The organism is Microbacterium sp. MEC084 (genome assembly GCF_004514465.2).
Taxonomy (GTDB): Bacteria; Actinomycetota; Actinomycetes; order Actinomycetales; family Microbacteriaceae; genus Microbacterium.
In genome coordinates this window covers 1-56,499 of sequence record NZ_MYFP02000005.1, presented here as the reverse complement: position 1 = coordinate 56,499, position 56,499 = coordinate 1, and the positions used below count along the sequence as shown (strand labels likewise).

The following is a 56,499-nucleotide window of genomic DNA, read 5'->3' as shown; positions in this document are numbered from 1 at the left end:
CCGAGCAGGTAGCAGACCGCGCTGTTGGCCGCGGATCCTCGCCCCTGGCACAGGATGCCCCGGCGCCGCGCCTCGGCCACGATGTCGTGCACGATCAGGAAGTAGCCCGGGAAGTCCTTCTGCTCGATGACCGCGAGCTCGCGCTCGATGCGGTCGCGGTCCTTGGAAGACAGGTCGGGGTAGAGGCGGGGCACGGCGTCCCACACCAGCTGCCGCAGGTACGACATGGGGGTGTGGCCCTCGGGCACCTCCTGCTTCGGCAGCGCGGGGCGCATCCGCCGCAGCGGGAAGGCCAGTTCGTCGGCCAGCGTCACGGTGCGGGACACGGCACCCGGGTAGCGCGCGAAGCGCGCGGCCATCTCGGCGCCCGAGCGCAGGTGGGCGGCGGCGTGCGACGGGAGCCATCCGTCGAGGTCGGCCATGCTGCGGTTGGCGCGCACGGCGGCGACCGCGGTGGCCAGGCGCGCGTTCTCGGGCGACGCGTAGTGCGCGTTGTTGGTGGCGACCACAGGCAGGCCGCGCTCGGCGGCCAGCGCCGCCAGGACGTCGTTGCGGCGCGTGTCGAGCGGATCGCCGTGATCGGTCAGCTCGACCTGCACGCTGCCGGGCCCGAACAGGTCGACGAGCCGGTCGAGGGCCGCGGCGGCGGCCACGGGCGCGCTCGCCGCCTCCGCCCCTGCGGCCTCGGCCAGGGCGCGGCGCACGAGCCCCTTGCGGCACCCGGTCAGGATCACCCAGTGCCCGTCGGCCTGCTGGGCCAGCTCGTCGAGCACGTAGAAGGGGCGGCCCTTCTCGGCGCCGCGCAGTTGGCCGTGCGTGATCGCGCCGGCGAGGCGGTGGTAGCCCTCCTCGCCGCGGGCCAGCACGAGCAGGTGGTCGCCCGCGTGGTCGGGGACGCCGTTCTGCGGGGTGGGCAGGCCCAGCGACAGCTCGGCGCCGAACACGGTCTTCACCGCGGTCTCCTCGGCCGCCTCGGCGAAGCGCACCAGGCCGTAGAAGCCGTCGTGGTCGGTGAGGGCGAGGGCGTGCAGGCCGAGCCGCTCGGCCTCCTCGACCATCTCCTCGGGCGAGGACGCGCCGTCGAGGAACGAGAAGGAGGAGTGCGCGTGCAGCTCGGCGTACGGCACGGTGTCCTCGGGGCGCCGGATGGGCGGCGCCTCGTATGCGCCGCGCTTGCGGCTCCACGCGGGGCTGTCGCCGCCGTCGGCGCCGACCGGGCGCGCGTCGGGGCGGCGGCCGCTCAGGGCCCGCTCCAGCTCCGACCACGAGATCGGCGGGTTCTGCCAGCCCATCAGCGGCCCCCGGCGCTCATGTGTACCGCCCCTCGGCCCACCAGCGGCCGTCCTCGAGCACCAGGAGCCATGCGATCTGATCCGCGTCGACCACCTGGAAGCGGTGGGCCCGCCGGGCGCGGTCGGCATCCCACTGCCGTTCGATCACCGGCCACGGCCCCGCCCACGCCGCGATGCGGCGCCCGTCGAGCAGCGCCGGAGGAGCCGACACCGCGCCCCGCTCGTCGACCGCGACGGGGGCGCCGTCGGCCGCGGCGACCGCGACCGGGCGCCGGCTGCGGTACACCTCGCTGGGCAGCGGCGCAGGAAGGCTTCCCGGCCACGGCAGGTCGCGCGGATGCGCGGGGCGCTCGGCGTCGCCCCATGGCACGCGCTGCTCCCGCTCGCTGAGCCAGCGCCCGCCCGCCAGCATCGGCGTGACGACGCCGCGGTGGCCGAGCAGGGCCTGCACGCGCGACATCGCATGGTGCAGGCGCTCGTCGGGACCCTGGCCGAGCAGCGCCGGCTGGTGGTGCGAGGCGTCGTCGACCGCCTCGGGCTCGATGCGCACGAGCGTGACGCCGCCGTTCTCGCCGCCCAGGGTCGGCGCCCCGTTCTCGCCGCCGAGGCTCGTCTGCAGCTGCCAGCGCACCCTGTCGACCAGGGCCGGCGCGTCGAAGCATGTGGGATGCAGCCATACGCGCTCGCTGCGTCCGCCCCGGTCGTCGAGCAGCGTGATCCGCACCTCGGTGCACACCAGGCTCGCCTCGTCGAGCCCGGTGACGACCGCGTCGGCCGTGGTGCGCACGGCGAACGCGACCTGGTCGGCCAGCGCGAGCGGCGGCTCGAACTCGACCTCGCGCGCCAGCTCGGGCGGCGGCACGCGCGGCACGACGGGACGCGAGTCGGCTCCGCCGGCCAGCGCGTGCAGGCGCGCGCCGTGCTCGCCGAGCCGGTCGCGCACGGGGGAGATGTCGAGCGCGGCGAAGTCGCCCAGGGTCTGCACGCCCAGGCGGGCGAGCAGCGCCACGATCTCGTCGTCGCCGCCCGCGGGCGAGAGGGCCGCGATCGTGAGCGGCGAGAGGAAAGCGGCGGAGGCCCCGCGCGGCACGATCCGGATGGAGGCCGGGCTCATCAGGCGCGCCGCCTGCTCTGCCGTGAACAGTCCGTCGGCGACGCCCGCGCGGGCATCCGGGATGCCGCTCGCGGCGAGCTCGTCGAGCAGCGCGCTCGCCGCCTGCTCCTCGCCGCCGTAGAACCGGGCGGGCCCGCGGGCCCGCACGGCGCACAGCCCGGGCCGCAGGGGCTGCACGCCCGGGGTGAGCTCCTCGATGCGCGACAGGATGGGCAGGAACGCGCGCTCGTCGCGGGCGGGGTCCGCGGACACGAGCCGCAGCCGGGGACAGGCGCCCTGCGCGTCGCGGCGCCGCTGGCCGCGGCGCACGCCCTGGCGGCGGGCGGTGGCCGAGCAGGCGACGACCCGGTTGGCGTGCATGATCGCGATCGGCTCGTCCTCGGTCGGGGGTGCCGTGTCGCCGCCCGCATGGGCGGCCGCCCGCGCCTCGCTGCGCAGCAGGGCCGTGACCGGCCAGTCGGGCAGCCACAGGACGATGACCCGGGTCGGCGCGGGCGCGCGGGTCGGAGCCGGACCGGCGGAGCCCATCACCCCACCGCCTCGAGGCGGGCGGACCCGGCGTCGCTCCCGTGGCCCGCCTCGATCCGGTGGACCGTGCGCCAGGACGGGCGCCGCGCGGTGCCCGCCGCGGCCGCCGGCGCCCCGAGCGGGCCGGGCAGCTGCACGCGCACCGAGCGCGGCACGGGGAAGCGGCGGCCCGTCGCGCTGATCGTGACCTCGCGCGCGGCGAGGAGGCCGTGTCCCTGGCCGAGGCCGGTCCATTCGGGGTCGTGCACCCGCAGCACGGCCTCCGCCTGCGGCCAGGGGCCCTGCACGAGCAGCACGCCGCCGCGGTCGCGCAGCTTCGCCCCGATGCGGGCGGTGTCGCCGTCGCGCGCGGCGCGCGGCGGACGCACCGCGACCACGGGGAAGACCTCGGCGACGGCCGACGTGACGGCGAGCCAGCGGTCGCCGGGCTCGGGGACGAGGGCGAACCGCTCGAGGTCGACGCCGTATCCCTCGGCCGCCTCGGCGGCGAGCTCCGGCATGCCGATGGCGGCGCACCAGGATCCGGCGCGCGAGGGCGCCGACATCAGGGCGAGCAGCAGGCTCGTGGCGGTGTCGAGGGAGTAGACCGCGCCGGGGCGCAGCCCTCCCTCGGGGAAGAGCGGGGCCAGCGTGGGGTGCACCGGGATGGCATCGACCTGCGCGCTGCGGCGCTGCATCCGGGTGATCTGCGCGCGCAGGCGCTGGATCTCGGCCGCGGTCTGCGGTGCCGCGGCGCCGACCGGGCTCGTCGGCCCGGGAGTCGTCGCCTCCCAGCGGGAGGCGGTCTCGTAGCGTGCCATCCCCATCCCTCAAGACTAGAACCGATGTTCGAAGAAGTCGATCTTCGTCATCGAACACTAGTTCGCACCTCCGACATCACCGTCGGGAGCGCCGGAGGGTGGGAGAAGGGCGGCCCGCGGTCAGCTCTGGACGAGCGCGACGATCCCCGCGACCGCCGAGGCCGCCGCCAGCAGCAGCGCGATCCCGATCAGCACGACGTGCACCTTGAGGAAGCGCGTCGGGCGGCCCGCGGTGTCGCGAGCGCGCGGATCGCGTGCGACGCGGCGCAGGAACGTGGGCCAGACCAGCACGTTGAAGACGGCGTTCGCGAGCAGCAGGGTCGCCAGGAGGACGGTCATCCGTCGAGCCTAATCCCGGTCAGTGGGCAGATCTCCCCACGCCGTCATCTGGGATATCGCGCACCATGAAGCGCATGGACGAACCGATCCCCGCGGCGCGTCTCGTCGATCCCCATTCCGCCGTCGCCGCGAAGGTGGGAGAGCGCATCGGCGAACTCCGGCGCCGCGCACAGCTGAGCCGCCCCACGCTGGCCGACTGCGCCGACCTCGATGTGCGGCATCTGCAGCGCATCGAGCGCGGACACGGCAATCCCACGCTGCTGAGCCTCATGCAGATCGCGGTGGCGCTCGAGGTGCCGCTGTCGCATCTCGTCGAGGGCGTGGAGCCGGAGGACCTCCCCGAGACCCGCCGTCCCTACGGGCACAGCACACGCGACACCCAGACCCGCCGCCGCTACTACGCCGGCAACGGCGCGCTGGAGTACTGACGCGTCAGGTCGCCGGATCCGCGAGCTCGGACCGCACGGTCTCGTGCACGAGCTCGCCGATGGCCTTGAGCAGCTTGGGGCGCTGATCCGCGCGTGAGAAGAACACCTCGACCATCCGGTTGTGGCTCGACTGCATGCCCAGCATCGCGTCGACGAGCGCGGCGTCCAGATCGGGGGATTCGACGAACTGGGAGCGCGAGTTCGCGATGGCCTGCGTGCGCAGCTTCTGGTCGGCGACCATCACCGTCACCAGCCCCTCGACCCAGGACTGCTCCTCGGGCACGGTGAAGTCCTCGCCCTCGAACATCTCGTTGATGCGCTGCAGCACCTCGGTCAGCAGCACCATGCGAGGGTCCCGCGCGGCGCCGCTTCCTCCCGCACCGAGCGGCCTCAGCTCGGCCCGCTCGCCGAGGACGAGGTGATGATCACCCGAGCGCGCGTGTTTGATGTGCGTGAGCTCGACGGCGGAGAAGTCGATCGTCTCGGTGGTCGCGCGTCCGGTGAGCCGGGGCAGCAGCAGGCGCAGATAGAGCGAGCGCTTCTCGAGGTCGGTGTCGCCGTAGTCGATGATCTGCGACAGGAAGTCGTAGAGCCGGATGAAGGTGCCCACGTCCTTGCGGAACAGATCGAGCTCCTCGATCTCAGTGCGGTCGTCGCCCGACAGCGCCGCGGTGTACCGGCCGTTGAACCGGTCGGCGGCCGACTTCAGGGGCGCCGTGTGTGCACTGTGCTTGGCGCCCGTGCCGAGCGAGCCCGCCAGGTACGCAGAGGTGAACGCCTCGACCTCGGCGTCGGTGTAGATGCCGGCGGCGTCGAGCTTGGACTGCAGGTCGTGCACGACATCGGGATCGGTCGTCTCGGTCAGCTGTGCGTCGCGGTAGTACGGGCGGAACGCGTCGAGGATCTCCTCGGGGTCGTTCACGAAGTCGAGCACGTAGGTGACGTCCTTGCCCGCCGACGGGTAGGTGCGGTTGAGGCGCGACAGCGTCTGCACGGCGGTGACGCCGGACAGCCGCTTGTCGACGTACATCGCGCACAGCAGCGGCTGGTCGAAGCCCGTCTGGTATTTGTTGGCGACGATCAGGACCTGGAAGTCGTCGGTCGCGAACGCGTTCGGCAGCGTGCGCCCGCGCAGCCCCTTGTTGAGGTTCGCCTCGCTGTAGGGAGGTTCGACGCCGGCGAATCCGACGCCGGGCACCTGCTCATCCGTGAGGGTTCCCGAGAATGCGACGAGTGTGGCGAGGCCGTAGCCCTTCTTGGCGATGTACGCGTCGATGGCCTCCTTGTACCGCACGGCGTGCTCGCGCGATGCGGTGACGACCATGGCCTTCGCGTGTCCGTCGAGCAGATGCCGCACGTTGGTGCGGTAATGCTCGACGATGATCTGCACCTTCTGCGCGATGTTCGTCGGGTGCAGCGACACCCAGCGCATCAGGCCCTTGGTGGCCTCGGCCTCGTCCACCTGCTCGACCGCCTTGAGGTGCCGTTGCGACTTCTCGGCGATCTGGAACGCGGTCTTGTAGGTGGTGTAGTTCTTGAGGACGTCGAGGATGTAGCCCTCCTCGATCGCCTGCTGCATCGTGTAGACGTGGAACGGCCGCGGTTTCCCGTCGCCGTCCGTGCGGCCGAACAGCTCGAGCGTCTTCGCCTTGGGCGTCGCCGTGAACGCGAAGAACGACAGGTTCGGGGAGTCCGCGCGGGCAGCCATCTCGGCCGCGAGGATGGCCTCGGTGTCGATCTCGCCGCCGTCCTCGAGGTCGCTCTGCTCCTCGGCCGTGAGCACCTCGCGCAGCTTCTGCGACACGCGCCCGGTCTGCGACGAGTGGGCCTCGTCGGCGATGATCGCGAAGCGGCGCTCGGCCAGGCCCTTGTTCTCGCGGATCGCCTGCAGCGCGAACGGGAACGTCTGCATGGTCACGATCACGATCAGGCGGCCCGCGAGCAGCTCCTTCGCGAGCAGGCTCGACTTCGACGTGACGTCGTCGGATCCGGACTTGCGCACCTCGTCGGCGTTGATCATGGCGACCGTGCCGTCGACGCCCTCGATCTGCTTGATGGCCTTCTGCAGCTGGTCGTCGAGCACCGTGCGGTCGGTGACGACGATGACGGTGTCGAAGATCTTGCGGTCCTCGGCGTCGTGCAGGTTCGACAGCCCGTGCGCGAGCCACGCGATCGAGTTGGTCTTGCCGGATCCGGCGGAGTGCTGCACCAGGTAGCGCTTGCCGGTGCCCTCGGCGCGCACCGTGTCGAGCAGGGTCGTGACCAGCTGCCACTGGTGCAGGCGCGGGAACAGCAGCGTCGTCGAGGTGGTGACCTCGCCGGTGATCGGATCCGTCGACGTGCGCTTCTCGAGGTGCAGGAGTCGCCCCAGGATGTGCAGCCACGCGTCGCGCTGAAGGATCTGCTCCCACAGGTACGAGGACGCCGCGCCGTGCGGATTCACGGGGTTTCCGGCCGCGCCGCCGTCGCCGAGGTTGAACGGCAGGAAGTGCGTCTTCGGCCCGGCGAGGCGGGTCGTCATGGCGACCTCGTCGTTCGACACGGCGAAGTGGACGAGGCAGCGGTTGGCGAACCCGAGCAGCGGCTCGCCCTTCGGATCGCGGTGGGCGCGATACTGCTGCTTGGCGTCCTCGATCGACTGGGTGTTGTCGGTCTTGAGTTCGATCGTCGCGACCGGCAGTCCGTTGACGAACAGGACCAGGTCGATCGACTGCGTGTTCTTCGACGAGTAGTACACCTGACGCATCACCCGCAGGCGCACGGCCTCGTAGCGCGCGCTCGCCGCGGCGTTGAGCGAGGTGGCGGGCTTGAATTCGCAGATCTTGAACGAGGCCGGGGTCTTCTTGAACCCCTTGCGGAGCACGTTGAGCGTGCCGCCGCCCGCGTCGAGAGGGAGGTCGAGCGCCTTCACGAGGCGATCGAGCAGCTGCTGCTTCGCCTTGGCCTGCTCGGCCTCGGTCATCGACGGCTTGACGACCTTCGCCCACTCGTCGGGCTGAGTCTGCTCGAGCCACGCGAACACGTCGTCTGGGATGAGCGCTCGGTCGCGGTCGTAGTGCGGGCCATTCTTCTCGTCGTACCGCCACCCGTTCGCCTCGAGGTGCGCGCAGATCTCGTCCTCGAAAGCCCGCTCGTGCTCGATGCCCATGGATGCTCCTATGCAGCCCGCGTCTTGCCCGTGGTCACGTCGATCTGACCAGTCACAGCGGCGGTGATGAGCGCCGCCCGCCGCTCCTTCGCGAGCGCGATGAACTGCTGCGCCTTGGCGATCAGAGCGTCGATCTTCGCGGTCTGCCGCTCGATTTCCGCGACGATCGTCTTCTGCTCGTCAACCGGCGGGAGCGGGATGCGTATTGCCGCGGCGATCGGCTGATAGATCGTCTTGTGAGTCGACCCGATCATCAGCGACAGCAGGTGCGGCCGCATCGCGCGGAAGACATACATCAGGTACTCCGGCAACAGGCGAGGGCCGCAGACCCAGTTCCAAAAGTCCTGGCTCGTGGCCATCGGCTGCGGCATCACTCCTGTGAAGCCGACAGAAGCTGTGCGAGACAGGACGACCGTGCCGGCCGGCAGCAGCTCGGCCGCGGAGTTCGCGAGCCCGAGTTCGCTGATCGTGTTCGCTGTGTCGCCGAGATAGGTCTGAGACTCATCGCGGAGCTGCCAGACGTCCGCCAGGGTGAACCACGGGATGATCGTGTTCTCCCAGTACTCGGGGTTCGACCTGCTCGGTGTGTGCCCGGTCTTCATCGCGGCCACACGGCGGATGTTGAGCGCATGCCAGTGCGCGGGGATCGCGTCGGCCCAGGGGAGGGGGTTCGCCCGGAACTCGGCTGAGGGATCGAGACCCCGCGTGACCAGGCTCCGGATTCCCTCACGACGCCGATCGCGCAGTGCACTGACCAAATGCGTCTGCTTCGCGATGAGCGTGTCGATCTGCGCGGTTTCGCGGTCGAGGTAGTCGGCGATCGCCCCCTGCCGATGTGCCGGGATGTCGGGCAGCTCGAGCGAACCGAGGGTGGCGCTGGTAATGGCAGTGAACGTCGAACCGGTAGCGCGAGACTCGAGTTCAGAGCGGGTGCTCTGGATCCACCACCACAGGTATCCCGGGTCAATCGAGTGCGCACGGACTGCGCAGAGACCGCGGCCGATTCCGAATGCTCGGTCTGCTACGTTGACGGCGCCTACGGGGGCACGCACTGAGACCAAGACATCGCCAGCGATGGCGCGTTTCGGTGCAATGTCACACTCATACCGCGCGGACGGATGGCGCGGCCCGAACTCGGCGTTTCCCTGCAGGAAGGGGAGTCCGCTGTCGAGCGGGTCGACCTGATCGGAGGGTGGCGACTGTCCGGCGAGGATCTCGGCGACGTCCTTTAGACGTGTCACCGCTCCACCTCGCGGAGCAGGTCCATGATCTCGGCCACCAGCTGCTCGAGGTCGCGGTCGATCTCCTCGAGCGGGCGGGGTGGCTCGTAGACGTAGAAGTGGCGCGTGAAGGGGATCTCGTAGCCGACCTTCGTCTTCGCCTTGTCGACCCAGGCATCCGGGACGTGAGGCTTGACCTCGGCCTCGAAGTACGCGTCGATCATCGCGTCGCGGGCCTCGGCGCCGCGGTCGTTGCCGCCGTACGTGAAGGGCACGTTCTCGGTGTCGCGCAGCTTGCTGTCGGGCTTCGGGTTGCCCTTGCGGTCGGTGACGATCTCGCCGTTCTCATCGCGCAGCGGGCGCTCGACCGTGATGGTCCAGTAGCCGAACTCGGCCGTCGGGAGCACCTTCGAGTGCGCATTGGTCTCGTGCGCGCCGTAGAGCTCGAGGATCCGGTCGCGATCGGAGGCCGAGAGCTCCCGGCTCTTCTGCCCGAGGTTCTTGCGCATCTTCGTGAAGAAGCCCGACCCGTCGATCAGCTGCACGGTGCCGATCCGGTCGGCGGGCTTGGCGTTGTCGAGCAGCCACACATAGGTCGCGATGCCCGTGTTGTAGAACATGTTCGTCGGCAGTGCGACGATCGCGTCGACGAGATCGCTCTCGAGCAGCCAGCGGCGGATGTTCGACGGCCCCGACTCGGCGGCGCCGGTGAAGAGGGGAGAGCCGTTGAGGACGATCGCGGCGCGGCCGCCCGTCGCATCCTTGCCTTCGGGACGCATCTTCGTCGCCACGTGCTGCAGGAACAGCATCTGCCCGTCGCTGATCGGCGGCAGGCCGCCGGGGAACCGGCTGCGCTCGCCGGCGTCCTGGACGTGGCGCTTGATCGCCTCCTGCGACGCCTTCCAGTCGACGCCGTACGGCGGGTTCGAGAGCACGTAGTCGAACGTGCGCCCTGCGAAGCGGTCGTCGGCGAGGGTGTCTCCCAGCTGGATGTTGGTGGCGTCCTGCGCCTTGGCGATCATGTCGGACTTGCAGATCGCGTAGGACTGATCGTTGATCTCCTGCCCGAACAGCACCAGGCGGGCCTCGGGGTTGCGGGTCTTCAGGTGCTCCTCGGCGACCGAGAGCATGCCGCCGGTGCCCGCCGTGGGGTCGTAGACCGTGCGCACGACGCCGGGCTCGCTGAGCGCCTCGCCGTCGGTCGCGAACAGAAGGTCGACCATGAGGCGGATGGCATCGCGCGGCGTGAAGTGCTCACCGGCGGTCTCGTTGGAGGCCTCCGCGAACTTGCGGATGAGTTCCTCGAACAGGTCGCCCATCGCCGCGTTGTCGAGCGTGTCGGGGTGCAGGTCGATCGCCGCGAACTGCTGCACGACGAGCAGCAGTCTGTTCTTCTCGGCCATCGCGTGGATCTCGTTCTCGAACCGGAACCGGTCGAACACGTCGATGTTCTTGGAGAAGCCCGCGATGAAGTCGATCAGGTTGGACTCGAGCCCTTCGGGGTCTCCGAGCAGGCGCGCGAAGGTCCAGGGGCTGGCGTTGTAGAAGCTCAGCCCCGCGCGCTTGCGGATCAGCGCCTCGCGCAGCTCGTCGCTGTCGGTGCTCTCGACGATCTCGCGCACGACGTCGCGGGTCTCGTCGAGCAGGCAGTCGAGCCGCCGCAGGATCGTCATCGGCAGGATGACGTCGCCGTACTGATGCGGCTTGTAGACGCCGCGGAGCTGATCCGCGATGCCCCAGACGAATGTTCCGAGGCTGCTCATGCGCGCGACGAAGTGGAGGCGCAAATGAGCATGGCATGAATGCTAATGCACGAATGCATACCTCACGAACGCGTCGGCATTGAAGCCTTGGGGAATGACTTCGAACCCGGCCGCCGAGGAGATCGGGCGCCGGATCTCGGCGCTGCGGCACAAGACCGGGCAGTCCAAGAAGGCGATGGCCGAAGCCGCCGACATGGACATCTCGCACTACTCGCGCATCGAGAACGGCACGGGCAATCCCACGGCCCAGATGCTGATCCAGCTCGCGATCGCGTTCGAGGTCGACCCGGGCGAGCTCATCAAGGGACTCGGGCCTGAGAGCCTGCCGGACACGCGCCGGCCGTACCCGTATTCGCAGCACCATCTCTATCGCCGACGCCAGCCGCGGCGCGGCACCGGCGACGCCGACTAGAACGGCGCCGGGTCGTCCGGATCGGACGGTGGGGGATCGAGGTCGGCGGCCTCGAGCGCCGCGACGAACCGGACCGTCGGGGCGGGAGTGTCGGTGATGCGGCGGCCGGTGGGGCTGATCCAGGTCATCGTGCCGTCCGGCCCGTGCTCCACGCCCCAGGGGGAGTTGTGTTTGAGGACGTGGTGGGTCCGACAGAGCGCCGCGAGGTTGCAGACCGCGGTCTGGCCGCCCTCGCTGTGCGCGATTGTGTGGTCGAGGTCGCAGCGGTGGACGGGCTGGCGGCAGCCGGGGAACCGGCAGTGCTCGTCGCGCGCGGCGAGGAACCGCTTCTGATCCGCCGTGGGCGTGTACGCGTCGACCGTGCGCAGGCATCCGGTTCCCGGGTCGACGAACAGCCGCGTCCAGGTGTGCGCCGCGCCCGCGAGGCGGCGTGCGGTGTCCGGGTCGACCGGGCCGTGCCCGGCGAGGAACGCCGGCTCATCGCCCAGGCCCGCCAGGGTCTCGGCGGGGATCGTGATCTGCACGCGCGCCCGGATCGCCGCTGCGGTGTCGCCGTCGGCGTTCGCCGACAGCACTGTGGGGTGGCCGGTGAGGACCAGGTCGGCGAATACGTCCGCCCGGACCTGCGCCATCGTGCGCTCGTCGGTGGGCAGCGGATCGGTCGGGTCGAGCTCGTCGATCATCGCGCCGAACACGGCGCGACCCTCCCGGCGGGCCGAATCCCGCACCGACATCGCCATCTGCGTGAGCCGATCCTGCGCCGCGTGCGCCACCACGGTCTCGACCACGGCGTGGAACGCGCTCATCCCGTCGCCCAGGTCATCCACCCAGGTGCGCCGCGCCTCGCGCGCCGTCGCATGCCGCTCCGCGAACGTCGTCGGCTCGAGCCGCTCGGCGACGGCCTGCGCGATCGGCCGCAGCCGGCCCGCGGTCGTCTCCATCGCCTGCTTCAGCACCACCCGCTCGTACCGGGACCGGGTCTCCTCGTCCTCCAGGCGCGCGCCCTCCGCCGCGATCACCGACGCGTGTGCGCGTGACAGCCGCCCCTCGCACAGCGCCGCGTACGTCGCGGGGAACTTCTCGATCAGCCGGACCGCGTCATCCATCCGCGCCCGGATCGTGCCGTCCGCGACGTTCGTCGCCGCGGCGATGTCGGCCGCGATCGCCCGCACCGGCAGCTGGTAGGTCGACGGCGCGTCGAGCTCCGCCATCACCTCCACCGCGATGCCCTGCGCCGCCGCCAGGAGCCCCGCCTTCACCGCCTCGATCTCCGCGATCATCCGGTCCGCGGTCTCGACCGCCTCGATGAGGGTCGCCACCGCGTCACGGCGTGCGGGATCCAGATCCCACCGGGTGCCGAACGACTGCCTGACCATGCCCCCATTCTACTGCGACCTTCGGACATTCGTTCGAATCAGGTCGCGATGTGGAGAGGTCGTCAGCCGGCCGCCGGCACCCGGTGCGGCGTGGTGCGCGCGGCCATGACGGCCACCGCGGCGCACGCTCCGAGCGTCGCGCCGACGCCGTTGAGGATCACATCGTCGATGTCGACGACGCGGCCGATGAAGTACTGCGCCACCTCGATCGCGATCGACAGCCCGACGCCCGCGAGGGTCGCGGTCGCCACCGGATGGCGGTCGGCGAGCAGCGCCACGAGCCACCCGATCGGCAGGAAGACCGCGATGTTGCCCGCGACGTGCACGAGGCCGAGGGGCTCGTAGGGATCCGTGAGCTGATCCAGGATCGTGAATCCCGGAATCAGCTGCGGCACGCCCGATCCCGGGGAGCCGCTCATCAGCGTCAGGAGCAGCACGACGCCGATGGTCGCCGCGAGGGTCACGCGCGTCGCGCGCCTCGCCGCGGCCGAGTCGACGAGGGCGAGGACGATGAGCACGACGAGCAGCGCTCCGGCGATCATGGCGAGAAGGAGCAGGGCGGGGGTGCGCATGGGCACATCCTGCAGACCCGAGCCGCGCTCGGGCTGACGGCGTGCTATGGCTGGGCCGAGGCGTCTCCCAGAGTCGGCTGAGCCCATCGCACCGGGGCGTCACAGCACGAACGCCCACGCCCACTCCAGTTCCCCGTCCGCGCGGAACCAGGTGATCGTGACCGTGGTGTCGTCGAGGTCGCATCCGCACAGGCACAGCTCGCGGGACTCGCCGGGCCCCATCCGCCCCCAGCTCTCGCGATCCGGGGCGTGGTCGCCGTCGGCGACGTGGATGCGCACGTACGTGAGGGCATCCGGGCTCTCGTTGACGATCAGCGGGTGCGCGGGATCGTCGCGGTCGACGTGCCAGGGCACGCGATGGGCATCGGGGGCGGGGGACTCTGTGGGATCGAGGGCTCGCAGCATGCCCGCGACGCTACGAGCGGGCGGCGACCCCGGACCCCCTCAGGAGCCCGTCGGATCCGTCTCTGTGGACGACTCGATCGATCCGGTCTCTGTGGACGACCGCCGCGGCACCGCACGCCCCGCGATCTCGCCGGCCCTGCGTCCCACGGCGCCGGCGCCCGACGCCACGGCCGAGCCGAGGCGCTTGACGCCGCGAAGCGCGCTGTGCTCGAGGCGCTCGGCGCCCGGCTGGGGCTCGAGCTCGGCGGGAAGCACCGCGGGCGCGATGCCGAACGCCTTGCGGGACGCCTTGACGACCTTGCGCCCGAGGATGTGGTTGCCCGCGCCGCCGATGGCCGCGCCGACGCCGAACGGCAGGGCCTTGCCGAGCAGCGATGCGCCGCCGCGCGTGGCGAAGTGGTGGATGAACGACGTCTTGAGCCGGTCGAGCAGCGGACCCACGGCGGCGCGGGGGAGCGTTTTGGTGACGACCTCGCCCCAGTACCCCGATCGGGTGCTCTTGCCCGCGGCCTGGGCGGCGAGCTGGCGCACGAGGTTGATGCCCTCGTCGCCGAGCATGAGGGTCAGGACGAGCGCGCGGGCGCGGTCCGGCGACTCGATCGCGATGCCGTGCACCTCGGCGAGCGACTGCGCGAACAGCGCGGTCGCATCCAGGAAGCCGACCGTCTCGGCGCCCGAGAGGCCGAGCGTGACCGCGGTGCCGAACCCGGGCACCACGGCGGTGGCGCCGACGGCCGCGCCGCCGGTCGTGACGGCCGCGAGGTAGCGGTTCTCGAGGATCCGCACGAGCTCCTCGGGAGTCGCGTCGGGATGGCGCAGCCGGATAGAACGGAGGTGCGCGACCACGACGGGGCGCTGCACGCGGATGACCCGGTCGAGCACGCGCACGAGGAACGGATGCTCCTCGTGGCCGGCGGGCGGGAGGCCGCCCTGCCACGGCGCGTCGGGCGGCAGCGAGTGGATGCGGTGGACCTTGGCGGACACGCGCGTGATCCTAGGTCGTCAGCGCGACGAGAGCCTGAGGGCTCCCGGTCAGACGTACTCGTTCGCGTGCTCGAGGTCCGACGCCGTGTCGATCTCGACCGCGTACAGGTCGGAGATGTCCATCGGCACGAGCTTCACGCCGTCGTGCTGGATGGCCAGCTCGAGACCGCGCTCGAAGTAGTCCTGGTCGTCCACGCGCGCGAGGTGGCGCATGAACGCGGGCTTGTCGGCGCGCGAGATGTAGTTGATGCCCACGGCCTCGCCGATGCCGCCCACGACGGTCTTCGACAGCTCGGCGATGTGCCCGTTCGCGTCGAGGGTGTACTTGACCTCCTCGTCGCTGACCTTGGCGGTGTTGACCGTGACGAACGACTGATCGGCCTCGATCAGCGAGATGGCGCGGCCGAGCACGCGCGGGTCGAAGACGACGTCGCCGTTCATCCAGAGCACGCCCTTCTTGCCGGTCGCCTGGAGGGCGCGCAGCAGGCTCTTGGACGTGTTGGTCTGGTCGTAGCGCTCGTTGTAGACGTACTTCGAGTCGGGGAACGCGTCGACGATGGTTTCGGCGCGGTAGCCGACCACCGTCGTGATGCGTGCGTCGGGGCCGAACGCGGCGTGGATGTTGTCACGCTGCTGTTGCATGATCGAGCGGCCGTCGTTGAGCTCGGTGAGCGGCTTGGGCAGCGCGCGGCCGAGACGCGAGCCCATGCCCGCGGCGAGGATGACGATCCGGAAAGACATGTTGCCCCCTTGAGCCTTGTTCCCGCGCCGTTCACGGAACGGACACAGGATGTGCACTCCCATGTTACCGGGGTGCTCCTGGAAACCGGCAGAGATGCCACCTGACCGGCATTTCTGTGCGGGAGAGTCACGGATCCGGAACAAGGCGCGACGGACCCAGGCTCACGTCGGAAGCGGTTGCTACGGTGAAGCGGTGACCTCCTCGCCTCTGGAAGAAGACCCCGGGACCCCCGCCTCGCAGGGGAGCCCCGTGGCCCAGGGGGCCGAGAGCGCGAAGCGTCCCGCCGCCAAGCGTCCGGCGGCCAAGCGGCCCGCCGCGAAGCGTCCGGCGCCCCGTGCGACGAGCTCCGCCGACGCGATCGACGCCGGCGCGTCGCAGGATGACGCGGGCCCCGCGCGCCCGGCGCCGCGGAAGCCCGCGGCCCCGCGCAAGCCCGCCGCTCCGCGCAAGCCCGCGGCGAAGCGACCCGCGCAGGGGGCGCCGCGCGCGGGCACCAAGACCTCCGCCGCGCGGAACGCGGCCGGGCGCACGGCGGTTCCCGAGCCGGTGACAGCCGAGTCGGCGCCGGTCGACGTCGTGGAGCCGGTACCGACCGCCGAGTCCGAGGCGGCCCTCGAGCCGGCGCCCGTCGATCCTGTGCCGGTTGAGTCTGAGGCCGCCGAATCCGAGCCGGCGGACGAGCCCGAGGCCCCGGTCGAACCCGCGCCCGCCGAGCCCGAGGTCGCGGTCGAGCCCCAGGTCGCGGAGCCTGCGGAGCACGAGGCCGCGGTCGAGCCCCAGGCCGCCGAGACGGCGGAGCCTGCGGAGCCCGAGGTCGCGGTGCAGGATGAGACCCCTGACGAGCGCACCGCCGTCCTCCCCGCGGAGCCCGACACCGAGCCCGCCGCCGAGCCCGCCGCGGACGAGGCGACCGAGGTCCTGGCCGCCGCGGAGCCCCGAGACGGCAGGCCGCCGCTGCCCGAGCCGGTCATGCCTCCGAACCTCGTGATCCCGCCGCGCCCCGCCCCGCCGGCGGCCCTGAAGCTGCGTGGGGTATCGCGCTCGTACGGCGGCACGACCGCCGTCGCGGGCATCGACCTGACGGTCCCCGCAGGCTCGTTCTACGGGCTCGTCGGCCCGAACGGCGCCGGCAAGACCACGACCCTGTCGATGATCGCGGGCCTGCTGCGCCCGGACCGGGGCCAGATCGAGGTCGCGGGCATCGACCTGGCGAAGAACCCCCGTGCCGCCAAGGCGCTCATGGGCGTGCTGCCGGACCGCCTGCGCACCTTCGATCGGCTCACGGGGCGCCAGCTGCTCTACTACTTCGGCGTGCTGCGGGGCCTCAAGCCCGACGTGGTCGCCAAGCGCACGGCCGACCTGGTGCGCGCGTTCGACCTCACCGACGCGCTCGGACGCGTCGTGTCGGACTACTCGGCGGGCATGACCAAGAAGGTGATGCTCGCGGGTGCGATGATCCACTCGCCGCGCCTGCTCGTCCTGGACGAGCCGTTCGAGGCGGTCGACCCGGTGTCGTCGGCGAGCATCCTCGACATCCTCACGACGTACGTGTCGCACGGCGGAACCGTCCTGCTGTCGAGCCACGGCATGGACCTCATCGAGCGCGTGTGCACGCGGGTCGCGGTGATCGTCGCCGGCCAGCTGCTCGCCGAGGGCACGGTCGACGAGGTCAAGGGCGAGGTCACGCTCGAGCAGCGCTTCGTCGAGCTCTCCGGCGAGGTCAGCAGCATGGAGGGCCTGGAGTGGCTGCACACGTTCTCCGACTGAGGCTCGCCCTGATGGCCGGCGCGCTGCGCGGGCCCGCGACGCGCACGGTGTGGCGCCTGATCGGACTCGCGATCCTCGCGGTGGTCGTCGTCCTCGTCTGCCAGGGCACGCTGTCGCTCGTCGACGCGCCGGCGCCGGTCGCGTTCGCGCTGCTCGTGCTGGCCGGGTCCGCCATCGCGCTGTCGTTCGCCGTCGGGCCGATCGTGGCCGGCGCGGTCGACCCGCTCGACCCCCGCCGGTTCGCGGTGCTCGGCCTCGCGCCGCGTCCGCTCGCCGGCGTGCTCGCCGCCGTCGGCTTCGTGAGCGTGCCGATCCTCGCTGTGCTCGCGTTCGACGTCTGCGCCGCGATCGTCTGGACCGCGCAGGGCGTGCCCGGTCTCGTCAGCGCGCTCACCGCGATCCTGCATGTCGCGACCTGCGTCCTCCTGGCGCGGCTGAGCATGGCCTTCGGATCGGCCGTGCTGCGTCCGCGGCGCACGCGCGAGCTCTCGGGCCTGTTCGTGCTCGGGATCGTCGTGGTGCTGGTGCCTGTGATCGTGTTCCTCTCGTCGCTGGAATGGCGCGGCCGGGTGCCCAGCGCCCTCGCGACCGCGGCCGAGATCCTCGGCGCCGCCCCGATCGGCGCGGCCTCGGCGCTGCCGGGAGCCCTCGCGCTCGACGACGGCCGCGGCGCGTGGCTCGCGGCCGCCGTCGCCGTGGCGACGCTCGCGCTCACGGCGGCGGCCTGGCTGTTCGCGGTCGAGCGCATCCTGACCACGATCGACAACCCGGTCGAGGCGCGCGGCCGCGGGGGACTGGGCTGGTTCGCGCTGGTGCCCGGCACCCCGGCCGGAGTCATCGCGGCGCGCGGGCTCGTGTACTGGCTGCGCGACAGCCGCTACCTGGTGAACGTCGTGATCATCCCGGTCGCCGGCCTGCTGCCGTGCGTGCCGCTCCTGATCGCCGGCGTGCCCCCCGAGATCGTCGCCCTCGTGCCTGTCCCGATCATGGCGCTCTTCTTCGGCTGGCTGCCGCACAACGACGTCGCGTACGACTCCAGCGCGGTCTGGATGCACATCGCGAGCGCGGTGCGCGGCATCTCGGACCGCGTCGGCCGGCTCGTCCCGGTGCTGCTCATCGCCGTGCCGGTGCTCGCGATCGCCATCCCGATCGCGACGGCGACCTACGGGCGGTGGGCCGTCCTGCCTGCGATCACCGGCGTCGCCGCGAGCCTGTTCCTGACCGGGCTCGGCCTGTCGAGCATCTCGTCGGTGGTCGGCCCGTATGCGGTGTCCCGGCCCGGCGACAGCCCGTTCCAGCAGCCGCAGCGCTCCGACTCGAGCGGCGTCACGGCGCAGGCCGTCGTGATGATGGGGGCGATCGTCCTCAGCGCTCCCACCCTCTGGCTCGGCTGGCTCACGATCACCCAGGACGTCGAGAACGCCGTGCCCGCCATGTGGACCGGGCTGGGCATCGGGTTCGCGGTGCTGGTGCTCGGGCTCGGCCTCGGCTCGTGGCTCTTCGAGCGCCGCGGGGCGCGGATCATGGAGTTCGCGGGCACGACCTGAGGTGCCCGTCGGACGGCCCGTCGGGGCGCCCGGACCGGAGCGCTCCGGCACGCCCGCGACTACACTGGGCCGCTATGAGCACCCCCCTCGATACGCCGGGCGACGGCGGCACGGCCCTCCTCGATCGCGAGCTCGAGAAGCTCCTCGAAGAGGAGAACATCGAGCCGGGCGACCACGAGCGCTTCTCGCACTACGTCAAGAAGGAGAAGATCCTCGAGTCGGCGCTCACGGGCAAGCCCGTGCGCGCGCTGTGCGGCAAGAAGTGGACCCCGGGCCGCGACCCCGAGAAGTTCCCGGTGTGCCCCACCTGCAAGGAGATCTACGAGTCGCTGAACTCGTGACCGCTCAGGCGTCGCCCGCGTCGAGGTAGACGGTCGGGATCGCCGGATCCGAGCGGCTGAGCGCGAGCGCGCGGATCGGCAGCTCCTCGCGCACCCGGAGGTGGTGCTCGCGCGCGGCCTCCACGCCGGCGGGACCCTCGAACTCCGCGACGGGCTCGCCGTCGATCACGAGGTCGACCTGCAGCGGACGCGCATCCGGGTGCTCCGACGCCTCGGCCAGGCGCTCGAATCCGTCGGCGACCTCGACCAGCTCCTGCGTCGCCACGCCGTTCTCCAGCACCCGGAACGCGGTCTTGCGGCCGCCCTGCGAGCCCTTGCCCTCGGCGGTCTTGGCCACCGACACCCAGCTGCCGTCCGTCGCCTGTCGCGCGACCAGCTTGTAGACCATGCCCGCGGTCGGGTGGCCGGAACCCGTCACGACCGACGTGCCCACGCCGTACGCGTCGACGGGCGAGGCGGCCAGCGCGGCGATCGCGTACTCGTCGAGGTCGCTCGTGACGGTGATCCGCGTGCCGGTCGCGCCGAGCGCGTCGAGCTGCGCGCGCACCGTGGCCGCGACGGTGGGCAGGTCGCCCGAGTCGAGGCGCACGCCGCCCAGCCCGGTGCCCGCGACGCGGATGGCGGTCTCGACGCCCTTCTCGATGTCGTACGTGTCGACGAGCAGCGTCGTCCCGGTGCCGAGCGCCTCGACCTGGGCGCGGAAGGCGTCCTCCTCGCTGTCGTGCAGCAGCGTCCAGGAGTGCGCGGCCGTGCCCATGGTGGGGATGCCCCAGCGCCGCCCGGCCTCCAGATTGCTCGTCGAGCCGAAGCCGGCGATGTACGCGGCGCGCGCGGCGGCGATCGCGGACGCCTCGCCGGCGCGACGGGATCCCATCTCGGCGAGGGGACGGTCGCCCGCGGCGACGCTCATGCGGGAGGCGGCGGTCGCGACGGCCGAGTCGTGGTTCAGCACGCTGAGTGCGATCGTCTCGAGGATCACGGCGTCGGCGAAGCTGCCCTCGACAGTCAGGATCGGGGAGCCGGGGAAGTACAGCTCGCCCTCGCGATAGCCCGTGATGGAACCCGAGAACCGGTAGCCCTCGAGGTAGGCGACCGCCTCCGGGCTGACCACGTGCTCGTCGCGCAGGAAGCGCAGCTCGTCGTCGCCGAAGCGGAACTCGCGCAGCAGCGCGAGCAGGCGTCCGGTGCCGCCCACGACGCCGAAGCGGCGGCCGCCCGACAGGCGGCGGGCGAACAGCTCGAACACGCAGCGTCGCTGTGCCGTGCCGTCGCGCAGGGCGGCGTCGAGCATCGTGAGCTCGTAGCGGTCGGTCATCAGGGCCGTGGAGGCGCTCATGTCAGCAACCTTAGCGGCGCCCGATCCGGCCGTCCGGATGCCCCGGGTACGCTGGGACATCATGAACGACGCGCCCATCGGCATCTTCGACTCCGGCGTCGGCGGGCTCACGGTGGCGCGGGCGATCGGCGACCAGCTGCCGCGCGAGTCCATGCTCTACATCGGCGACACGGCGCACTCGCCGTACGGTCCGAAGCCCATCGCGGACGTGCGCCGGTACGCGCTCGAGGTGCTGGACACGCTGGTCGATCAGGGCGTGAAGATGCTCGTGATCGCGTGCAACACCGCGTCGGCCGCCATGCTGCGCGATGCGCGCGAGCGCTACTCGGTGCCGGTCGTGGAGGTGATCGGGCCCGCCGTGCGGACCGCGCTGTCCACCACGCGCAACGGCCGGATCGGCGTGATCGGCACCGTGGGCACGATCGGGTCGGGCGCGTACCAGGACATGCTCGAGGTCAATCCCGGCGTCCAGGTGTCGACCGCCGCGTGCCCCCGGTTCGTGGAGTTCGTGGAGGCGGGCGACACCGACTCGCCCGAGGTGCTCGCGGCCGCCGAGGAGTACCTGGCGCCGCTGCGCGAGGCCGGGGTCGACACGGTCGTGCTCGGCTGCACGCACTACCCCTTCCTGAAGGGCGCGATCAGCTACGTCATGGGCGCGGACGTCTCGCTCGTCTCGAGCGACACCGAGACCGCGAAGGACGTGTACCGGCAGCTCGTCAGCCGCGACCTGCTCGCCGGCCCCGACGCGACGCCCCGCCACGAATACGAGGCGACGGGAGCCGCGACCCAGGACTTCATCGCGCTCGCCAACCGCCTGCTCGGGCGCGAGGTGCGCGATGTGCGCCTCGTCCGCACGGGCGCGATCGATCTCTCCGCGCTCTGATCCGCGCGACATCCGACACCGAACGAGGAGCCCCATGACCACGCGTGCCGACGGTCGCACCCCCGACCAGCTGCGACCCATCACGATCGAGCGCGGCTGGAGCGGCCACGCGGAGGGCTCGGCCCTCATCAGCTTCGGCGGCACGAAGGTGCTGTGCACCGCGTCGTTCACCAACGGCGTGCCGCGCTGGCTGACCGGCAAGGGCAAGGGCTGGGTCACGGCGGAGTACGCCATGCTTCCTCGCGCCACGCACGACCGCAGCGACCGCGAGAGCGTCAAGGGCCGCATCGGCGGGCGCACGCACGAGATCTCGCGCCTGATCGGCCGCGCGCTGCGTGCCGTCGTCGACACCAAGGCGCTCGGCGAGAACACGATCGTGATCGACTGCGACGTGCTGCAGGCCGACGGCGGCACGCGCACGGCCGCGATCACGGGCGCGTACGTCGCGCTCGCCGACGCGATCGAGTGGGGCCGCGAGCGCAAGTTCATCGCGCAGAAGGCGCAGGTGCTGAGCGACTCGGTCGCGGCCGTCTCGGTCGGGATCATCGACGGCGAGCCCATGCTGGACCTGGCCTACGTCGAGGACGTGCGCGCCGAGACCGACATGAACGTGGTGGTGACGGGCAGGGGCCTGTTCGTCGAGGTGCAGGGCACGGCCGAGGGCGCTCCGTTCGACAAGGCCGAGCTCGACCTGCTGCTCGAACTGGGCGTGAACGGCTGCGCCGAGCTGCGCAGCCACCAGCTCGCCGCGCTGGGCCGGGAGTCCTGAGCGTGCCGCAGATCGTCCTGGCCACCCACAACGCGCACAAGGTCGCCGAGTTCCAGTCGATCGTGGCGCGCGTGCGCCCCGATCTGGAGGTCGTCGCGTACGACGGCCCCGAGCCCGTCGAGGACGGCACGACGTTCGCCGAGAACGCGCTGATCAAGGCCCGCACCGCGGCCGCCCATACGGGCCTGCCCGCGCTCGCCGACGACTCCGGCATCTGCGTCGACGTGCTGGGCGGATCGCCGGGCGTGTTCTCCGCCTACTGGGCCGGGCACGCCAAGGACGACGGGGCGAACCTGCGCCTGCTGCTCGATCAGCTCGCCGACATCCGGGATCCGCACCGCGGCGCGCACTACAACTCGACCATCGCGCTCGTCACGCCGGCGGGCGAGGAGCACACGGTCGAGGGGATCTGGCCGGGCCGCCTCGCGGACGCCCCGCGCGGACAGGGCGGCTTCGGCTACGACCCCGTCTTCCTCCCGGACGACCAGGACGGGCGCACCGCGGCCGAGCTCACGGCCGAGGAGAAGAACGCAGCCTCCCACCGCGCGCGCGCCTTCGTTGCGCTGCAGCCGCTGCTGAGTTCTCTCTAGAAGCGTCTCGCACGCTCTCGGGCGCCCCTTCGGGGGCCCTCGGCGAGCGAGGATGGTCGCTGACGCTCCCATCGGCAGCGCTTCGCGCTGGATGAGTCGCTTCGCTCCACGCTCGCTGCGCTCGCACGGGGTCGGACCTACTCGTGTCCGGGGTCGGTCGTCTCCGGTTCCACTGCGGCGGCGTCGGCCTCGAGCTGGGCGAGGATCGCCGGGACGAGCGCGGCGGCCGTGCGACGGTAGCCCAGCGCGCTCGGGTGGAACCGGTCGAGGCTGAACATGCCGTGCGGGTCCGCGAGGAACTCGGCGCCGACCGCGCGCCGCAGCGACACCGGGCGCGCGCCCGCCGCCGCGGCGGCCGCGGCCTGTGCGCGCGCGAGCCGGCGCGAGATCCGCGAGCTCAGGCTCCGCAGCGGCTGCGGGACGGGGCGCAGCGCGCCGAGGTCGGGGCACGTCCCCACGACGACCGCCGTGCCGCGATCCCGCAGGCGGCGGATCGCGTCGCTGAGGTGCGCGACCGCGACCTGATGCGGCACGCGGTGCGTCACGTCGTTGCCGCCCACGACGATCACGGCGACGTCGGCGCGGTAGTCCGGATCCAGCCCGTCGAGCTGCCGCGCGAGCGCCGACGACTCCGATCCGACGACCGCCGCCGTGCGCAGCCGCACGGGGCGCTCCAGGCGGGACGCGAGCCCCTTCGCGACGCGCGCGCCGAGCGTGTCCTTGCGCCGGTGGGCGCCGAGCCCCGCGGCGATCGAGTCGCCGAGCATCAGCAGGTCCAGCGGCGGCGCGTCGAATCGCCGGCGCCAGACCCGGTCGGCGTCGGGCGCGATCTCGCCGAGCGGCTTGCCGATCCGCCGGCGCGCGATCGCCGCCTGGCGGCGCAGCAGCGCCCCGGTGCCGAACACGGCGCCGGCGCCGACGGCCGTCGCGCCGATGATCGCCGCCCTCACACGTGTCACAGGACCGCATCCGACCGCATGCGGGTGAACATCCGCTGTCGCGCGCGTGAAGGGAGCCGGAGTTGCCCGTGCCCGGTCAGTGCACGACGGCGAGCAGCACCCCCACGCCGATGAACAGCACGCCGAAGATGCGGTTCAGCAGGCGCTGCCCCGAGGGGCGCGCCGTGAGACGGGCGAGACCGCGCGCCGCGGTGGCGAAGAAGCCCCACATCACGACGATGTCGATAGCCACGACCGTGGCGGTGAGCACCGCGTACTGCGGCAGCAGCGGCTGCTCGGGACGGATGAACGAGGGCACGAACGCCACGAAGAACACGATCGCCTTCGGGTTCGTGAGGTTCACCAGCAGCCCGCGGCGGAACATGGACCACGCGCCCTCGCGCATCGGCACCGCGACCACGCCGTCCTCCTCGACCACCGTGGGCCGCGCGAGGATCTGCCGCACGCCGAGGTAGATGAGATAGGCCGCTCCCGTGTAGCGGATCACCTCGAACACCACCGGGGACGCGGCGACGATCGCCCCCAGGCCCGCGGCGACGATCGCGACGTGGATGACCAGTGCCGCCTGCTGGCCGAGGATGCCCCAGATGGCCCGGCGCCATCCCGACGCGATCGCGTTGGCCATGGTGTTCACCGCGCCCGCGCCGGGGGTGAGCGAGATGATCACGCCCGCGCCGAGCAGCGTGAACCAGAGCGAGAGCGACACGACTCCCGATCCTAGGACGCCACAGGCCCGCCGTGCGCAGGCCGTCGAGCATGAGAATCGGCATCATTCCCGAGTAGGGCCCGCGCCGCCGTGACGCGGACCCGCCGCCGTAGCCTGGAATCGTGCACGACCACGACCACGGCATCCGCGGCGGCGACAACCGGCGGCTGCTCGCCGTGTCGCTGGGGATCACCGCGAGCGTCTTCGTCGTGCAGGTGGCCGGCGCGTGGATCAGCGGGTCGCTCGCGCTGTTCGCGGACGCCGCGCACATGCTCGCCGACGCGGGCGCGCTGCTGATCGCGCTGCTCGCGAGCGTCGTCGCCGCGCGCCCCGCGGACGATCGGCGCACCTACGGCTACCAGCGCGCCGAGGTGCTCGGCGCCCTGCTCAACGGCGTCGTGCTGATCGCCCTGTGCGTGTGGATCGCCGTGGAGGCGGTGCAGCGGCTGCTCGCGCCCGAGGAGCCCGGCGTGGCCGGCGGATGGATGCTCGCGGTCGCCCTCGTCGGTCTCGCGGCCAACGCGGCGGCCGCGTGGCTGCTGCACCGCGCGCAGCGGCGCAGCATCAACGTGCGCGGCGCGTACCTCGAGGTGCTGGGGGACATGGCGGGCTCGGTCGCGGTGATCGCGGCGGCCCTGGTCGTCCTCCTCACCGGATGGACGCGAGCCGACGCGATCGCGTCCCTGCTGATCGCGGCGTTCATCGTGCCGCGCGCGATCGGTCTGCTGCGCGAGGTGTTCTCGGTGCTGGCGGAGTCGGCGCCCCAGGGGACGAAGGTGGCCGAGATCCGTGCGCACCTGCTGCGCGCACCGGGAGTCCGCGACGTGCACGACGTCCACGTGTGGCAGCTCACGCGCGGCGCTCCCGTGTTCACGGCTCATGTCGTCGTCGAGCAGGAGGTGCTCGAGCGCGGCGGATCCGCGGCGCTGCTGACCTCGCTGCAGGGGTGCCTCGCCGACCACTTCGACGTCGCGCACTCGACCTTCCAGCTCGAGGCCGTCGGCCACGAGGACCGCGACGGCGCCCACCACTGAGCCCGTCGGGCCGCCGCGGGGACGGTGTCTCAGGACTCCAGGACCACGTCCGACGGGGCCTTGTCGGCGCGCAGGCCGCGCCAGCGCGGGTGGCGCATGCTGCCGCCGGGGGTCCACTCGCCGAACTCGACCTCGCCGACCAGCTCCGGCCGCACCCACAGCGCGTCCCGGGCGTCGGGGGCGGGGACGCCGTGCAGCGGGTTCTCGTCGGTGCGCAGCGGCTCGAGCGCGGCGCCGAGCTGGCGGAGGGCGCGCTCGCTGAAGCCCGTGCCGACCTTCCCGACGTAGCGCAGGCCGTCGCCATCCGGCACGCCCAGCAGCAGCGAGCCGATCCCGCCCGCGCGGCCGCCCCTGCCGGGGCGGATGCCGGCGATCACGACCTCCTGCGTGCGGGTCAGCTTCAGCTTGACCCAGCGCTCCGAACGCCCCGGACGGTACGGCGAGCGCGGGTCCTTCGCGACGACGCCCTCGAGGTCGTGCTCGCGCGCGATGGCCAGGGCGTCGTCGAGGTCGTCGAAGACCGGAGGCACGTCCACGGACGCCCCGGCGCCGGCCGCGATGCGCTCGAGCACCTCGCGGCGCTCGCGCAGCGGGCGCGGCGTGAGGTCCTCGCCGTCGGCGGCGAGGACGTCGAACAGGTAGAGGCGCGCGGGCGTCCGCCGCATCTCGGCCTGGATGTCGGCCGCCTTCGTGAGGTGCATCCGGTTCTGCAGCAGCGAGAAGCTCGGGCGGCCACCCGGGTCCAGGGCCACGATCTCGCCGTCGACCACGGCGCTCGCCGCGTGGAGGGATGCGGCGCCCGGTGCGGTCAGCTCGGGGTAGCGGTCGGTGATGTCGGCGCCGCTGCGCGCGAACAGGCGCAGACGGCCGCCGTCCCACACGCCCAGCGCGCGGACGCCGTCCCACTTCATCTCGGCCCACTCGCCCGCGCCCATGTCGTGCGCGAGCGCCGCCGTGCCGTTGACGGCGAGCATCGGCTTCGGGGGCGAGGTCGTGGCGGGTGGCGCCACGGGAGGCTTGGAGGGCTTCGACTCGCCTTCGGCTCGCTCAATCAGCACGGGGTGATGCTGGTCCTTCATCCGGTGCAGCAGCCACTGGGACTTCTCGCCCTGGCCGCTCGTGCGGATCAGCGCCAGGCGCACGGACTCGCGGCGGCCGTGGAGCGTGAAGATCACCTCGTCGTCGCGCCACTTCTCGAGCTCGTACGTCCCGGTGTCCCAGATGTCCATGTGCCCGGCGCCGTACTCGCCCTTCGGGATGTCGCCCTCGAAGGTCGCGTACGCGAGCGGATGGTCCTCGGTCTGCACCGCCAGGTGGTTGCCCTGGGTGCTCTCCGGCACGCCCTTCGGCACGGCCCAGCTCGCCAGCACGCCGTCGCGCTCGAGCCGCAGGTCGAAGTGGAGGCGGCGGGCCTCGTGCCGCTGGATCACGAACCGCGGTTGGCCCTCCGTCGTCGGCGCGACGTCGTCCGGCATCGGCTCGGGCGTGCGCGACGCATCGCGCTTGGCGACGTAAGGGGCGAGCGCACCCTGCGGATCCGGCGCGTCCAGCGGCGCGAGCGGGTCGCCCATCCGATCGACGCGCTCGAGCACCTCGTCGAAGAGCAGGTGCCGCAGGCCGGGGTCGTCGAGCTCCTCCCAGGTGCGGGGTGCGGCGACCCACGGGCGGGCGCGCCCGCGCAGCGAGTACGGGGCGATCGTGGTCTTCTTGCCGTTGTTCTGGCTCCAGTCGACCAGCACGCGTCCGGGGCGCACCGCCTTGCTCATCGAGCTGACGACGAGATCCGGATGATCCGCCTCCAGCGCCTGCGCGAGCGCCTTGGCGACCGCCGACACCTGGGCGCTGGTCTGCGTGCCGGGCAGTCGCGCATACAGGTGGATGCCCTTGCTGCCGCTCGTGACGGGGAGCGGATCCAGGCCCATGCCGGTCAGGATGGCCCGCGCGAGCCGCGCGACCTCGGCGCACTCGGGCAGTCCGACGCCGGGCCCGGGGTCGAGATCGAGGACGAGCCGGTCGGGCAGGCCGGGCGAGCCGTCGGCCGCGAAGCGCCACTGCGGCACGTGCAGCTCCAGGCTCGCGACCTGCGCGAGGTACACGAGCGTGGCGACCTCGTCGATCAGCGGGTAGTGCTTCGCGCCCGTGGAGTGCTCGATCGCCTGACGCGGGACCCAATCCGGCGCGCCGCGCTCGAGGTCCTTCGCGAAGAACGACGGCAGCGGATCCTCTGCCGTGCCGACGCCCTCGACCCAGCGCTTGCGCGTGACGGGACGCCCTGCGACGTGGGGGAGGAGCACGGGCGCGATGCGCGTGACGTACTCGATCACCTCGCCCTTCGTGGTGCCGGTCTCGGGGTACAGCACCTTGTCCAGGTTGGTGACGCGCAGGCGGCGGCCGCCGATCCGGACCGTCTGCTCGCCTGCCATGGACTCAGCGTAGGTGCGCGATCCGGGCGGATATCAAGCCCCTGGCCGTGACGCGTGTGACGGGTGTTCACTGGTGTCATGCGATCCATCTGGAAGGGCGCGCTCACGTTCGGGCTCGTCAACGTGCCGGTCAAGGTGTACGCCGCGACCGAGGACCACGACGTGAGCCTGCACCAGGTGCACAACGCCGACGGCGGGCGCATCCGGTATCAGCGCAAGTGCGAGGTGTGCGGGCAGGTGGTGGCGTACGCCGACATCGACCGGGCGTACGACGACGGCGACCGCACCGTGGTGCTGACCGAGGAGGACCTCAAGTCGCTGCCGGCCGAGCGGAGCCGCGAGATCGACGTGGTGGAGTTCGTGCCGAGCGAGCAGGTCGACCCCATCACGTACGACAAGTCGTACTACCTCGAGCCCGACTCCGCGTCGCCCAAGGCGTACGTGCTGCTGCGGCGCACGCTCGAGCAGACCGACCGCACCGCGATCGTGCGGTTCTCGCTGCGCCAGAAGACGCGCCTCGCCGCGCTGCGGGTGCGCGGCGACGTGCTCATGCTGCAGACGCTGCTGTGGTCCGACGAGGTGCGCGAGGTGTCGTTCCCGTCGCTCGAGGAGTCGGTGCGGATCTCCGACAAGGAGCTCGAGCTGTCGTCCAGCCTCGTCGAGAGCTTCTCGAGCGACTTCGATCCGGACGAGTACGTCGACGAGTACCAGAAGGAGCTGCGCACCCTCATCCAGGCCAAGCTCGAGAAGGGCGACGCGATCGACACCGACGCGACCTTCGGCGAGGCCGAGGAGGAGGGCGGCGAGGTCATCGACCTGATGGAGGCTCTGCGCGCGAGCGTCGAGCGCTCCCGGGCGTCGCGCGGAGGAAAGGGCGACGAGAAGAAGCCCGCGGCGAAGGACGAGGCCGACGAGCCCGCCGAGGAGAAGCCCAAGCGCAAGCGCGCGAAGAAGGCGTCGTAGCGGGCGGGCCGCCTACAGCTTGATGTCCGGCGTGCCGTCGCCGTCGATGTCGGCGCCGCGCTGGAACACCTCGGGCTCGAGCACGAGCTCCTCGACCGGCGGCGCCGACTCGACCAGACGGGCCTTGCGGCGCTCGGCGAAGTAGTGCCAGGCCGTGACGATCACGGTGCCGAGCACGGCGACGATCAGGATCAGGTCGATGTACTCGGTCACGAACTCGCCCACGAACGGGATGAACGCGATCAGGTAGCCGAGCATCGTGAGGCCGAAGCCCCACAGCACCGCGCCGATCAGGTTGTAGAGCGAGTACCGCTTCCACGGCATGTGCCCGACGCCGGCGGCCACCGGCGCGAACGTGCGCACGATGGGGACGAAGCGGGCGAGGATGATCGTGATGCCGCCGAACCGCTCGAAGAACGCGTTCGTGCGCTCGACGTTCTTGACGCTGAACAGGCCCGACTGCTTGCGCTCGAACACCGCCGGGCCGCCCTTGTGGCCGATGAGGTAGCCGACCTCTCCGCCCGCGAAGGCGGCGAGAGCGATCAGGCCGCTCGTGATCCAGATGTTCACGCCGAACACGTCGACCGTGTGGGTCAACAGCCCCGAGATGATCAGGAGCGTGTCGCCGGGGAGCAGGAACCCGACGAGCAGGCCCGTCTCGGAGAACACGATGAGGCACACGACCAGCAGGGCCCAGGGGCCCGCCGCATCGATGATCGTCTGCGGATCCAGCCAGGGGATGAGAGCGAGAGGATGCACCGTTGTCCTGTCTCGAAGAGCGTGCTGTGAACGACGTTCGTGCGGAAGGTGGGACTTGAACCCACACGCCCGGAGGCACAGGAACCTAAATCCTGCGTGTCTGCCAGTTTCACCACTCCCGCGAGCCCGTCCAGTCTACTGACGGCCCCGTCCGGTCCGGTGGGGGACAGCCCTCGGGTTGGCTGTGGATAACTTCCCGGCCGATCCGCGTCACGCGGCCATCATGGCCGTGTGACCCCCAGCACGTCAGCCCTCGTGGAGAGGGTGCGCGACCGGCTCCGGGCCGAGCAGGCGGATCCGGCGCGCTCCCCTGAGCTGGTGGCGCGGATCGCGCAGGCCGAGGTGCGTCGGCACAACGACGTCGCGCTCGCGCGCGGCACCGCGCCGATCGACGACGAGGCCGCGCGGGTGCGAGAGGTGCTGGCCGCCGTCACCGGCTACGGGCCGCTGCAGCCGTACCTCGACGACCCGGGCGTGGAGGAGCTCTGGATCAACGCCCCGGACAAGGTGTTCGTCGCGCGCGGCGGGGTGTCCGAGCGGGTGCCGGTGCAGCTCACCGATGCGTCGGTGCGGGACCTGGTGGAGCGCATGCTCCACGCCACCGGGCGGCGCGTGGACCTGAGCCAGCCGTTCGTCGACGCGTCGCTGCCGGACGGATCCCGCCTGCACGTCGTGATCGGCGGGATCGCCCGGAAGCACTGGGCCGTCAACATCCGGAAGTTCCTCGCGGGGCACCGATCGCTCGACCGCCTCGTCGCGCTCGGATCGCTCACACCGGATGCGGCGCAGCTGCTCCGCGAGGCGATGCGCGACGGCCGCAGCGTGCTGGTCTCGGGCGCGACGCACGCGGGCAAGACGACGCTGCTGGGCGCCCTCGTCGGCGCGAGCCCGGAGGGGCACCGCATCATCACGGTGGAGGAGACGTTCGAGCTCGGCGTCGACGCCCCCGACCTCGTGGCCCTGCAGGGGCGTCAGCCGAGCCTCGAGGGCACGGGCGAGATCACGCTGCGGCGGCTCGTGAAGGAGGCGCTCCGCATGCGGCCCGACCGGCTGGTGGTCGGCGAGGTACGCGACGCCGAGGCGCTCGATCTGCTGCTCGCGCTCAACACCGGCGTGCCCGGCGCGGCGACCATCCACGCGAACTCGGCGGTGGACGCTCTGGGGCGGCTCGCCGCGCTGCCGCTCCTCGCCGGCCGCAACATCGACCGCGGGTTCGTGCTCCACGCCGTGGCGACGAGCGTCGACCTGGTCGTGCACTGCGAGCGGCTCGCCGACGGCTCGCGCAGGGTGGCGGAGATCGTCGAGCCGACCGGCCGCATCCTGGGCGAGGTCCCGGAGGTGCGGGCGGTGCGGGCTCCGGCGGAGGTGCGGGGATGACCGTGCTGTGGGGCGTCCTGCTGGGAGGCGGGCTGCTGCTGACGGTCTCGCCGTGGCTCTGGCCCGTCCGGGAGCGTGCGGAGGGGCGAACGCCGAGGACCGGTGCGATCGGGCGGCTGCTCGCCGGCGCAGGCCTCTCGCATGTGCCCGAGAAGGTCGTGGTGCTGGCGTGCGCCGGATGCGCCCTGCTGTCCGCGGCGGTGGCCTGGCTGGCCACGGCCGTCCCCGCGCTCGCCCTGCTCGCGCTCGCCGCGGGCGCCGCCGCGCCGATCGCGTGGCTGCGGGCCCGGCGCTCGCGGCTCATCCGGGCCCGGCGGGCGCTGTGGCCGGACGTGTGCGATCTCCTCATCGCGTCGGTGCGGGCGGGGATGTCGCTGCCCGATGCGATCTCGAGCCTGGCGGTCTCCGCGCCGCCGACGCTGCGGGCGGCGTTCGGGCGCTTCGAGCGCGACATGACCGCCTCCGGGCACTTCGACTCCAGCGCGGACCGCCTGAAGGCGGCGCTCGCCGACCCGATGGCCGACCGGATCGTGGAGACGGTCCGGATGGCGCGGCAGGTGGGAGGAACCGAGCTGGTGCCGGTGCTCCGGGCGCTGTCGGCCTCCGTCCGGGCCGATGCCGCGCTGCGGGCCGAGGTGGAGTCCCGTCAGTCGTGGACCAAGGGCGCCGCCGTGCTCGGCGTCGTCGCGCCGTGGGTGATCCTGGCGCTGCTCGCGCTGCGTCCCGAGGGCGCCGAGGCGTACTCGAGCCCGGCCGGCGTCGTGCTGATCGTCGGCGGGGCCGTGGTGTCCTTCGTCGCGTACCGCGTGATGATCCGCATCGGCCGCCTCCCCGAGCCGAGGCGGTGGTTCGCGTGACGTGGGCGACGGATGCCGCGCTCGCGGTGCTCCTCGGCGGCGCTCTGGGAGCGGGCATCTGCCTGCTGCTCGTGCTGATCCCGCGCATCGGCGCGCCCTCGCTCTCTCGCCGGATCGCGCCGTACATCCGCGACGTGACGGATCCGGCGGGAACCACGGCGTGGAACCTGCTCGCGCCCGGCACGGCGGCCTTCGACTGGCGGGCGGTGGCGGATCGCGTCGCACGGTGGGCCGTGCGGCTCCTGGGCACATCGGACACGCTCATGATCCGGCTGGCGCAGGCGGGGCGTCCCGTCGATCCGGCCGCGTTCCGCGCCCGCCAGCTCGCCTGGGGAGTCGCTGGGCTCGCCGTCGGCGCCATGGCCGTCGTCGGGCTCGCGCTCGCCGGGTCGTTCAGCGGTCCGAGCCTCCTGCTGCCGCTCGTGGGCGGCGCGGCGGGCGTGCTGCTGTGCGAGCTGCTGCTCACGAGCCAGGCGAGGGCGCGCACCGCCCGCATCGCCGACGAGCTTCCGACCGTGCTCGAGTTCCTCGCGCTGTGCCTCGCCGCGGGCGAGGGCATCCTGGACAGCCTGCGCCGCGTCGGAGCCGTCGGCTCCGGGGAGCTCACCGCCGAGCTGCGCGCCGTGGTGCTCGACGTCGGAACGGGATCGAGCCTTCCCGACGCGCTCGCCGCGATGTCGCGCCGCCTCCAGGTGCCGGCGCTCTCTCGCGCGGTGGAGCACATCGTGGCCGCGCTCGACCGCGGCGCGCCGCTCGCGCAGGCGCTGCAGGCGCAGGCGTCGGACGCCCGCGAGGACGCCAAGCGCTCGCTGATCGAGACCGCGGGGCGCAAGGAGATCCTCATGCTCCTGCCTCTGGTGTTCGGCCTGCTGCCGCTGAGCGTCGTGTTCGCGGTGTTCCCCGGCGTGTTCATGCTGCGGCTCGGGATCGGATGACCCGGGCCACCGTTCGAGATGAAGGAGACGGACATGGAGAGACTGATGGAGCGGGCGCTCGTGCGGGCCCGGACGGCGTGGGGAGACCTCTGCGACGACGAGCGCGGCGACGTCCCCGGCTGGGTTCTCATCACCCTCATGACGGCCGGCTTGGTCGTGGTGATCTGGGCGCTTGCGGGTCCCGCGCTGTCGGGGCTGTTCGAGCAGGCGATCTCGCGCGTCTCCGGACTGTGATCGCGCTGCCCGCCATCTGGCACGGGCGGAGCCTCGGCTTCGCGCCGGCGGGGGAGGCCGAGCGCGGCTCGGGCCCCGCCGAGTTCGTGCTGGTCGGCGGGCTGCTGACGCTGCTCACGCTCGCGGTGATGCAACTGGGCCTCGCGGTCTACGTGCGCAACGTCGTCCACGACGCTGCGGTGGAGGGCGCTCACCATGCGGCGCTCGCCGATGCCGCGCCGGGCGACGGTGCCGAACGCGCCAGGCTCGTGATCTCGCGGGCCGTCGGCGCGCAGTACGCCGAGGACATCGCCGTGTCGCGGACCACGACCGGGGGTGTGCCGTCGCTCGCGATCACGGTGCGCACGACGCTGCCGCTGATCGGACTCCTCGGAGTCCCCGCCGGGCTGGAGGTGACGGCCAGTGCGCCGCTCGAATCGCTGCCGTGACGCCGCACGGCGGCTGCGCAGGCTGATCGCGGACGATGCGGGCTCGGCGGCGCTGGAGTTCCTGACGGTCGGCGTGCTGATGCTCGTGCCGCTGACCTACCTCGTGCTCGCGCTGGGTCAGATCCAGTCCCAGACGCTGGGAGTGGAGTCGGCCGCGCGATTCACCGCCCGCGTGATCGCGTCCGGTCCCGCGGCGGGCGACCCGGATGCCGTGCTCGCATCCGTCACGCGCGGGTACGGCATCCAGAGCTTCGACGCCGACGTGAGCTGCCGCCCTGCCGGGCCGTGTCCGGCCCCGGGCGGCACCGTGCTCGTCACGGTGACCGCGTCCGTCAAGCTGCCGCTGGTTCCGCCGCTGCTGGGCCTGGACCGCCTGGCCGTCGTCCCGGTCGAAGCCACCGCGGTGCAGAAGGTGTCGCGCTTCTGGGAGGCCGGATGACGGCGGCGCGCTTCGACGTCCGCGGCGACGAGAGCGGCAGCATCCTGCCCCTCACGCTCGGGTACGCCGTGCTCGCGATCGCGCTGATCCTGGTGTGCGTGAACGCCACGTCCCTGTATCTCGCGCAGAAGCGGCTCGACGCGCTCGCCGATGCGGCCGCGCTCGCCGCGGCGGACGGGTTCTCGCTCACGCTCGAAGGCGGCGTGCCGCGCGCCGAGCTGGACGCCGACCGGATGCGCACCCAGGCGCAGTCCGTGATCGACGTCGCGCCGGGCGACGCGGTGCTGGTCGGCGCGTGGACCGCGGACGGCGCCTCGGCACGCGTCACGGTCGCCGGCGCGTGGCATCCGCCGGTGTTCTCGCCGTTCGTTCCGGGCGGCGTGCCGCTGGAGGCGACCGCGACCAGCCGCAACGCGCTCGACTGAGGCGGGTCAGCGGCGCCGTCGCGGGTGATCGTGGCCCGGAGGAAGCCCCGCGTTCCCCGCCCGTTCAGCGGGCGGCCACGCCGATCGGCGAAGGTCGCAAGGCCGCCCCCGGCCGGCGCCTTCCGCCCGTCACCCTCCCGGAGAGTTCCCCCATGCCCGACCCCATCCTGCCCACCCACCTCCCGCGCTGGGCCGACCCGGCGATCCCCGAGGCGTCCCTCGACGCGCAGGGCGCATCCCGCCGCTCGTTCCTCCGCGGAGTCGGCATGGCCGCCGGCCTCGCGCTCGCGAGCACCGTCCTGCCTCTGGCCGCGCCCGCGGCCGCCGCGAGCGCCCGCCGCGGCGATCCCGAGCTCGCCTGGCTCGTGGGAGATCACCACGTGCACTCGCGGTACAGCCACGACGCCAAGTACGACTTCGACCAGCTCGCCCGGAAGGGCGCCGAGTACGGCCTCGACTGGATGGCGTTCACCGAGCACAGCAACCACGGCAACGCCGCCAAGGGCGCCGCCGCCGAGCACGCCGAGATCATGGCGGCCCGCGCCCGCAACCCGCGGCAGCTGATCTTCCAGGGCCTGGAGTGGTACATCCCGGCCGCCGAGCACGGCACGGTCCTGGTGGCTCCGGGCCGCAACGAGGTCGAGCTGCTGCGCGAGTTCCAGCGTCGCTGGGACGGAAAGCTCAACGGCTGGGCCGCCGACCTGCCCGAGAACGAGGCGCGCGCCGTCGCGGCGCTGCAGTGGCTCGGCGAGCAGCGGGCCGCGTCGTTCGTCGACGACGTGCTGGTCCTCGCCAACCACCCCTCCCGCCTCGGCATCGACTCGCCGCACGAGATCCGCGCCTGGCGCGACGCCGCCGACGGCATCTGCGTCGGCATGGAGGGCGCACCCGGCGCCTCTCGATCACCTCCAGCTCCGACAACCACCGCACGATCTGGGACACGTGGCGCGACGGCGACATGCCCGCCGGCGAGAGCTTCGACTCCCTCGGCTGGAAGCCGAGCCCGACCGACACCGGCGTTCCGCAGCCCGGCAGCGACTTCTGGCCGGGCGAGTTCAGCCGGACGCACGTCGGCGTCGCGCGCCACGGGTACCTCGAGGTCATGGATGCCCTGCGTCGCGGGCGCGTCTGGGTCGATCACGGCCACCTCGTGGACGCGCTCGACGTCCGCGTCGTCGCCGAGGGCGACCGCGGACCCGGGGTCACGCTGGGCGGGCGCCTCGCCGCCGCGCGGGGCGAGCGGATCGAGCTCCGCATCACCGTCCGCACCGCCAGCCGGCCGAACCCGAAGGGCGTCCTGCCGCAGCTCGGGCACCTCGACGTGATCCGCGGCGCGGTGACGGGCGCGGTCGCCGACCGCGACTCCTGGCGCGCGCCGGACACCAAGGTCGTCGAGCGGATCGACACCAGCGGACGCCGCGGCACCTTCGAGCTCCGCCTTCCGCTCGGACGCGCCGCCGAGCCGTTCTACATCCGGCTGCGCGGCAGCGACGGCCGGCGACAGGGGACCGGCTACCTCGGCGCGGCGATCGACCCCCGCCGGTCCGATCACGCACCCGGACAACGAGGGCGACCCCTGGGCCGACACCTGGCTCTACACGAACCCCGTCTTCGTCGACGTCCGCTGAGCCGGTGTCCTCCGCCGTCGCACCGCCGGCGGCGGAGGGGCGGCTGCGGACCGTCAGTCGCGCCCGGGCGTGGGCACGAAGCGCGGCACCCAGCGGATGAACGCGAGGGCGCCCAGCAGGCCGATCGCGCCGATGCCGCCGGCGGCCACCGAGATCGAGGCGACGGCGGTCAGGCCCGACACCAGCAGCGGGCTCAGCGCGCCGCCCGCGTCGGTGATCGTGCGCCACGCGCCGAGGAACGGCGCCGGATCGGTCTTCGGGGCGATGTCGGAGCCGAGCGTCAGCAGAATGCCGCTCGACAGGCCGTTGCCGACGCCGATCACCGTCGCGAAGACGCCGAACCACATCGTCGCGGCGTCGAGCTCGTGCGTGAACGACAGCGCGAACAGGGCCCCGCCCATCAGGATCAGCGCGGGCACGGCCGCCCAGAGCCGGCCGAAGCGGTCCATCACCTGGCCGCTGGCGTAGAACAGCGCGAAGTCGAGCGCGCCCGAGATGCCGACGACCAGCGCGATGGTCGACGAGTCCAGCCCGATCGACACGCCCCACAGCGGCAGCACGGCGGGACGGGAGGCCCGCACGGCCGACAGCGACGCGGCCGCGAGGCCCAGGCGCGAGAGGACCCGCCGGTGACGCGCCATCGTGCGGAACACGCCGATCCGCTCGGCCGTCGGGATGGAGCCGGTCACGGCCTCGCCGGTGTCCTCGGCCTCCAGCGCCTCGGGGTCCTCCTCCTCGGTCGGCCGCGTCTCGGCGGCGCGCGCCGCGCGATCCGCCGCCTGCTCCGGATCCGGCCCGAACGTCACCAGCAGACCCACCACGACCAGGCAGGCGCCGAAGAACCAGATGCTCGCCTCCTCGTTCTCGAAGATGCCGAGCAGGCCGGCCGCCACGAACGGCCCGGTGAACGCGCCCAGGCGGAACGAGCCGCCGAGCAGCGACAGGGAGCGGGCGCGGTAGGCGAGCGGCACGCGCGTGGTCATGAACGTGTGCCGCGCGAGCGCGAACGCCGAGGCGCAGACGCCGATCAGCAGCACCGACAGCATCAGCACGCCGAGGTGACCAGACAGCAGCATGCCGGCGATCCCGATCAGCGACACCGCCGCAGCCAGGGTCATGGTGTGCCGCTCGCCGATGCGCGACACGAGCCAGCCCGCGGGAAGGTTCCCGACCAGCTGCCCGACCACGAGCATCGCGGTCACGAGCGCCGCGGTCGCCAGGTCGGCGCCCAGCTCCCTCGCGATGATCGGGAGCAGGGGCAGGATGGCGCCCTGGCCGACCGAGTACAGCGCCGTGGGCCCGTAGATCATCGGGGCGTAGCGGCGGATGGCCTCCGCGGCCGCGCCGCGCCGGGGATCGGGTGCGCTGGTCATCTCCTGCCACGCTACTCCCGTCTCGCACGGGGCCGGCCAGCGCCCCGGTCCCGCGCGGCGCACGGCCGCGCCGCGATAGGCTGGGGCGTCATGCTTGATTACGATCCTTCCGCCGAGATCCAGGCGCTGCGCACCACGTTCGCGAACATCCGAGAGGTGGTCGACGTCGACGGGCTGCGCGCCCAGATCGCGCGGCTCGAGGAGGAGGCGGCGGCCCCCGGCCTGTGGGACGACACCGCCAACGCCCAGAAGGTGACGAGCGCCCTCAGCCACGCCCAGTCCGCCCTCTCGCGCGTCGAGGGCGTCGGGCGCCGCCTCGACGACCTCGAGGTGCTGGTCGAGCTCGCGAACGAGATGGGCGACGAGGACTCGGTCGCCGAGGCGAAGAAGGAGATCACGGATCTCGAGAAGGTCATCGGCGACCTCGAGGTGCAGACGCTGCTGGACGGCGAGTACGACGACCGCGGCGCGGTCGTGACCATCCGCTCCGGCGCGGGCGGCGACGACGCCACCGACTTCGCCGAGATGCTCATGCGCATGTACCTGCGCTGGGCCGAGCGCCACAAGTACCCCGTGAAGGTTCTCGACACCTCCTATGCCGAGGGCGCGGGCATCAAGTCGACCACGTTCGAGGTCGACGCCCCGTACGCCTACGGCATCCTGTCGGTCGAGGCGGGCACGCACCGCCTCGCGCGCATCAGCCCGTTCGGCTCGGCCGACAAGCGCCAGACCAGCTTCGCCGCGGTCGAGGTCATCCCCGTGATGGAGGAGGCGCAGGAGGTCGAGATCCCCGAGAGCGACCTGCGCGTCGACGTCTTCCGCTCGTCCGGGCCGGGCGGCCAGTCGGTCAACACCACCGACTCGGCCGTGCGACTGACGCACCTCCCGACCGGCATCGTCGTGTCGATGCAGAACGAGAAGTCGCAGATCCAGAACCGCGCGGCCGCCATGCGCGTCCTGCAGACGCGACTCCTGCTGCTGCAGAAGGAGGAGGAGGCCGCGAAGAAGAAGGAGCTCGCGGGCACCATCACGGCGAGCTGGGGCGACCAGATGCGCTCCTACTTCCTCTACGGCCAGCAGCTCGTCAAGGACCTGCGCACCGGCTTCGAGGTCGGCAACCCGGCGGCCGTCTTCGACGGCGACCTGGACGGCCTCATCAACGCGGGCATCCGCTGGCGCAAGCGCAAGGTCGAGGACTGATCCGTCCTCATCCGGACTTTTCGAGGCCGCCCGTCCCCGAGGCCTTCTCCGCACGTCGCATTCGCGACGCGCGGAGCCTCTGGCCCGTGGGCCCAGGCTGATCCAGCCGCGGGCGGCCTCATCCGTCTCAGGGGGTGACGTCCGTCACATCCGGCCTGTGAGCGGCGGCGTCCGTTCCGGAGACCGGATGGATGGGGCCTGCGTGCCGGATGTGATCACTCGCGCCCCAGCACTCACACCCGTCCGGTTTTCGGAACGAACGTCGACCCGTACGACCGAGGGGCCGGCGCCATGCGGCGGCCGGCCCCTCGGGGTGCGTCGGATCAGCGGCCCCCGAGCACCGGCACCTCGTAGCGGCGCGGGTTGCCGAAGCGGTGCGCCGAGATCGAGACCGCCTGCTCGTGCAGGAACGGCAGCAGCTCCACGCGACCGGCCGACACGACCGGGCCGTCGTAGACCGCCACGCCAGGCGCGCCGTTCGTGGCCTCGATCACCGCGGCGGTCGAGCCGCCGATCAGGCGGATGCGTCCGCCGGTGACGGCGAGCTCGGCGGCGCGCGCCGCCCAGGACGCGGCGGCCTCCACCGACACGTCGACGCCCTCGGCCGCGAGCCACGACGACACCGCGCGGGGGAGCGGCTCAGACGTGCTCACCGTGATCGCGGCGCCCGTGCGGATGCCGCCCGCGACGACGCGCACGAGCTCGGCCGCGCGGCCGCCCTCGACGCGCACGGTCACCGGGACAGGGGCGTAACGCAGCACGTTCTGCTCGAACTGCAGGCCCTGCACGTCGACCGCCGCGCCGAACTCCTCGCGCCACGCGGCGGCGTCCGTGCGCAGGGCGTCGGTCAGCCAGGCCCGCTCGTCCTCGGCGAGGGCGCCGCCCACCGCGGCGATCACGCCGCGGCCGTCGGCGTCCAGCTCGCCGCCCGCGCGCACCGTCGCGTCCGAGAACGTGCCGAGGCCGAACAGGTAGCTCGGGCCGCCGGCCTTGGTGCCCGCGCCGATCGCCGAGCGCTTCCACCCGCCGAACGGCTGACGCTCGACGATGGCGCCGGTCGTGGCGCGGTTGACGTACACGTTGCCGGCCTGGATGCGCTCGAGCCAGCGCCCGACCTCCTCGGCGTCGAGCGAGTGCAGGCCCGACGTGAGCCCGTAGTCGACCGCGTTCACGATGTCGATCGCCTCGTCCAGCGTCTCGGCGGTCATGATCCCGAGCACGGGGCCGAAGTACTCGGTCATGTGGAACTCGCTGCCGGGCTTCACGCCCTCGCGGATGCCCGGGCGCCACAGCCGGCCCTCGTCGTCCAGCTGCTCGGGCTCGACGACCCAGCGCTGGCCCGGCTCGAGGCGGGTCAGGGCGCGGTGCAGCTTGCCCTCGGCGGGCGAGATGAGCGGGCCGATGCGCGACGGTGCCTGCCACGGCAGGCCCACGTCGTAGCCGTCGACGGCGTCCAGCAGCTGACGGCGGAAGCGCTCGGACTTCGCGACCGAGCCGACCAGCACGACCAGCGACGCGGCCGAGCACTTCTGACCGGCGTGTCCGAATGCCGAGTATGCGACGTCCTTGGCGGCGAGGTCCAGATCGGCGCTGGGCGTCACGATGATCGCGTTCTTGCCGCTCGTCTCGGCGAGCAGCGGCAGGTCGGGGCGGAACGAGCGGAACAGCTCGGCCGTCTCGTACGCGCCGGTCAGGATGACCCGGTCGACTCGCGGGTGGGCCACGAGGCGGCGGCCCAGCGAGCCTTCCTCGACCTGCGCCAGGCGCAGCACGTCGCGCGGGACGCCGGCCTCCCACAGGATGTCCGCCAGGACGGCGCCCGAGCGGGCGGCCTGCGGCGCCGGCTTCAGAATGACCGCCGACCCGGCCGCCAGGGCGGCGAGCGTCGAGCCGGCGGGGATCGCGACCGGGAAGTTCCACGGCGGCGTCACGACGGTCAGGCGCACCGGCTCGAAGCGGGCGCCGTCGACCTCGTCGAGGGCGAGCGCCTGCTCGGCGTAGTAGCGCGCGAAGTCGATCGCCTCCGAGACCTCCGGGTCGCCCTGCTCGATGACCTTGCCGGCCTCCGAGCCCATGACCTCGAGCAGCTCGGCGCGATGGGCCTCGAGCGCGTCGCCCACGCGGTAGAGGATCTCGGCGCGGGCCCGGGCGCCCAGGGCGCTCCAGCCCTCGGCCGCAGACGCCGCGCCCGCGACGGTCGCCTCGAGCTCGTCCTCGGTGCCGAGCGTGTGCTCCTTCAGCGTCTCGACACCGAGCGTCGACGAGGCCATGCGCGAGCGGATGCCGTCCGCCCACGCGCGATTGGCCGCGATCGCGGGGTCGCTGTCCGGCGCGTTGACGAAGCCCTGGCCCGGGCCTTCGGCCGGGACGACCGGGGCCGTGCGGTCCTGCACGCGGTTCGGTCCCGGCACCTCGTCGGGCATCATCGCGATCGAGAGCAGGAAGCGGTTGCGCTCGCGCTCGAACAGCGCGGGGTCGCTGTCGAGGTCGAACACGGCCGACATGAAGTTGTCGGAGCTCGCGCCCTCCTCGAGCCGGCGGATCAGGTACGCGATCGCGACGTCGAACTCGTCGGGGTGCACGACCGGCGTGTAGAGCAGCAGCGAGCCCACATCGCGGCGCACGACCGCCGCCTGGGCGGTGGCCATGCCGAGCAGCATCTCGATCTCGATCGACCCGTCGCGCAGGTCGATGCCCCGCTGCTCGGCGAGCAGCTTGGCGAGCGCCACGTCGAACAGGTTGTGGCCCGCGATGCCGAGGCGCACGTTGCGCGTGCGCTCGGGCGTCAGCGCGTAGTCCAGCACGGCCTTGTACGACGCGTCGGAGTGGGCCTTGCTCTGCCACGTGGCGAGCGGCCATCCGTGGGTCTCGGCGTCGACCTGCTCCATGGGCAGGTTGGCGCCCTTCACGACGCGCACCTTGATCGGCGCACCGCCGGCGGACACGCGCGCGGCGGCCCACTCCTGCAGGTCGATCATCGCGGCGAGGGCGTCGGGCAGGTAGGCCTGCAGCACGATGCCGGCCTCGACGCCGCGGAACCGCTCGCGCTCGAGGATCGTCTTGAAGACCGCGATCGTGAGGTCGAGGTCCTTGTACTCCTCCATGTCGAGGTTGATGAACGTGCCGTTGCGCTGGGCCGTCTCGTACAGCGGCAGGAGCGCGTCGACGGCATGGGCGACGGCGTCGTCGAAGGCCCACGGGCTGTGCGGCGCGACCGTCGAGGAGACCTTGATCGACACGTAGTCGACGTCGTCGCGCTCGATCAGGCGACGCGTGCCGGCGAGGCGCTTCTCGGCCTCGCGCGCGCCCAGGATGGCCTCGCCGAGCAGGTTCACGTTGAGCCGCACGCCCTCGGTGCGGATGGCCCTGAGCGCCGACCCGAGGCGCTCGTCGCGCGCGTCCACGATCAGGTGGCGCACCATCCGGCGCAGCACGGTGCGGGCGATCGGCACCACGATGCCGGGCGCGATGGGCGCCGCGAACCCGCCGAGCGCGATCAGGCCCCGCAGCGGAGCGGGAAGGAACTTCGGGATGACGGGCGTCAGGCGCTGCAGGTTGCGCGCCGCGACCTTGAGGTCCTCGGGGCGGACGACGCCGTCGACGAAGCCGACGGCGAACTCGAGGCCGTGCGGGTCGCGCAGGACGCCGGCCAGGTTGCGGGCGGCCGCGTCGACCTTCTCGTCGCGGGCGGCGGCGAGCCAGGTGCGGACCTGCGCGACGGCCTGCTCGGCGAGTGCGCCGTCGATGTCGCCGCCGCTGTAGACGGGCGGCGAGGCGAGGGAGGAGGAGCTCATCTGAACTGCCTTTCGGGGGTATGGATCCCTTCAGTGTGCGGCGCGCAGACCGTTCGGGAAAAGCGGATGGATGCGACGGATTCCGTTCGATAACATCGAACGATGATCGGGACCTGGAGCAGCCACCGCCTGCGGCTGCTGCGAGAGCTGCAGCTGCGCGGCACGATCGCCGCCGTCGCCTCGGCGCTGAACTACAGCGCGTCGACCGTCTCGCAGCAGCTGGCGAAGCTCGAGAGCGAGATCGGGACGCCGCTTCTGCGCGCCGACGGCCGGCGCGTCCGCCTCACACCGGCGGGGGAGACCGTGGCCGCGCACGCCGCCCGGGTGCTGGCCCTGGAGGAGGAGGCCCGGGGTGCGCTCGAGCTCACGGCACCGGGGCCGAGCACGGTCAGGGTCGCGGCGATGCAGACCGCGGCGATGGCGCTCGTGCCGCCCGCGCTCGCGCGGATCGAGGCCGAGCATCCGCACGTGCGCGTCGAGATGGTCCTGCTGCCGCCCGAGCAGGGGCTGTTCGAACTCGAGGCCGGCTCGCTCGACGTGGTCGTGGCCGAGCAGTACGTCGGCCGCACGCGCCCGCACCGCCCGGGGCTGGAGCGCACGCTGCTGGGGCGCGACCCGATCGACCTCGTCGTCGCGCAGGACAGCGCCATCCGCTCGCTCGCGGACGCGCGCGAGTCCGCGTGGGTGGTCGAGCCCGAGGGCACGCAGGCGCGGGCCTGGGTGCTGGAGCAGTGCCGCGCCGCGGGCTTCGAGCCGGACGTGCGGTTCGAGGCCGCCGACCTCGTGGCGCACGTGCGGCTCATCGCTTCGGGACGCGCCGTCGGGTTCGTGCCCGGGCTCGCGTTCGACGGGGACGACGCCCCCGTGCGGCGGATCTCCCTGCCCTCCGCGGCGCACCGCGAGGTGTTCCTGGCGTTCCGCTCTTCTTCGCGAGAGGTGCCGGCCGTGACCGCGGTGCGCGGCGCGCTCGCGGCCGCGTTCGCGGACGCCCGTCATCGCGATGACGAGGCCGCCGACGGCGCTCGATAGTCTGGCGGCATGACGTCCGGCGACGACGATGCGCTCTCCTGGGAGGGCGACGACGACCCCACGCTCGACGCGCGTGCGGACCGCGCCGCCCGTCCTGCACCGGATGCGCCGCGGGCGACCGCCCGGCCGGCGACCGCCGCGCCGAAGGCCACCCCGTCGGACGAAGCGCCGTCCCTCGGCAGCGCCGCGCTCGTGGCATACGGCGTGCTGGGCGGCGTCTTCGCGCTCTACATGGTCGGCTGGGCCCTCGGCGGCTTCCGGCTGCGCGACCGCGTGCAGGCCGACACCGGCGCGGTGGCCGACGTGATGCTGCAGGGCGCCATGTGGCTCGGCATGCTCGCCCCGGCCATCTGGTTCGTCGCGGCCGTGGTCCTCACCCGAGGAGGCCCGCAGTGGCGCCGGTTCGCGGCGCTCGCGGTCGGCGTGCTGGTGCTCGTGCCGTGGCCGTTCGTGATGATGGGAGCGATGGGACGATGAGCCGCACGACCGCCGCCCGCACGGCTCCCACGTGGGCCGTCGCCGCGATCGCCGGGGCGTTCGCGCTCCTGTTCGCGTATGCCGTGTGGAGCGCCGTCAGCTACCTGGTCGGCTGGATCCAGGCCGCCGAGGTCGCCGGTCTCTCGCTCACGCCGATGGGCTGGACCGTGTGGATCCTGGCGATCGTCCTGCCGATCCTGCTGTTCGGCCTCGCCCTCGGCCTGGGCCGGCGCCGCGGCCTCACCGTGCTCGCGCTCCTGCTGCTCGCGGGGCTCGCGCTGGTGGCGGTGTTCTGGCTCGACGTGATCGCGTACACGACGGTCGTCCTGCCGGTCGGCTGACCGCGGGCGGGCCCGGCGCCGTCCTGGGCCCGCGCGCCGCTCCGATAGAGTTGTGGGGCACGATCGCGCCCCCGGCGGGCCCGCAGGCCGGCCGCGGCGTGGTGTGAACGGACCGACCCGAACCGCCCATCCCCACTCGCGCGGCCCCACGCGCACGCACCGAAGGATCCAGACCCCGTGCCGAAGCCCGTCGTCCTCATCGCCGAAGAACTCTCTCCCGCAACGATCGAGGCGCTCGGTCCCGACTTCGACATCCGCACGGTGGACGGCACCGACCGGCCGGCGCTGTTCGAGGCGCTCGCCGACGCGAACGCGGTGCTGATCCGCTCGGCCACGAAGATGGACGAGGAGGCGATCGGCCGCGCCCCGCAGCTCAAGGTGATCGCCCGCGCGGGCGTGGGCCTCGACAACGTCGACATCAAGGCCGCGACGACGGCGGGCGTGATGGTCGTCAACGCGCCGACCTCCAACATCATCTCGGCCGCCGAGCTGACGTGCGGCCACATCCTGAGCCTCGCGCGTCACATCCCGCCGGCGGCGACGGCGCTCGCGGGCGGCGAGTGGAAGCGCAGCAAGTACACAGGCACCGAGCTGTACGAGAAGACCCTCGGCGTGGTGGGCCTCGGCCGCATCGGCGCGCTCGTCGCGGCGCGGATGCAGGCGTTCGGGATGCGCGTCATGGCCTACGACCCCTACGTCACGCCGCAGCGCGCGCAGCAGCTGGGCGTCGAGCTCGGCTCGCTCGACGAGGTGCTCGAGCAGTCGGACTTCCTCACGATTCACATGCCGAAGACGCCCGAGACGACGGGCATGATCTCCACGGCGCAGCTGAAGAAGATGAAGCCGACCGCGTACGTGATCAACGTCGCGCGCGGCGGCCTGATCGACGAGGCCGCGCTCGAGCAGGCGCTGAAGGACGGCGAGATCGCCGGTGCCGGCCTCGACGTGTTCTCGAGCGAGCCGCCCGCGGACACCCGCCTCACCGGCCTGCCGAACGTCGTCGCGACGCCGCACCTGGGCGCCTCGACCGACGAGGCGCAGGAGAAGGCCGGCGTCTCGGTCGCCAAGTCGGTCAAGCTCGCGCTCGAGGGCGACCTCGTGCCCGACGCGGTCAACGTCGCGGGCGGCGTGATCGACCCCTTCGTGCGCCCCGGCATCGCGCTCGTCGAGAAGCTCGGACAGGTGTTCGCGGGCCTCGCCAAGTCGGCCCTCACGAGCCTCGACATCGAGGTGCGCGGCGAGCTCGCCGCCTACGACGTGAGCGTCTACCGCCTGGCGGCGCTCAAGGGCATCCTGACCAACGTCGTCAGCGAGACCGTCTCGTACGTCAACGCACCCCTGTTCGCCGAGCAGCGCGGGATCGAGACCCGCATGATCGTCGAGGAGGAGAGCCCCGAGTACCGCAACGTCACGATCCTGCGCGGCACGCTCTCGGACGGCACGCTCCTCAGCGTCGCGGGCACGCTCGCCGGCACCCGCATGGTGCAGAAGATCGTCGCGATCAACAACTACGAGATCGAGGTGCCGATCGAGAAGCACCACGTGGTGCTGATCTATCGCGACCGCCCGGGCATCGTCGCGATCTACGGCGAGAAGTTCGGCGCCGCCGGCATCAACATCGAGGGCATGCAGGTCGCCCGCGAGCAGGCCGGCCTCGCGCTCAGCATCGTGACGGTCGACCAGCGCGTGCCCGACGAGGTGCTCGACGAGATCGGCCGCGACATCGAGGCGACGCTGATCACGCAGATCGAGATCACGGAGGACTGACCTCCGCGGGCCGCCGCGCGCGTCAGTCGCGCGCGGCGGTCTCGACGAGCCGGATGAGCGCCGCGAGCGCCTCGCCGCGCGGCACGGGGCCCGGCAGGTCGTTCATGAGGGCCGAGTTGACGTAGATCCCGTCGCTGACGAGCATCACGAGGTCGAGCGCGGCGTCGTCGCGCACGTGCGGGCGCAGCGCCTCGCCCCAGCTCGCGCGCACGGCCGCCAGCTCGGCGGCCGCGGCGGCGTTGCCGCCGTGCGCGAGGCGGCCGACCGCCGTGATCGCGCGGTCGAGGGGCAGCCCCACGTCGCCCGACGTCGACAGGAAGTACGAGATCGGTCCCTCGGGCGCCGTGCGCACCGCCTCGACGTCCTCGGCCGCGAGCATGCGGAGCCGCGCGTACATGCCCTCCTCGAGCGCCTCGCGCGACCCGAAGTGGTAGAGCAGGCCGCCCTTCGAGACCCCGGCCTCGCGCGCCACGCTCTCGAGCGTCGCCGCGCGCTCGCCCTCGGTGATCAGCAGGCGCTCGAAGGCGTCGAGCACCTTCTCGCGGGCGTGCGGGGGACGGCTCATGCGGTCCACCCTCTCATGCCCAGTCGGTGCTCGGCGTGCGCCATTACTGTACCATCTGGACGGTATAGAAAGCGCGAGGAGCGGATCGGCATGACCATCACGGCGACGACGTCGACAGGCACGGCTCAGCGAGCGGACTGGCGCGGGTGGGTCGCGCTGGCGGTGCTCATGCTCCCCGTGCTGCTGGTGTCGGTCGACAACACGATCCTGAACTTCGCGCTGCCCGCGATCGCGCGCGATCTCGAGCCGTCCAGCGCCGAGCAGCTCTGGATCATCGACGCCTACTCGCTGGTGCTCGCGGGCCTCCTGGTCACGATGGGATCGCTCGGCGACCGGCTCGGGCGGCGGCGCATGCTGCTGTTCGGCGCGGTGGGCTTCACGGTCGTGTCGGTCCTCGCCGTGTTCGCGCCGACCGCCGGATGGCTGATCGCCGCGCGCGCCGCCATGGGCCTGTTCGGCGCGTCGCTCATGCCGTCGACCATGTCGCTGCTGCGCGACATCTTCCCCGACCGCGACCAGCGCCGGATCGCCGTCGCGATCTGGGCGGGCATGTTCTCGGCCGGGGCCGCGCTCGGCCCGATCGTCGGCGGCTTCCTGATCGAGCACCTGCCGTGGCAGAGCGTGTTCCTGCTCGCCGTCCCCGTGCTCGTCCTGCTCCTGGTGCTCGCGCCGGTGTTCGTGCGCGAGAGCCGCGATCCGCATCCGGGCCCCGTCGACGGCGCGAGCATCGTGCTGTCGATGCTCGCGCTCGCGCCCATCGCGTACGGCATCAAGGAGGTCGCGGTCCACGGCGCGATCGGCGCCGCGCCCATCGCGGTCGGCGCGCTGTTCGCGTGGCTGTTCGTGCGGCGCCAGCGGGCGATGGACGCGCCCATGCTCGACCTGACCCTGTTCCACCGCCCGGCGTTCTCGGGCTCGCTGCTGGTCAACCTGTGCAGCGTGATCGCGCTGGTCGGCTTCCTGTACTTCGCGTCGCAGCACCTGCAGCTGAGCGTGGGCCTGAGTCCCATGGCCGCCGGCTTCGCGCTCGTGCCGGGCATGGCGCTGTCGATCCTGGGCGGTCTCGCGGTGACGCCGATCGCGCGCCGGCATCCGGCGTCGATCGTCGTGCCCGCGAGCCTGATGCTCGCACTGGCCGGGTACCTGATCGTCGCGCTCGCGGGCGCGCACGACCTGTGGCTCATCGTGGTCGCGTTCGCGCTGCTCGGCGCGGGCATCGGCGCCACCGAGACCGTGTCGGGCGAGCTCATCCTCGCCAACGCGCCCGCCGCGAAGGCCGGGGCGGCCAGCGCCGTGTCCGAAACGGCGTATGAGCTGGGTGCGGTGCTGGGCACCTCGATCCTGGGCGGCATCCTGACCGCCGGGTACCGGTCGAGCCTCGTCGTGCCCGCCGGGGTCCCGGATGGGCTCGCCGCGCACGCGCGCGAGACGCTCGCGGGCGCCATGAACGCCGCCGACGAGCTCGGGGGAGAGGTCGGGGGCGCGCTGCGCGCGGCCGCGGCGGACGCGTTCGACGGCGGCGTCGCGGTGACGTCGCTGATCGGCGCGGCCCTGGTCGTGCTGAGCGGGGTCATCGCCGCCATTACGCTGGGAGGACGCCGAGGAGCCGCGCGACCCTGACCGCGCCGGCCGCGGCGGATCCAGAAGGAGAGCAATGTCGCGTGTCGTGAAGCTGGCCGTCATCCCCGGCGACGGGATCGGTCCCGAGGTCGTCGCCGAGGCCGAGAAGGCGCTCGACGCCGTCACCGCCGGATCCGGCGTCTCGTTCGAGAAGACCCGGTTCTCGCTCGGCGCCGGTCGGTACCTCGAGACCGGCGACACCCTGACCGACGAGGACCTCGACGCGATCAAGGCCCACGACGCCATCCTGCTCGGCGCGGTGGGCGGCGTCCCCGGCGACCCGCGCCTGAAGGACGCGAACATCGAGCGGGGGCTGCTGCTGAAGCTGCGCTTCGAGCTCGACCACTACGTGAACCTGCGCCCCTCGAAGCTCTACCCCGGTCAGCCGGGGCCCCTCGCCGACCCCGGCGACATCGACTTCGTCGTGGTGCGCGAGGGCACGGAGGGACCCTACGTCGGCAACGGCGGGTCGATCCGCAAGGGCACCCCGCACGAGGTCGCGAACGAGACCAGCGTCAACACGGCGTACGGCGTCGAGCGCGTGGTGCGCTACGCGTTCGAGCTCGCGGAGCGCCGCTCCAAGAGGCTGACGCTCGTGCACAAGACGAACGTGCTCGTGAACGCCGGCTCGCTGTGGCAGCGCACGGTCCAGGAGGTGGCGATTGGCCATCCCGAGGTCGCCGTAGACTATCTGCACGTCGACGCGGCCACCATCTTCCTGGTCACGAACCCCGGGCGCTTCGACGTCATCGTCACCGACAACCTCTTCGGCGACATCCTCACCGACCTGGCCGGCGCCGTCACCGGCGGAATCGGCCTCGCCGCGTCGGGGAACATCAACCCGAGCGGCGCGTTCCCGTCGATGTTCGAGCCCGTCCACGGCTCGGCGCCGGACATCGCCGGCACGGGCAAGGCGGACCCCACGGCCGCCATCGGATCCATCGCCCTGCTGCTCGACCACCTCGGGCTTCGCGAAGAGGCGGATCGCGTCACGCGCGCGATCGAAGACGACATCAGCGAGCGAGACGGCTCGCCACGCACGACGACGCAGATCGGCGACGCCATCGCCGCCCGGCTGCGGGCGTAACCTGGGGCCGAGCCCCGGAGACAGGACCAGTGATGACCGACACCACCACGACCACCGCTCAGACCGACGCCGGCGTCGCGCCGCTCGAGTTCGCGGTCACGAAGAACCTGGCCGCGAAGTCCTCGGCCCAGCGCGAGGAGGTCCTGAAGGATCCCGGCTTCGGCACGCACTTCACGGATCACATGGTCGACATCTGCTGGTCGGCCAAGGGCGGATGGCACCGCCCGCGCGTGCAGCCGTACGGACCCATCAGCCTGGACCCGGCCGCGGCCGTCCTGCACTACGGCCAGGAGATCTTCGAGGGCATCAAGGCGTACCGCCACGCCGACGGCGCCGTCTATACGTTCCGGCCCGACCAGAACGCGCTCCGGCTGCAGCGCAGCGCGCGCCGCCTGGCGCTGCCCGAGCTGCCGGTCGAGCACTTCCTGCAGTCGCTTCGCGAGCTGATCGCGGTCGACGGCGCGTGGGTGCCGTCGGGCGAGGACCAGAGCCTGTACCTGCGGCCGTTCATGTTCGCGAAGGAGGCGTTCCTGGGCGTGCGCCCGGCGCACAAGGTCGCGTACTACGTGATCGCCAGCCCGGCGGGCTCGTACTTCCCGGGTGGCGTGAAGCCCGTGAAGATCTGGCTCTCGGAGAAGTACCAGCGCGCCGCCAAGGGCGGCACCGGCGCCGCGAAGACCGGCGGCAACTACGCCGCGAGCCTGCTGCCGCAGGCCGAGGCCTACGGCCAGGGCTGCGACCAGGTGGTGTTCCTCGACTCCGACGGCAACATCGAGGAGCTCGGCGGCATGAACATCCTGTTCGTGAAGAAGGACGGCACGCTCGTGACGCCCGCCTCGGACAGCATCCTCGACGGCATCACCCGCAATTCGATCCTCGAGCTGGCGCGGGACCGCGGCCTGACGGTCGAGCAGCGCCCCGTGTCGCTCGCCGAGTGGCGCGACGGCGTGGCCTCGGGCGACATCACCGAGGTGTTCGCGTGCGGCACGGCGGCCGTCATCACCCCGATCGGCCTGCTGAAGGGCGAGGGCTTCGAGGACGAGCAGCCGGTCGGCGAGCTCGCGCTGTCGCTGCGCCAGGAGCTCACGGACATCCAGTACGGCCGCCGCGAGGACACGAAGGGCTGGCTCTACCGCCTCGACGACTGAGACCCGTGGCTAGGCTGAAGCGGTGAAGATCGCGCGGTTCAGCCACCACGACACCATCCGCTTCGGCATCCTGGACGGCACCGAGCTCGTCGTCCTGGCGGGCGATCCGATGTTCGCGGGGTACGAGACGACCGGCGAGCGCGTGCCGCTGGGCGACGCCGCACTGCTCGCGCCGGTCATCCCGCGCTCGAAGGTCGTGTGCGTCGGCCGCAACTACCGCGACCACGCCGCCGAGCTCGGCAACGAGGTGCCGAAGCAGCCGATGCTGTTCTTCAAGCCGAACACCTCGGTGATCGGCCCGGGCGACGCGATCGTGCGCCCGGTGCAGACGCAGGACACGCAGTGGGAGGGCGAGCTCGCCGTCGTGATCGGCCGGATCGCCAAGAACGTCAAGGCCGCGGACGCGCTCGATTACGTGTTCGGGTACACGATTGCGAACGACGTCACGGCCCGCGACCTGCAGAAGCCGGATGGCCAGTGGGCGCGCGCCAAGGGCTTCGACACGTTCTGCCCGCTCGGGCCGGCGATCGAGACCGACTTCGACTACACGCAGGGCGAGGTCATCACGCGGCTCAACGGCGAGGAGAGGCAGCGCGCGCCGTTCACCGACATGATCTTCGACATCCCGTTCCTGATCGAGTACGCGTCGGCGGCGTTCACGCTGCTGCCCGGCGACGTGCTGCTGACCGGCACGCCGGCGGGCGTCGGGCCGTTCCAGGCGGGCGACACGATCGAGGTCGAGATCCCCGGCCTCGGCGTGCTCCGCAACACCGCCCGCGACGCCCTGGCCGCCTGACGGTGGTCGAGCGCGCCGACACCGAGGAGCTGACGACCGACGAGGTCGCCGGGATCCAGGCGCGCACCGTGCGCGTCCTCGCCGCCGGGCAGGTGCTCGGCGGCGTCGCGTTCGGCGCCACGATCTCGCTGGGAGGGCTGCTCGCGGCCGATCTCTCCGGCGACGAGTCGCTCTCGGGCTTCGCGACCGCGTCGGTCACGCTCGGGGCGGCGCTGTGCGCCATCCCGCTCGCCCGGCTTGCGGGGGCGCGCGGGCGCCGCTTCGCCTTGACGCTCGGAACGTGTTCGCCCTGATCGGCATCGCGACCGTGATCACGGCCGCGGCGATGCGGATCTTCCCGCTGCTGCTGGTCGGCGTCGTCCTGATCGGCGCCGGCAACGCCGGCAACCTCCAGTCGCGGTTCGCCGCCACCGACCTCGCCGCGCCGGCCCGCCGCGGCCGGGACCTCGGCACGGTGGTGAGGGCAACGACGGTAGGCGGCGTCCTCGGGCCCTTGATGCTGACGCCGGGGGAGATGCTCGGCGGGGTGATCGGCATGCCGCGCCTCACCGGGGCCTATCTGTTCTCGATCGTCGCGCAGCTCGCGGCGCTCATCCTGTACCTGGTCGCCCTGCGGCCCGATCCGCTGCGCGTCGCGCAGCGGATCGCGCGGGCCGCCGTCTCGGCCGGGCCGGTGGCGGCCGAGGTCGACCGCCCGATCGCGGCGCGGTACGCGGTGTTCGCGACCGCGGCCTCGCACGTCGTCATGGCCTCGGTCATGGCCATGACCCCCGTGCACCTGTCGCACCTCGCGCACATCGGCCACGGCGCGGCGACCACGGACGTCACGTTGCTCGTCGGCACGACGATCGCGCTGCACGTGCTCGGGATGTACGGGGCCTCGCCGCTGTTCGGCGCGCTCGCCGACCGACTCGGCCGCGTGCAGACCGTGCTGATCGGGCAGGGGCTGTTCGCCGCGTCGCTGCTCACCGCCGCCGTGTGGTCCGACGTGCAGGCGGCGGTCGTCGTGGCGCTCGTCCTGCTCGGGCTCGGATGGAGCGCCTCGACCGTCGCCGGATCGTCCCTCCTCACCGAGAGCACGCCCGTCGCCCTGCGCCCGAAGCGGCAGGGGGTCAGCGACACCGCGTCGGCCGCCGTGGGCGCCGTGCTCGCGGGGCTCGTGCTCGGCTGGCTCGGCTACGGCGCGCTGGCGCTGTTCGCGCTCGGGGTGGTCGCCGCGACCACACTGCTGTCGCCGCTCGGGCGGCGCTGACCCGGGTCCGCGGCCGCGCGGGCGGGGCGGCGCGCCGGAACTAGACTGGTGGGCGATGTCTTCTGCACCCGATCCCCGCACCACGACGGCCACCGGCGCCGACGTCCGCGTGCGCTTCTGCCCCTCGCCCACGGGACTGCCGCACGTCGGCCTGATCCGCACCGCCCTGTTCAACTGGGCCTACGCGCGCCACCACGGCGGCAAGCTCGTGTTCCGCATCGAGGACACGGATGCCGCGCGCGACAGCGAGGAGAGCTACCAGCAGCTGCTCGACGCGCTCCGCTGGCTGCACATCGACTGGGACGAGGGCGTCGAGGTCGGCGGCCCGCACGCGCCGTACCGCCAGTCGCAGCGGCACGACATCTACCGCGAGGTGCTCGACAAGCTGATCGCGAGCGGCGCCGTGTACGAGAGCTTCTCGACCGCCGAGGAGATCGACGCGCGCAACGAGGCCAACGGCCGCGCGAAGCAGCTCGGCTACGACAACTTCGACCGCGACCTCACCGAGGAGCAGAAGGCCGCCTTCCGCGCCGAGGGCCGCCAGCCCGCGCTGCGCCTGCGCGTGCCGGACGACGAGGACCTCACGTTCGTCGACCTGATCCGCGGCGAGGTCACCTTCCCGGCCGGGTCGTTCCCGGACTTCGTGATCGTGCGTCCCAACGGCGTGCCGCTCTACACGTTCGTGAACCCGGTCGACGACGCGCTGATGGGCATCACGCACGTGCTGCGCGGCGAGGACCTGATGCCCTCGACCGCTCGTCAGCTCGTGCTCTACCGCGCGCTGATCGACGCCGGCGTGACCAGCTTCATCCCGCGCTTCGGGCACATGCCGCTCGTGCTCGGCGACGGCACCAAGAAGCTGTCGAAGCGCGACCCGCGCGCCGACCTGTTCCTGCAGCGCGAGAAGGGCTTCATCCACGAGGGCCTGCTGAACTACCTGGCGCTGCTGGGCTGGTCGATCGGCCCCGATCGCGACGTGTTCTCGCTCGACGAGTTCATCGCGGCGTTCGACATCGCCGACGTCAACCCGAACCCGGCCCGCTTCGACCAGAAGAAGGCCGAGTCGATCAACGGCGACCACATCCGGATGCTCGAGCCGGCGGACTTCGCCGAGCGCATCACGCCCTACCTCGTGAAGGCGGGCGTGGTGGGGGAGACGCCCACCGACGCGGAGCGCGAGCTGATCTCCAAGGCGGCCCCGCTGATCCAGGAGCGCCTGCCGCTCCTCGGCGACGCCCCGGGTCTGCTCGGGTTCCTGTTCGCCGAGTACGTCACCTATGACGAGGACGCGCGCGCCGGGCTGCCCGAGAACGCCGTCGAGGTGCTGAAGGCCTGTGCGTCGGCGCTCGAGGAGGTGCCCGAGGAGGGCTTCCAGACCGAGGCGATCCAGGCGGCCCTGTCCGCCGCCCTGATCGACGGCCTGGGCCTCAAGCCGCGCGTCGCGTACGGTCCGCCGCGCGTCGCGATCTCCGGCCGCCGCGTCTCGCCGCCCCTGTTCGAGTCGATGGAGCTGCTCGGCAAGGCCGAGTCCATCCGCCGCCTCGTGGCGCTCGTGGAGGAGCTCTCCTGACGCGACACGCCATGGTGCGGCGTCCGGTTTGGCCGCTCCCGAGCTGTCGGGTAAGCTAGACCCTCGGTACGGCTTCGGCCGGACGCCCTTGGGGTATGGTGTAATTGGCAACACGGCTGATTCTGGTTCAGTTGTTCTTGGTTCGAGTCCAGGTACCCCAGCTTCAAGAAAACCCCCGCTCAGGCGGGGGTTTTCTCGTTTGCGCAGTGGCTGATCTGCGCAGTGCGCGAGTGACTGGCCCCTCCGAATCCCCTCGGTCCTAGCACGCGGCGGCGTGTCACGCGGGCAATGTTGCGGGCCATCAGGAGAATACGGGGACTGCGCGATGGAGGACGACCTTGGCTAACACTTACCCGTATATCTCGTCGATCGGTGGACTGGTCAAGGCGGTCGAACAGTTCAGACGCTCCTTTCCGAACGCCGTCGACGCTGCGTACCTGAAGCGTATGAAGATTGCACCGGGCAACGAGTCCTACCTGATCAACATCCTCCGGTTTATCGGACTGATTGACGACGAGGGCGTCAAGGTCGAGGAGGCGGCGAACGCGTTCTTTGGGAACGAAGACCACTTTCGGGCGGGCCTCAGTGAGATCGTGTCGAGGGCTTACGCCCCCGTCTTTGAGGAACTTGGCCCCGATGCATGGACTGCGAGCCGGGACGACTTGGCCCATTGGTTCCGAATGGTCGACAAGACCACCGAGCTCATCGGTCAGCGGCAAGCATCGACGTTCCTCGCGCTCGCCGGACTAACGGGACGCGGTACGCCGTTTGACGCTAAGCCGACGCCGAAGAGTTCAACTCGTGCCGCGAAACCGAAGGCCACAAGAGACTCCTCAGCAGCGGACGCGACCTCATCCCGCAAGGCTGTCTCTCATGGGGGCACGAGCAACACCGAGAAAGAGCATGCCAACCGCTCCGACGGCCCGATCGGACTGTCAGTACGCATCGAGATCAATGTTCCCGTGGGTGCGACGGCGGATGAGTACGACGCGATGTTCGCCAGTATCCGGAAGCACTTGTACCCGGCGTGAACCTCGAAGGTCTCGAGCAGCTGGCGCGCTCCTATCCTGCGACTGCCATTGAGGTCCCAGAGAGTTCCTCGGATCTTCACCCCTTCGAGGTCCGAAACGTCCATCCCGACCTTCCGGGTAAGGTGCGCCGCCAATTCGATGATGGCTACTTCGATGACGCGACCTTCACCGCGTTCAAGTTCATCGAGCAGGAAGTCAAGCGTCTGAGCGGCTTACGCAGGCTCACAGGAAACGCGTTGATGATGAAGGCGTTCGACGAGAACGAGCCGCTGCTGGCGGTCAATGGACGCGCGACCGACTCGGACCGTGACGAGCAGTTCGGATATAGGTACATGTTTGCGGGTGCGCAGTCCGGAATCCGCAACCCGCGAGGCCACGAGGTCGACATTCCTGACGATCCCGATACTTGCCTCGACCACCTCGCGTTGGCCTCCGTCCTCCTCCGGAAACTGGATGCTGCAGGTCTGCGCTAACGCGACAAGGCGAGGTCCTGCGCGTTGTCGCCCTTGCGGGTCAGCCACACAGGACGTACCGCGACCGCGTCAAGGCGATCCATGTCGTCGGTGTGGCTGTCGTTGAACAGGTGCAGGTAGTGCTTGTACATCGTCGCGATGTCCTCGTGGCCCATGTACTTTGCGGCGCGCTCGATGGGGATGCCCGCGGCGGCACACGCGCTCGCGTAGAAGTGCCGTAGGTCGTGCCAGCGCACTGCCGGGATGCCCAGGACAGCCAGCGCCGGGAGGAAGTGCTTCCGGTACAGGTTGTCGTGGTTGAACTGCACCGAGTAGTCGAGCGCGCCGCGGGTCTTGCCGTGGCCCCCGCGGCGGCGTCCTGGCCACAGCATCGCGTCGGGGTCGTTGCGGTGTGGGTGCTGTGCGATGTGCTCGCGTAGTCGCTCCGCGAGAGTGCGATTCAGCGGCACCTTGCGGATCGACTTGGCTGACTTCGGAGTGATGTACTGCCAGCCCTCTCGGGGCGAGTACTGCGCCTGCCGCTGAACGTGGATGAACGGCGATCGAGCGAATAGATTCACGTCGCGGATGCGCAGTCCTTCCAGCTCCCCGGCGCGCAGACCGGTGTAGGCGGCGGTGAGGATGATGAGCCCGTCCGGCGGCGTGTCAGCGAAGTGCTCGACCACTGCGGCGACCTGCTCGGGTGTCAGGAAGGTCAGCTCGTGGTGCTGCACCTTCGGGATGCGCACCGGGCCGCACGGATCCGACGAGATGAGTCGCAACTGCAAGGCGTACTTGAACACCGACGACAGCGCTACGTACCGGGTGCGGATGGACGACTGCGAGTAGTGCTCGTCGGGTGCATCCTCCGGCGCGTTCTTCGGGCGGGGCTTGACTGCCGAGCGCTGTGCCGCCAGCCATGCCTCAATGTCCATCGTCGTGATCGCGTTGATGCGCCGGTGTCCGAACGTCGGATAGATGTGCAGGGCGTAGGTCGCGGCGTTGTCCCGCCGCGTCTTGGGCTTCAGCGTGTGCGCGTGGGCCGCTTGCATGACCTCCGCGACCTCGCGGAAGGTCTTCGTGTTCTTCACCAGCGCATCCGTCGAGTTGCCGTCTGCAAGCTCGTTCTCCACCCGCAACGCGACCGCTCCGCCTCACGCTTGACGGTGAAGGTCTTCTGCTGGAACTTTCGGGCGGCGTTGCGCCAACGAACCTCGTAGGCAACTGAATCGGCCTGGGTTTCGTTCCGTTCTTGAAGCAAGGATGGAACGCGATGAACCGGAAGTACTCTCCCGAGATGCGCGAGCGCGCGCTGCGGATGCTCGATGAGGCCAAGGCCTCCGGTGAGCACTCGAATCTGATGTCTGCGGTGCGGCATGTGGCCGGTCTCCTCGGCATGAGCGCGGAGACGCTGCGGGTGTGGCATCGTCGTCGGGAGGTCGACGCGGGCGCGAAGCCCGGTGTCCCGAGCGAT

Annotated in this window: 51 protein-coding genes, 2 tRNA genes and 2 pseudogenes (1 of these 55 only partly in view); 33 read left to right on the top strand and 22 right to left on the bottom strand. The window is 71.9% G+C overall.

Features of this window, described 5'->3' with window-relative positions; translation table 11 throughout:
* From B5M43_RS06975 to B5M43_RS06960, 4 genes are all read right to left on the bottom strand, one after another.
* Window positions 1-1,292, bottom strand: the start of a protein-coding gene (locus B5M43_RS06975; RefSeq protein WP_134746298.1) for an error-prone DNA polymerase. It extends 2,125 nt beyond the left edge of the window; only the first 1,292 of its 3,417 coding nucleotides appear in the window; it begins with the start codon at window positions 1,290-1,292; the stop codon falls past the left edge of the window.
* Between the two features lie 16 nt (window positions 1,293-1,308).
* The gene (locus B5M43_RS06970; protein WP_134746299.1) at window positions 1,309-2,934 is read right to left on the bottom strand and encodes a DNA polymerase Y family protein; all 1,626 of its coding nucleotides are present in this window, start codon (window positions 2,932-2,934) and stop codon (window positions 1,309-1,311) included.
* Window positions 2,934-3,740, bottom strand: coding sequence for a hypothetical protein (locus tag B5M43_RS06965; protein WP_230667759.1), 807 nt, complete (start codon window positions 3,738-3,740; stop codon window positions 2,934-2,936). The genes B5M43_RS06970 and B5M43_RS06965 overlap by 1 nt, the downstream gene beginning before the upstream one ends.
* A gap of 114 nt (window positions 3,741-3,854) precedes the next feature.
* Window positions 3,855-4,073 (bottom strand): SCO4848 family membrane protein, encoded by a 219-nt coding sequence (locus tag B5M43_RS06960; protein ID WP_055991824.1) that lies wholly within the window; start codon window positions 4,071-4,073, stop codon window positions 3,855-3,857.
* Between the two features lie 74 nt (window positions 4,074-4,147).
* Between B5M43_RS06960 and B5M43_RS06955 the strand changes: the two genes are divergently transcribed.
* Window positions 4,148-4,501: a helix-turn-helix domain-containing protein gene (locus B5M43_RS06955; RefSeq protein ID WP_162246662.1), complete on the top strand. Its 354-nt coding sequence runs from the start codon at window positions 4,148-4,150 to the stop codon at window positions 4,499-4,501.
* A gap of 4 nt (window positions 4,502-4,505) precedes the next feature.
* Here the strand turns inward: B5M43_RS06955 and B5M43_RS06950 are convergent, their stop codons facing one another.
* The 3 genes from B5M43_RS06950 to B5M43_RS06940 are packed head-to-tail and all read right to left on the bottom strand — an operon-like array spanning window position 4,506 to window position 10,632.
* The gene (locus tag B5M43_RS06950) at window positions 4,506-7,649 is read right to left on the bottom strand and encodes a type I restriction endonuclease subunit R (RefSeq protein WP_134747240.1); all 3,144 of its coding nucleotides are present in this window, start codon (window positions 7,647-7,649) and stop codon (window positions 4,506-4,508) included.
* An 8-nt stretch (window positions 7,650-7,657) separates the two neighbouring features.
* Window positions 7,658-8,890: a restriction endonuclease subunit S gene (locus tag B5M43_RS15305; RefSeq protein ID WP_230667757.1), complete on the bottom strand. Its 1,233-nt coding sequence runs from the start codon at window positions 8,888-8,890 to the stop codon at window positions 7,658-7,660.
* Complete coding sequence (locus B5M43_RS06940) at window positions 8,887-10,632, bottom strand: class I SAM-dependent DNA methyltransferase (protein WP_134745903.1); 1,746 nt, start codon at window positions 10,630-10,632, stop codon at window positions 8,887-8,889. Before B5M43_RS06940 ends, B5M43_RS15305 begins: the two co-directional genes overlap by 4 nt.
* Window positions 10,633-10,726: 94 nt before the next feature.
* Between B5M43_RS06940 and B5M43_RS06935 the strand changes: the two genes are divergently transcribed.
* Window positions 10,727-11,044, top strand: a complete 318-nt coding sequence (locus B5M43_RS06935) for a helix-turn-helix domain-containing protein (RefSeq protein WP_055991834.1) — start codon at window positions 10,727-10,729, stop codon at window positions 11,042-11,044.
* On the opposite strand, the gene B5M43_RS06930 is transcribed toward B5M43_RS06935, so the two are convergent.
* The 5 genes from B5M43_RS06930 to B5M43_RS06910 form a co-directional block, all read right to left on the bottom strand.
* On the bottom strand, window positions 11,041-12,420 hold the full coding sequence (locus B5M43_RS06930; protein ID WP_134745902.1) for an HNH endonuclease signature motif containing protein: 1,380 nt from the start codon (window positions 12,418-12,420) through the stop codon (window positions 11,041-11,043). The genes B5M43_RS06935 and B5M43_RS06930 overlap by 4 nt on opposite strands.
* Window positions 12,421-12,482: 62 nt before the next feature.
* On the bottom strand, window positions 12,483-12,992 hold the full coding sequence (locus tag B5M43_RS06925; protein WP_167626780.1) for a VanZ family protein: 510 nt from the start codon (window positions 12,990-12,992) through the stop codon (window positions 12,483-12,485).
* A 99-nt stretch (window positions 12,993-13,091) separates the two neighbouring features.
* Entirely contained in the window at window positions 13,092-13,397 is a 306-nt protein-coding gene (locus B5M43_RS06920) for a hypothetical protein (RefSeq protein WP_134745900.1), read from the bottom strand.
* Window positions 13,398-13,436: 39 nt separating this feature from the next.
* Complete coding sequence (locus B5M43_RS06915; RefSeq protein ID WP_134745899.1) at window positions 13,437-14,381, bottom strand: hypothetical protein; 945 nt, start codon at window positions 14,379-14,381, stop codon at window positions 13,437-13,439.
* Between the two features lie 48 nt (window positions 14,382-14,429).
* A complete protein-coding gene (locus B5M43_RS06910; RefSeq protein WP_055991848.1) occupies window positions 14,430-15,122 on the bottom strand; it encodes an NTP transferase domain-containing protein in 693 nt (230 codons plus the stop codon).
* Between the two features lie 193 nt (window positions 15,123-15,315).
* On the opposite strand from B5M43_RS06910, the gene B5M43_RS06905 reads away from it, so the two are divergent.
* The 3 genes from B5M43_RS06905 (at window position 15,316) to B5M43_RS06895 (ending at window position 18,778) form a co-directional block, all read left to right on the top strand.
* Window positions 15,316-16,890 (top strand): ABC transporter ATP-binding protein, encoded by a 1,575-nt coding sequence (locus B5M43_RS06905; protein ID WP_230667755.1) that lies wholly within the window; start codon window positions 15,316-15,318, stop codon window positions 16,888-16,890.
* Between the two features lie 11 nt (window positions 16,891-16,901).
* On the top strand, window positions 16,902-18,437 hold the full coding sequence (locus B5M43_RS06900; protein ID WP_230667752.1) for a hypothetical protein: 1,536 nt from the start codon (window positions 16,902-16,904) through the stop codon (window positions 18,435-18,437).
* Between the two features lie 74 nt (window positions 18,438-18,511).
* Entirely contained in the window at window positions 18,512-18,778 is a 267-nt protein-coding gene (locus B5M43_RS06895; RefSeq protein ID WP_055991854.1) for a DUF3039 domain-containing protein, read from the top strand.
* 4 nt (window positions 18,779-18,782) lie between these two features.
* Here the strand turns inward: B5M43_RS06895 and B5M43_RS06890 are convergent, their stop codons facing one another.
* Complete coding sequence (locus tag B5M43_RS06890) at window positions 18,783-20,114, bottom strand: nicotinate phosphoribosyltransferase (RefSeq protein ID WP_134745896.1); 1,332 nt, start codon at window positions 20,112-20,114, stop codon at window positions 18,783-18,785.
* Between the two features lie 61 nt (window positions 20,115-20,175).
* On the opposite strand from B5M43_RS06890, the gene murI reads away from it, so the two are divergent.
* Genes murI through rdgB form a run of 3 tightly spaced genes read left to right on the top strand, consistent with a single transcriptional unit; the run spans window position 20,176 to window position 22,356 of the window.
* A complete protein-coding gene (gene murI / locus B5M43_RS06885) occupies window positions 20,176-20,997 on the top strand; it encodes a glutamate racemase (protein WP_134745895.1) in 822 nt (273 codons plus the stop codon).
* Window positions 20,998-21,031: 34 nt separating this feature from the next.
* A complete protein-coding gene (gene rph, locus B5M43_RS06880; RefSeq protein ID WP_134745894.1) occupies window positions 21,032-21,766 on the top strand; it encodes a ribonuclease PH in 735 nt (244 codons plus the stop codon).
* A gap of 2 nt (window positions 21,767-21,768) precedes the next feature.
* On the top strand, window positions 21,769-22,356 hold the full coding sequence (rdgB, locus tag B5M43_RS06875; protein WP_205829494.1) for an RdgB/HAM1 family non-canonical purine NTP pyrophosphatase: 588 nt from the start codon (window positions 21,769-21,771) through the stop codon (window positions 22,354-22,356).
* Window positions 22,357-22,493: 137 nt separating this feature from the next.
* On the opposite strand, the gene B5M43_RS06870 is transcribed toward rdgB, so the two are convergent.
* Window positions 22,494-23,315 (bottom strand): SGNH/GDSL hydrolase family protein, encoded by an 822-nt coding sequence (locus B5M43_RS06870; RefSeq protein WP_134745893.1) that lies wholly within the window; start codon window positions 23,313-23,315, stop codon window positions 22,494-22,496.
* A 76-nt stretch (window positions 23,316-23,391) separates the two neighbouring features.
* Entirely contained in the window at window positions 23,392-24,021 is a 630-nt protein-coding gene (locus B5M43_RS06865; RefSeq protein WP_134745892.1) for a LysE family transporter, read from the bottom strand.
* A 122-nt stretch (window positions 24,022-24,143) separates the two neighbouring features.
* Here B5M43_RS06865 and B5M43_RS06860 point away from each other — a divergent pair, with 122 nt between their 5' ends.
* The gene (locus B5M43_RS06860; RefSeq protein ID WP_134745891.1) at window positions 24,144-25,055 is read left to right on the top strand and encodes a cation diffusion facilitator family transporter; all 912 of its coding nucleotides are present in this window, start codon (window positions 24,144-24,146) and stop codon (window positions 25,053-25,055) included.
* A gap of 29 nt (window positions 25,056-25,084) precedes the next feature.
* On the opposite strand, the gene B5M43_RS06855 is transcribed toward B5M43_RS06860, so the two are convergent.
* Complete coding sequence (locus B5M43_RS06855) at window positions 25,085-27,478, bottom strand: ATP-dependent DNA ligase (protein WP_134745890.1); 2,394 nt, start codon at window positions 27,476-27,478, stop codon at window positions 25,085-25,087.
* Window positions 27,479-27,556: 78 nt separating this feature from the next.
* Here B5M43_RS06855 and B5M43_RS06850 point away from each other — a divergent pair, with 78 nt between their 5' ends.
* On the top strand, window positions 27,557-28,441 hold the full coding sequence (locus B5M43_RS06850; protein ID WP_134745889.1) for a Ku protein: 885 nt from the start codon (window positions 27,557-27,559) through the stop codon (window positions 28,439-28,441).
* 12 nt (window positions 28,442-28,453) lie between these two features.
* Here the strand turns inward: B5M43_RS06850 and B5M43_RS06845 are convergent, their stop codons facing one another.
* Window positions 28,454-29,200, bottom strand: coding sequence for a DedA family protein (locus B5M43_RS06845; protein WP_055991885.1), 747 nt, complete (start codon window positions 29,198-29,200; stop codon window positions 28,454-28,456).
* 40 nt (window positions 29,201-29,240) lie between these two features.
* Window positions 29,241-29,322: transfer RNA gene (locus tag B5M43_RS06840), tRNA-Leu, on the bottom strand.
* 109 nt (window positions 29,323-29,431) lie between these two features.
* On the opposite strand from B5M43_RS06840, the gene B5M43_RS06835 reads away from it, so the two are divergent.
* From B5M43_RS06835 to B5M43_RS06800, 8 genes are all read left to right on the top strand, one after another.
* Window positions 29,432-30,577 (top strand): CpaF family protein, encoded by a 1,146-nt coding sequence (locus tag B5M43_RS06835; RefSeq protein ID WP_230667749.1) that lies wholly within the window; start codon window positions 29,432-29,434, stop codon window positions 30,575-30,577.
* The gene (locus B5M43_RS06830; protein WP_134745888.1) at window positions 30,574-31,434 is read left to right on the top strand and encodes a type II secretion system F family protein; all 861 of its coding nucleotides are present in this window, start codon (window positions 30,574-30,576) and stop codon (window positions 31,432-31,434) included. Before B5M43_RS06835 ends, B5M43_RS06830 begins: the two co-directional genes overlap by 4 nt.
* The gene (locus tag B5M43_RS06825) at window positions 31,431-32,369 is read left to right on the top strand and encodes a type II secretion system F family protein (RefSeq protein WP_134745887.1); all 939 of its coding nucleotides are present in this window, start codon (window positions 31,431-31,433) and stop codon (window positions 32,367-32,369) included. The genes B5M43_RS06830 and B5M43_RS06825 overlap by 4 nt, the downstream gene beginning before the upstream one ends.
* 45 nt (window positions 32,370-32,414) lie before the next feature.
* Entirely contained in the window at window positions 32,415-32,603 is a 189-nt protein-coding gene (locus tag B5M43_RS06820; protein ID WP_055992022.1) for a hypothetical protein, read from the top strand.
* A complete protein-coding gene (locus tag B5M43_RS06815; protein WP_374198159.1) occupies window positions 32,603-33,031 on the top strand; it encodes a TadE/TadG family type IV pilus assembly protein in 429 nt (142 codons plus the stop codon). The genes B5M43_RS06820 and B5M43_RS06815 overlap by 1 nt, the downstream gene beginning before the upstream one ends.
* Window positions 33,006-33,470: a TadE family protein gene (locus B5M43_RS06810; RefSeq protein ID WP_134745886.1), complete on the top strand. Its 465-nt coding sequence runs from the start codon at window positions 33,006-33,008 to the stop codon at window positions 33,468-33,470. Before B5M43_RS06815 ends, B5M43_RS06810 begins: the two co-directional genes overlap by 26 nt.
* Entirely contained in the window at window positions 33,467-33,895 is a 429-nt protein-coding gene (locus B5M43_RS06805; RefSeq protein ID WP_134745885.1) for a pilus assembly protein TadG-related protein, read from the top strand. The genes B5M43_RS06810 and B5M43_RS06805 overlap by 4 nt, the downstream gene beginning before the upstream one ends.
* A gap of 152 nt (window positions 33,896-34,047) precedes the next feature.
* Entirely contained in the window at window positions 34,048-35,220 is a 1,173-nt protein-coding gene (locus B5M43_RS06800; RefSeq protein WP_205829493.1) for a PHP domain-containing protein, read from the top strand.
* Between the two features lie 356 nt (window positions 35,221-35,576).
* On the opposite strand, the gene B5M43_RS06795 is transcribed toward B5M43_RS06800, so the two are convergent.
* Window positions 35,577-36,896, bottom strand: a complete 1,320-nt coding sequence (locus B5M43_RS06795; RefSeq protein ID WP_230667746.1) for an MFS transporter — start codon at window positions 36,894-36,896, stop codon at window positions 35,577-35,579.
* A gap of 90 nt (window positions 36,897-36,986) precedes the next feature.
* Between B5M43_RS06795 and prfB the strand changes: the two genes are divergently transcribed.
* The gene (prfB, locus tag B5M43_RS06790; RefSeq protein ID WP_134745884.1) at window positions 36,987-38,096 is read left to right on the top strand and encodes a peptide chain release factor 2; all 1,110 of its coding nucleotides are present in this window, start codon (window positions 36,987-36,989) and stop codon (window positions 38,094-38,096) included.
* A gap of 323 nt (window positions 38,097-38,419) precedes the next feature.
* Here prfB and B5M43_RS06785 read toward each other — a convergent pair whose 3' ends face one another.
* Window positions 38,420-41,890, bottom strand: coding sequence for a bifunctional proline dehydrogenase/L-glutamate gamma-semialdehyde dehydrogenase (locus tag B5M43_RS06785; protein WP_134745883.1), 3,471 nt, complete (start codon window positions 41,888-41,890; stop codon window positions 38,420-38,422).
* A 102-nt stretch (window positions 41,891-41,992) separates the two neighbouring features.
* Between B5M43_RS06785 and B5M43_RS06780 the strand changes: the two genes are divergently transcribed.
* The 4 genes from B5M43_RS06780 to serA all read left to right on the top strand — a co-directional run bounded on the left by B5M43_RS06780 (window position 41,993) and on the right by serA (window position 45,504).
* Window positions 41,993-42,919, top strand: a complete 927-nt coding sequence (locus tag B5M43_RS06780) for a LysR family transcriptional regulator (protein WP_134745882.1) — start codon at window positions 41,993-41,995, stop codon at window positions 42,917-42,919.
* Between the two features lie 9 nt (window positions 42,920-42,928).
* Window positions 42,929-43,396 (top strand): hypothetical protein, encoded by a 468-nt coding sequence (locus tag B5M43_RS06775; RefSeq protein ID WP_055991936.1) that lies wholly within the window; start codon window positions 42,929-42,931, stop codon window positions 43,394-43,396.
* Window positions 43,393-43,737 carry a hypothetical protein gene (locus B5M43_RS06770; protein ID WP_055991939.1) on the top strand — a complete coding sequence of 115 codons (345 nt, stop codon included), beginning with the start codon at window positions 43,393-43,395 and terminating at the stop codon, window positions 43,735-43,737. The genes B5M43_RS06775 and B5M43_RS06770 overlap by 4 nt, the downstream gene beginning before the upstream one ends.
* A gap of 177 nt (window positions 43,738-43,914) precedes the next feature.
* Entirely contained in the window at window positions 43,915-45,504 is a 1,590-nt protein-coding gene (serA, locus tag B5M43_RS06765) for a phosphoglycerate dehydrogenase (RefSeq protein ID WP_055991942.1), read from the top strand.
* A gap of 22 nt (window positions 45,505-45,526) precedes the next feature.
* Here the strand turns inward: serA and B5M43_RS06760 are convergent, their stop codons facing one another.
* Window positions 45,527-46,069, bottom strand: a complete 543-nt coding sequence (locus B5M43_RS06760; protein ID WP_055991945.1) for a TetR/AcrR family transcriptional regulator — start codon at window positions 46,067-46,069, stop codon at window positions 45,527-45,529.
* Between the two features lie 90 nt (window positions 46,070-46,159).
* Between B5M43_RS06760 and B5M43_RS06755 the strand changes: the two genes are divergently transcribed.
* The 9 genes and pseudogenes from B5M43_RS06755 (at window position 46,160) to B5M43_RS06715 (ending at window position 55,046) form a co-directional block, all read left to right on the top strand.
* Window positions 46,160-47,689 carry an MFS transporter gene (locus B5M43_RS06755; protein WP_134745879.1) on the top strand — a complete coding sequence of 510 codons (1,530 nt, stop codon included), beginning with the start codon at window positions 46,160-46,162 and terminating at the stop codon, window positions 47,687-47,689.
* A 34-nt stretch (window positions 47,690-47,723) separates the two neighbouring features.
* Entirely contained in the window at window positions 47,724-48,776 is a 1,053-nt protein-coding gene (locus B5M43_RS06750; RefSeq protein ID WP_055991950.1) for a 3-isopropylmalate dehydrogenase, read from the top strand.
* Window positions 48,777-48,808: 32 nt separating this feature from the next.
* Complete coding sequence (locus B5M43_RS06745) at window positions 48,809-49,924, top strand: branched-chain amino acid aminotransferase (protein WP_134745878.1); 1,116 nt, start codon at window positions 48,809-48,811, stop codon at window positions 49,922-49,924.
* A 22-nt stretch (window positions 49,925-49,946) separates the two neighbouring features.
* Window positions 49,947-50,720: a fumarylacetoacetate hydrolase family protein gene (locus tag B5M43_RS06740; RefSeq protein ID WP_134745877.1), complete on the top strand. Its 774-nt coding sequence runs from the start codon at window positions 49,947-49,949 to the stop codon at window positions 50,718-50,720.
* A gap of 29 nt (window positions 50,721-50,749) precedes the next feature.
* Window positions 50,750-51,972: pseudogene (locus tag B5M43_RS06735) on the top strand (MFS transporter).
* A 55-nt stretch (window positions 51,973-52,027) separates the two neighbouring features.
* Entirely contained in the window at window positions 52,028-53,542 is a 1,515-nt protein-coding gene (gltX, locus tag B5M43_RS06730) for a glutamate--tRNA ligase (protein WP_134745876.1), read from the top strand.
* A gap of 89 nt (window positions 53,543-53,631) precedes the next feature.
* A tRNA-Gln gene (locus B5M43_RS06725) sits at window positions 53,632-53,703 on the top strand.
* Window positions 53,704-53,880: 177 nt separating this feature from the next.
* Window positions 53,881-54,573 carry a DUF5343 domain-containing protein gene (locus tag B5M43_RS06720; RefSeq protein WP_134745875.1) on the top strand — a complete coding sequence of 231 codons (693 nt, stop codon included), beginning with the start codon at window positions 53,881-53,883 and terminating at the stop codon, window positions 54,571-54,573.
* Complete coding sequence (locus tag B5M43_RS06715) at window positions 54,570-55,046, top strand: TIGR02391 family protein (RefSeq protein WP_134745874.1); 477 nt, start codon at window positions 54,570-54,572, stop codon at window positions 55,044-55,046. Before B5M43_RS06720 ends, B5M43_RS06715 begins: the two co-directional genes overlap by 4 nt.
* On the opposite strand, the gene B5M43_RS06710 is transcribed toward B5M43_RS06715, so the two are convergent.
* Window positions 55,043-56,116: a tyrosine-type recombinase/integrase gene (locus B5M43_RS06710; protein WP_230667744.1), complete on the bottom strand. Its 1,074-nt coding sequence runs from the start codon at window positions 56,114-56,116 to the stop codon at window positions 55,043-55,045. The genes B5M43_RS06715 and B5M43_RS06710 overlap by 4 nt on opposite strands.
* 182 nt (window positions 56,117-56,298) lie before the next feature.
* Between B5M43_RS06710 and B5M43_RS06705 the strand changes: the two are divergent.
* A pseudogene (locus B5M43_RS06705) lies at window positions 56,299-56,499 on the top strand (IS3 family transposase); the annotation flags it as partial.

Excerpts from the sequence above, each read along its gene's own strand:
- B5M43_RS06855 (WP_134745890.1), bottom strand. The coding sequence starts at position 27,478 with ATGGCAGGCGAGCAGACGGTCCGGATCGGCGGCCGCCGCCTGCGCGTC.
- B5M43_RS06755 (WP_134745879.1), top strand. The coding sequence starts at position 46,160 with ATGACCATCACGGCGACGACGTCGACAGGCACGGCTCAGCGAGCGGAC.
- B5M43_RS06795 (WP_230667746.1), bottom strand. The coding sequence starts at position 36,896 with ATGACCAGCGCACCCGATCCCCGGCGCGGCGCGGCCGCGGAGGCCATC.
- B5M43_RS06940 (WP_134745903.1), bottom strand. The coding sequence starts at position 10,632 with ATGAGCAGCCTCGGAACATTCGTCTGGGGCATCGCGGATCAGCTCCGC.
- B5M43_RS06925 (WP_167626780.1), bottom strand. The coding sequence starts at position 12,992 with ATGCGCACCCCCGCCCTGCTCCTTCTCGCCATGATCGCCGGAGCGCTG.
- B5M43_RS06830 (WP_134745888.1), top strand. The coding sequence starts at position 30,574 with ATGACCGTGCTGTGGGGCGTCCTGCTGGGAGGCGGGCTGCTGCTGACG.
- B5M43_RS06935 (WP_055991834.1), top strand. The coding sequence starts at position 10,727 with ATGACTTCGAACCCGGCCGCCGAGGAGATCGGGCGCCGGATCTCGGCG.
- B5M43_RS06750 (WP_055991950.1), top strand. The coding sequence starts at position 47,724 with ATGTCGCGTGTCGTGAAGCTGGCCGTCATCCCCGGCGACGGGATCGGT.
- B5M43_RS06890 (WP_134745896.1), bottom strand. The coding sequence starts at position 20,114 with ATGAGCGCCTCCACGGCCCTGATGACCGACCGCTACGAGCTCACGATG.
- B5M43_RS06820 (WP_055992022.1), top strand. The coding sequence starts at position 32,415 with ATGGAGCGGGCGCTCGTGCGGGCCCGGACGGCGTGGGGAGACCTCTGC.
- B5M43_RS06780 (WP_134745882.1), top strand. The coding sequence starts at position 41,993 with ATGATCGGGACCTGGAGCAGCCACCGCCTGCGGCTGCTGCGAGAGCTG.
- B5M43_RS06800 (WP_205829493.1), top strand. The coding sequence starts at position 34,048 with ATGCCCGACCCCATCCTGCCCACCCACCTCCCGCGCTGGGCCGACCCG.
- B5M43_RS06910 (WP_055991848.1), bottom strand. The coding sequence starts at position 15,122 with ATGTCTTTCCGGATCGTCATCCTCGCCGCGGGCATGGGCTCGCGTCTC.
- B5M43_RS06965 (WP_230667759.1), bottom strand. The coding sequence starts at position 3,740 with ATGGGGATGGCACGCTACGAGACCGCCTCCCGCTGGGAGGCGACGACT.
- gltX (WP_134745876.1), top strand. The coding sequence starts at position 52,028 with ATGTCTTCTGCACCCGATCCCCGCACCACGACGGCCACCGGCGCCGAC.
- B5M43_RS06950 (WP_134747240.1), bottom strand. The coding sequence starts at position 7,649 with ATGGGCATCGAGCACGAGCGGGCTTTCGAGGACGAGATCTGCGCGCAC.
- B5M43_RS06850 (WP_134745889.1), top strand. The coding sequence starts at position 27,557 with ATGCGATCCATCTGGAAGGGCGCGCTCACGTTCGGGCTCGTCAACGTG.
- B5M43_RS06970 (WP_134746299.1), bottom strand. The coding sequence starts at position 2,934 with ATGGGCTCCGCCGGTCCGGCTCCGACCCGCGCGCCCGCGCCGACCCGG.
- B5M43_RS06775 (WP_055991936.1), top strand. The coding sequence starts at position 42,929 with ATGACGTCCGGCGACGACGATGCGCTCTCCTGGGAGGGCGACGACGAC.
- B5M43_RS06955 (WP_162246662.1), top strand. The coding sequence starts at position 4,148 with ATGGACGAACCGATCCCCGCGGCGCGTCTCGTCGATCCCCATTCCGCC.
- murI (WP_134745895.1), top strand. The coding sequence starts at position 20,176 with ATGAACGACGCGCCCATCGGCATCTTCGACTCCGGCGTCGGCGGGCTC.
- B5M43_RS06960 (WP_055991824.1), bottom strand. The coding sequence starts at position 4,073 with ATGACCGTCCTCCTGGCGACCCTGCTGCTCGCGAACGCCGTCTTCAAC.
- B5M43_RS06770 (WP_055991939.1), top strand. The coding sequence starts at position 43,393 with ATGAGCCGCACGACCGCCGCCCGCACGGCTCCCACGTGGGCCGTCGCC.
- B5M43_RS06930 (WP_134745902.1), bottom strand. The coding sequence starts at position 12,420 with ATGGTCAGGCAGTCGTTCGGCACCCGGTGGGATCTGGATCCCGCACGC.
- B5M43_RS06745 (WP_134745878.1), top strand. The coding sequence starts at position 48,809 with ATGACCGACACCACCACGACCACCGCTCAGACCGACGCCGGCGTCGCG.
- rph (WP_134745894.1), top strand. The coding sequence starts at position 21,032 with ATGACCACGCGTGCCGACGGTCGCACCCCCGACCAGCTGCGACCCATC.
- B5M43_RS06920 (WP_134745900.1), bottom strand. The coding sequence starts at position 13,397 with ATGCTGCGAGCCCTCGATCCCACAGAGTCCCCCGCCCCCGATGCCCAT.
- B5M43_RS06900 (WP_230667752.1), top strand. The coding sequence starts at position 16,902 with ATGGCCGGCGCGCTGCGCGGGCCCGCGACGCGCACGGTGTGGCGCCTG.
- B5M43_RS06805 (WP_134745885.1), top strand. The coding sequence starts at position 33,467 with ATGACGGCGGCGCGCTTCGACGTCCGCGGCGACGAGAGCGGCAGCATC.
- B5M43_RS06785 (WP_134745883.1), bottom strand. The coding sequence starts at position 41,890 with ATGAGCTCCTCCTCCCTCGCCTCGCCGCCCGTCTACAGCGGCGGCGAC.
- prfB (WP_134745884.1), top strand. The coding sequence starts at position 36,987 with ATGCTTGATTACGATCCTTCCGCCGAGATCCAGGCGCTGCGCACCACG.
- B5M43_RS06760 (WP_055991945.1), bottom strand. The coding sequence starts at position 46,069 with ATGAGCCGTCCCCCGCACGCCCGCGAGAAGGTGCTCGACGCCTTCGAG.
- B5M43_RS06895 (WP_055991854.1), top strand. The coding sequence starts at position 18,512 with ATGAGCACCCCCCTCGATACGCCGGGCGACGGCGGCACGGCCCTCCTC.